The following is a 54,993-nucleotide window of genomic DNA, read 5'->3' on the forward strand; positions in this document are numbered from 1 at the left end:
GCTTATGGATTCAGAAACTTTAATAATTTTAGAGTAAGATGCTTATTAAATTGGCACTTTAATTATTAGTTTAGCATAACAAGTACTGAAGAACCATATTTATTAAACTATCGCTCTGGACACTACAATAGGCGATCGCATGATCTTCTCTTGGTTGAGTGCGATCACTCTTGAGTAGGCTAATCTAAAATTGAACGCTCTACTCTAACCGCCTTTTATCCCATTTTTCTGCAAATAAAACCTGTTAGCGGAAAGTGCAGCAAACTCGATCTTGTAACCATGCATTTTGAGGATTAATTGGACGCAAAAATCCCTATACCTGAGGTAGGGAAAAACAGCAATTCTGCGTCCAGTAATAATTTTTTACAGAGTAAAATGCGCTTTATTTTAGCTCCATCACTAATGTAAGCAACCTAGAATAGGTAGGCAAATTTTGGGTGTAGAATTAGGATTGTTTGATGATGGTTGTATACAATACTGTCCGAGATTTAGTCCAGTGATTTTACAGATATTATTAGAAAGTTTAAATTAAATGTGTAAAATAAAAAGATGCTCCACTTACCTGATAACCACTTCGCTTAACGAGATGCTGTGCGTCAAAATCAAGCTTTTTGGTTAGAATTCCGAGATTAAATAGGCAGCAAACAACCCTCTATTGAGTATATGACCATCTAAACACTTTCCAAAAAAACGCGATCGCACTCAACCACCCTTGACTATAAGGATAGCTGGAAAGAGAAAAAAACTATATAAAAAATCAGTTTTGCAACACATTTACTACAAAATTGTTATCATATACCCACAGTACAAGAGTTACTGGATCACAAAGATGTGAAAATAACCATGATTTATACCTATGTTCTTAATCGTGGTAGTCGAGGTGTTCGCAGTTATTTGGATTTTCGATGCTATTTCGCGTGAAAATTTGCTCAAGCCTAAATCACTCAGCAAGAATTTCTGGTGAAGAAACTGATTTGATTGGGGAAGAAACCAGGATAATGAAGCATAATTAATCTTTATAGTTAAAAGCTGTCAGCGATCAGCCAGAAGCTGAGATGGTAAAGTTTGAAGGATTGTGATTCAACTTAAGTAATTGACTATGAATACAGCAAATATTTCGCCAGCAATACGCATAGGAGTACTAGGTTTCGGCGGACTCGGACAAGCCGCCGCCAAGGTACTTGCTGCTAAACAGGAAATGATTTTAGTCGCTGCAGCAGATCAAAAAGGTTATGCTTACGCTGCTGAAGGTTTAAATACTCAACAATGCATTACAACCTACCAGTCCCAAGGTTCCGTAGGTCATTTAGAGCCAGTTGGTACGTTAACAAATCAAAGTATTCAGGATGTAATTGAAATAGCTCAACCTGTGGATGGGTATTTTCTGGCTTTACCCAACCTACCAAATGATTTTATCCCCTCTGTTGCCAAAGAGTTTATCAAATCTGGTTGGCGTGGGGTGTTAGTGGATGCGATTAAGCGTACCACTGCTGTAGAACAACTGCTGGGGATGAAAGAAGAACTGCAAGCAGCCGGGATTACCTACATGACAGGCTGTGGTGCAACACCCGGATTATTAACTGCCGCAGCAGCTTTAGCCGCCCAAAGCTACGCGGAAATTCATCAAGTCGAAATCACCTTCGGGGTGGGAATTGCCAACTGGGAAGCTTACCGCGCCACCGTTCGGGAAGACATTGGCCACATGCCTGGTTACACAGTGGAAACTGCCAGGGCGATGACTGATGCCGAGGTAGAAGCATTACTAGATAAAACTAATGGTGTGCTTACCTTGACGAATATGGAACACGCTGATGATGTGATGCTAGAGGTAGCGGGAATAGTGGGGCGCGATCGCGTTACTGTTGGTGGTGTAGTCGATACTCGCAATCCTAAAAAGCCTCTCAGCACCAACGTTAAGGTAACAGGGCGCACCTTTGAAGGGAAAATTTCCACCCATACCTTTACTTTGGGAGATGAAACCAGCATGGCAGCCAATGTCTGCGGCCCTGCCTTTGGCTATCTCAAAGCTGGTAGACATTTGCACCAACGCGGTATTTATGGAATATTCACTGCTGCCGAAATTATGCCCCAATTTGTTAGGTAATAGTTAGGAGTTAGGAGTACAGACACGATTAATCGCGTCTGTACAGAAATTAGGAGTTAAAAACATAAAATCGCAAATTTTGAGCATATTTAGAGCCTCCGAACTTGCGATTTTAAACTTAAAACTCCTCACTATTAATTCCTAACTTTTCTAAGCTGGTGGGAGTTCTGGAGAGAAAATACCTGTAGAATTCCCCTCAAGCAGTAAATCTGGTGTTTGTATAATAAATGGAAGTTCCGCCCCTACAAGTCCTCGTTGGATGCGTTCTAAAGTCTCACTAAAAATGACAAATAGAGGATATATAATATTAGCTCCTTCACTCAAAATATGACTGTGACGGAGAGGCATCAACCACTCATAATCATTGTCTAGCCAAACTTGAGTTTGTCGCCAACGTCCTAACAAATCAGAAAAGTCTTCATCAGCACGATGAATAAAGATTAGAATTTCTGCTCCAGTTTTGATTTTCCACTCAGGATCGCACATTAAAATTGCCACATCACAGGGTAACGAAATCGTTTGTGAGGCTGTTGTAGCAGTATTGCGAAGACGGACAATTGGCAAGGGGATAGTGATGACACTTTCATCTGGACGGCGCAGACTGGGAATCATCTCCAAGTATGGCCGATATTGCTTTAGTAAGGCGATCGCAGCTAGATGATTGCTGTACTCTGCCAAACTCGCGTCGTAGTAAGATTTTTGCACAGTCATATTTTATTAATCATATTTTATTAAATAGTGAGGAATAGAGATGTGATTAATCGTATCTATACAGGAGTTAAGAATTAGAAATAAAAAGTTTTAACTCCTAACTTCTAGCTCCTAACTCCTAACTTTTAATCCTTTATCCCATTTTTTCAAATACCTTAAACATGGGTAAATACATTGCTAGCAAAATGGTTCCAACCATCCCCCCTACAAATACAATCATAACTGGCTCCAAAATACTGGTCATACCTTTTACTGCTTGCTCGACTTCATCTTCATAGAAATCGGCAACTTTCATCAACATTCCATCTAATTCTCCAGTTTCTTCTCCGATACTAATCATCTGAATTGCCATAGCTGGAAAAACGCTATCTTTTTGTAAAGCAATGCTAATCATACCTCCTTGTTGAATCTCTATACGGGCTGCGTCTATGGCATTGGCAATAACTACGTTTCCTGATGTATCTCGGACAATTTCCAAGCAAGTTAAAATTGGTACACCTGAACGAGTCAAAGAACCAAAAGTTCGGCTAAAGCGGGCAACCGCAGATTTTTGAATTAAGTCACCAAACAACGGCATTTTCAGTGAAAGACGATCAATTGTTAAGCGACCGACAGGGGTTTTACCATATTGTGTAAAGCCAATTTTCGCTCCTATAAGAGCAGCTATAAGCACAAAAACCTTCGGACTTCTCAAAAATAGACTAGCATCCATCAAAAATTGCGTTAGAGGTGGTAATGTAGTTCCGATTTCTGTAAAAATCTTCGCAAAAACGGGAATTAAAAAAATGGTCATACCAAGAAAGATAACAAGTGCTATAAAACCTACAACACTTGGATAAGACAATGCTGATTTAATTTGGTTTTGTAAGCGGGCAACATCTTCTAACAACTTGGCTAAACGATTCAATACTTCGTCTAGAACACCACCAACTTCGCCAGCTTGAATCATACTTACATATAATCCATCAAAGCAGTCAGGATGCTTCCGCATTGACTCTGAAAGATTCATTCCGCTTTGAACATCGTTGCTAATCTCAATTAAGGCTTGTTTAAGTTTAGTATTACTACACTGCTCAGAAAGTACCCCTAGACTTCTAACGATCGCAACTCCCGCATTCATCAAAACGGCAAATTGACGCGAAAAAACGGCTTTGTCTTTCACAGAAACCTTAACAAAGGAATTCTGGATTTTTTTTAAATCAAAATTTGGTTGAAATCCTTGAAATTGTTTGAGTTCTTGGACTACAAAACCTTGATCTCTGAGATTAGTACGAGCTTGCACCAAGGATTCGGCAGTAATTTTTTCTGTTCGGGATTTTCCTTGAGAATCCCGAACACGGGCAACGTAGGTTGGCATAAATCAATTCAAAATAGTTGTTATTTATTGGGAATTGGGCATGGGGTATAGTGCAATGGGCACAAGGGAAAGACTTACTGCAACTTCCTTATCTCCTCAGTTCCTTTAATGTGCTTTGGCAGCCGCACCAGATTTCGCACCTGCTGCCTGCGGTGGTACGGAAGTACCGATGAGACGTTGGATTTCATCTGGCTTAGAAGTTTTAGACATTGCCGCTTCAAAGGAAATCGTTCCTGCTTTGTAAAAATCGGCTAAAACCTTCTCCAGAGTTTGCATTCCCAATTTGCCGCCAGTTTGAATAGCCGAGTAAATTTGAGATGTTTTGCCTTCTCGAATCAAGTTGGAAATAGCAGGAGTAACAATCAGAATTTCTTGAGCCATCACCCGACCATATTCACCAGGTTTAGGGCTTTTCTTAGATACCAAGGTCTGGCTAAATACCCCCACTAACGAGTTAGACAATTGCACCCGCACTTGGGTTTGTCTTTCATGGGGGAAAACGTCGATGATCCGGTCAACAGTTTGGGCGGCAGAACTGGTGTGTAGCGTACCAAATACCAAGTGTCCTGTTTCTGCTGCGGAAATTGCCAAAGAAATCGTTTCCAAATCCCGCATTTCCCCCACCAGAATAATATCTGGATCTTCTCGCAGGGCTGCTTTCAAAGCATTAGCAAAGCTCTTAGTATCTTCTCCCAGTTGCCGTTGGTGAACCAAGCTTTTAATTGGTTCATAGACAAATTCAATCGGATCTTCCACCGTTAAAATATGCTCTGCCTTAGTGCGGTTGATCAAGTCAATCATTGCCGCTAGGGTAGTTGTCTTGCCGGAACCTGTAGGGCCTGTCACTAGAATAAGTCCTCTGGGCTTATCGCACATTTCCCGTACTATATCTGGCAGACCTAATTTTTCAAAGTTAGGAATTTTAGAACTTAATGCCCGTAAACAAGCGGCATAAGCACCACGTTCTTTATAAACATTCACCCGAAAGCGAGCCAAACCTTTAACACCATAAGAACAATCCAACTCCCAGGTCTGCTCTAAGGTTTTACGCTGAGTGTTGTTGAGCATACTAAAAATCAGCCTTTGACATTGATCGGCTGTTAATACATGCTCACCTATGGGGGTGAGTTTGCCACTAATACGAAAGTAGGGAGGCAAACCTGCGGATAAATGCATATCCGAGCCACCCATTTCAATCAATTGCTCCATTAGGTCTTCAATCATCATTTCCATAGTTTTGCTTCCTTTTAATGTTTATTGTTTGTCCTTTGTCATTTGTCCTTTGATTTGTTTAAAGTTACTAAGCATCAACTAGTGACCAATGACTAATGCCTAGCCTTAAAACCGAGATGTCATACAGTAGGGACAATCGAGCCATTCTGGTTTCAATGTGGCCTCGCAAGTCCGGCAGGTAAGACCAGTTTTGCGTTTGGCCTTTAACTCGGCTTCTAAACCAGTATCAGTAAACGTCACCCGTTCTACTTCTTCTAGGGTGGTAGAACCTTGACGCACTAAGTCCAAACTGTAAGCAAGCAAGGTTTTCATGCCCTCTTCTATTGCCACTTCCTTGATGCGTTCCGTGGGTGCATCTTCGTTGATGAGAGTTTGCAGGTTTTCAGTGACTCGCATGACTTCATAAACACCACAACGCCCTTTGTAGCCAACCCCATTGCATTTTGAGCAAAGCTGATTTTCGCCTTTAGCTTCTGCGATCGCATCTAATGTCAAGGTGTTAGCCTTATAGAAAGTAACTTCAACATCTGAGGAAGCTGATAGACCATAACGACCCAATTCTTCGGTGGTGGGAGTGTAGGCAATCCGACATTCAGAACATACACGCCGCACCAAACGTTGAGCTAAAACGCCAATTAGGGAACTAGAAACCATGAAAGGCTCAATCCCCATTTCTCCCAAACGAGCGATCGCACCTGGGGCATCATTAGTATGTAAGGTAGTTAATACCAAGTGACCGGTTAACGCAGCTTCAATTGCTGTTTTTGCCGTTTCCTTATCCCGCGTTTCACCCACCAGCAGCACATCTGGATCTTGCCGCAAGAAAGCCCGCAGAGCGGTAGCAAAATCCAGCCCTTTTTCCCGAATCACTTGTACTTGAGTAATCCCTGGAAGACTGTACTCAATGGGGTCTTCTACAGTACTAATATTAATTCCGGGATCATTCTTTTCTGATAATGCAGAATACAGCGAGGTTGTTTTCCCGGAACCAGTTGGCCCAGTTACCAAAATTAGACCAAAGGGACGGCTAACCATATCCTTGACAATATTCAAAGTCTCCTCATCGGTAATTAACTTATCTAATCCCAGTTGGGTGGAGGAGTTATCCAAAATCCGCAACACCACCTTTTCCCCATAGCGACTGGGTAAGGTATTCACACGAAAGTCCACCTTACGTCCCTCAAATAGCCGCCGGATGCGTCCATCTTGGGGTAGACGGCGTTCAGCAATGTCTAGATTGGAGATGATTTTAAATCGGGCTGTCACCGCCGGAATGATTTTTTTCGGCATTAGGGGGAAAGCTTCACCCAGTACGCCATCTTTCCGAAAGCGAATGCGTAAGTTTTCTTCTTGCGGTTCGATATGAATGTCAGAAACCCCCTCATGCAAGGCTTTAGCCAGGATTCTGTTGACTAGGTTGATAACTGGGGCATCCTCTGCACCCTTCATCGCTGCTCCTAAATCAGCCTCCATTTCTTCAGGAGCATCCTCAATATCGAGATTTCCGAGATTTTCTAAATCCTGACTAATATCTGTAGAGTTTTCTCGTTCTAGGTGCTTTTGCTTAACAGCCATTTCATCCAAATATTGGTTGATTAACTGTTGATAGTCTTCCTGTGTAATCACCATGCGCTGCAACGCCAAGCCTTGGGGGCGCAAGATGCGATTTAGGTCATCAGAAGCCTCTAGATTATCTGGAGCCACCATCGCCACTAAAACTGAGGGCGGGGTTTGGTCTTCGTGTTTCGATAGTGGTACTAAACGGTGCCGACGGCAAATATCCACTGGGATGAGGGTTTCAATCAGGTTTGCCATCTCCGTGTTGCCAAAGGAATTGACTTCCGGATCGAGGAATTCAACACCGTATAGTATTTTAAGTTCAAATAGCTGCTGTTTTTTATATTGCCTGAGCAACTCAGGTGTTAGTTGTTGCCCAGTGATTGACTCTAGTACTTCCGTTAAGGGTCTGCCAGATTTGCGGCTTTCAATTAGTGCCTGCCTCATCTGTTCGGTATTGACATAGCCAGATTGCACTAGCTTGTTGCCAAAGGGCGAAAACTCTGTTCTGGTAGTTAGAGCGGTACTGCGCCGTTGTGGTGACGAGTTCATAAATGAGCAATTGATTTGGGAAACCTCTGCTTAAAGTATTCCCAGGCTGTGAGACAGAATTCTCATTTCTAAAAAAAGTCCTGATTCACCGAACTTCTGAGCAAGGAAAGCCGCCGCTCTTTCTCTGGCTCATAGAAAATTTGCAGTTTCCAGTTTCATTTGTCCAGTCAGCAAAACTAGTGAAAATACTTAATTATTTAAATAAATTCTAGTGATTATTGACACTAATTTAATTATTTGTTATCACTATTGGATATAAGCAACTATGTGGCTATTACAGCCTTCTTTCTTGATGGTTGCAAATTTTCATTTAAGCATCATCAAAAACCCGCATAACAACCCTGATCTGAGTCTTTTTAATAACAGAAAGTAACACCTCCCGACAATCTCAATGACTCAAATTAAACTCACGATTATTACAGCAAGTCGTAACGTGGTAACTAAAGCCATTAAGAAATTGACGAGAAGCGCGAGACATACAAATTAATTGCTACAACAACCTAATTAAAGCATCTGATCAGTCGCTCAATAAATAACTCGAAACCCTTCCTTAAGAATTATTTAAACCTGAAGAATTTCTTTCTAGCCGGTTAATTTAACCCGAGAAAGTTTCATAAATAAATCAAATTCCTGGGTGTCAAAACTTGCGATGGCGTACCCGTTCGCCGTAAGCGATCGCATTCTCGGAATTTTTTGCGTTCACTCATGGCTTGCTCAATTACAGACTTGCTTAACAAATCTTTAAAACCTAGCCCCAAACTTTGATTCTTAGAGGTACACTATTCGTTCGGGTTCCCGCCTTAGTGGGGTCTGGGCTAAGGTGTTCACCATTTGTCACAATAAGAGGACGGTTACATCATTTTCAGAAACTTGTCGGCAATAAAATCAGCCTCAGTAGCAAGTCGTGGATGACGACAGTTGCAAGCTGTGGAGATACACTGCCATAAACATCTGGAATGAGTAGACAATGATGGATGAAAATAAACAGATAAACAATACAAGCCAGCAATTGGGTGAACCAACAGAGGTAAAGTAAGCAATGAAGAGTGACTCCCCAGCCCAAATTAATTTCAATGAATCTGGTAGCGAGGTGACAGATCAAGTGACAGCCCAAACTAATGTATCGGGGGATACGGCTAATCTCAATCCAGAAAATAGCGTCGCTGCAAGTGAGAAAACTGGAGTGGAAACAGCAGCTTTGGTAGAACTGACTCAACAAATCGACTCTCTCAAAACGCAGCTAGAAGAGCGTAGTACTCAATATATGCGGATTGCCGCCGATTTTGAGAATTACCGGAAACGTACCAGCAAAGAAAAAGAAGAGTTAGAGACACAGATCAAGCGGAACACCATTCTGGAATTGCTGCCAGTGGTCGATAATTTTGAGCGGGCGCGATCGCACCTCAAACCGCAATCTGAAGGCGAAATGACCATGCACAAAAGTTACCAAGGCGTTTACAAACAATTGGTAGATAGCCTGAAGCGCTTGGGTGTATCACCAATGCGTCCTGAAGGTCAAGAATTTGATCCGAACCTACACGAAGCAGTAATGCGCGAACCTACGGATGAACATCCTGAAGGAACAGTGTTAGAAGAGTTAGTGCGCGGATATTACTTGGGCGATCGCGTACTACGCCATGCAATGGTCAAAGTAGCTGCTCCCAAGGAAGATACACCTTCTGCACCAGAAGATCAGTCGAGTTCAGCCAGCAGTTAAGCTGTAGTCGCTCGCCTCGCTGACCAAAGTGCCTAGGTTCTAGTAAGGATGAGCATCGCGTACCTAAAACTTGGACAAGGCTTTGGATAACTCTCTGTGTTTCAATTTCTCTTTTGCTACCAGTAATAGGGATTCCACAGACGTTATCCGCTAGCCTTGATTCGGAGCAAAAAAGTTTAGTCCGCGACAGATTACAGCAGAAAACTCGGTAAAAATACTGATAATTATGGGAAAAGTTATTGGGATCGACTTAGGCACTACTAACAGTTGCGTCGCAGTTTTGGAAGGCGGTCAACCACTGGTGATCTCCAATTCTGAAGGTGGACGAACTACTCCAAGTATTGTGGGATTTGGGAAGAGTGGCGATCGCTTGGTTGGTCAATTGGCAAAGCGCCAAGCCGTAACCAATGCCGAAAACACAATTTACAGTATTAAACGATTTATCGGGCGGCGTTGGGAAGACACTGAAACGGAACGCGATCGCGTTCCCTATAACTGTGTCAAAGGCCGAGACGATACCGTTGATGTCCAAATTCGCTCAAAAAACTACACGCCACAAGAACTATCTGCCATGATCCTGCAAAAGCTTAAGCAGGATGCAGAAAGCTTTTTGGGTGAGGAAGTTACTCAGGCAGTGATTACCGTACCAGCATATTTCACAGATGCCCAAAGACAAGCAACTAAAGATGCTGGCACAATTGCAGGATTAGAAGTCCTGCGAATTATCAATGAACCAACGGCTGCGGCTTTAGCTTTTGGATTGGAGAAGCAAGACCAAGAGCAGCTAATTTTAGTCTTTGACTTAGGAGGCGGAACCTTCGACGTATCGATCCTACAACTTGGGGATGGCGTTTTTGAAGTTAAGGCGACTTGTGGTAACAACCACTTGGGTGGAGACGACTTTGATAATGCGATCGTCCTTTGGATGATGGAACGCTTCCAGCAACAAGAGAAAATCGACCTTTCCCAAGATAAAATGGCACTGCAACGCCTGCGGGAAGCAGCAGAAAAGGCAAAAATTGAACTCTCCAGCATGGTGAATACCTCCATCAACTTGCCATTTATCACGGCTGATGACACCGGGCCAAAGCATCTGGAAATGGAACTGGGCCGCTCTAAATTTGAAGAACTGGCAGGGAAATTAATTGAAGCCACCATCGAACCAATGATCCAAGCGCTCAAAGATGCGGATCTCAAACCACAAAATATAGATCGGATTATTTTGGTAGGTGGTTCTACCCGTATTCCCGCAGTCCAAAACGCGCTAATTAAGTTTTTCAATGGCAAAGCTCCCGATCGCTCCATTAACCCTGATGAAGCCGTAGCATTGGGAGCGGCTATCCAAGCAGGGGTGTTGGGTGGTGAAGTCGATAATCTCTTACTATTGGATGTCACTCCTCTGTCTTTAGGAATTGAAACCTTGGGTGAAGTGTTCACCAAAATTATTGAACGCAACACCACAATTCCCACTAGTAAGTCACAAATTTTTTCCACAGCAGTTGATGGGCAAACCTCGGTAGAAATTCATATTCTCCAAGGTGAACGGGCAATGTCACGAGACAACAAGAGTCTCGGCAAGTTTCTACTAGCAGGAATTCCCCCATCGCCCCGTGGTGTGCCGCAAATTGAAGTATCCTTTGAAATCGATGTCAACGGCATCTTGAAGGTTTCTGCCCAAGACAAAGGTACAGGTAGAGAACAAAGTATCAGGATTACCAATACAGGTGGTTTAAGTACCAACGAAGTCGAACGGATGCGCCAAGAGGCAGAACTGTTTTCCGACGAAGATAGAAGACGTAAAGAACTGGTTGAACTCAAAAACCAAGCAGATAATCTATTGTTCAGTTACGAATCCACCATCAAGGATAACAGCAGCTTTATCGGCGACCAGATGAAAACCTTGGCTAGTGAAAAAGTTTCACAACTCCAAGCTGCAATGATTGACTCTAGTATTTCCACAGTGGAATTTAAGCAGCGCTTAGACGACTTCCAACAAACCCTGTTTGCAATTGGTGCTGATGTCTACAATCGAGCTAACAGCCAAACAGATGAGACTGAAGAGGCTTCAGCTAATCTCTTTACCCCAGAAGTAGACTCACCAATGAATGGCACACTAATACCACAATTCAACTTTGATTTTGACGAAGAAAGTACTACCCAAGTTGATTATGAGGCGATAGATTAGGGGTTGAGCATTGGCAAGAGGCAGAGGGTCAGGGAGTAGGGAGCAGAGGAAAAAGAAAAAGGTAATTTTATTATTCTCCCCCTTGCCTCTTCTCCACTCCCCTAAGTTGCAGATTTTTATTAAGGCACTTTAATATATCTATATATTTAGATTATAAATTTAGCTAAGTTTCACAAGACCCCAGCAGTTTGTTAGATTGTAGAAGCAAATTACTGTGGGCTAGGCAGTGTGCAAGTTCAGATGCACTTCCATTGCATCTGGGTGGTTTTCCACACCTAATGGTGCGGCTAGCCCCTCTGGTTGATGGGCGGGGTTTTCCTCTCCTACATAGCACAATTGTAAAAGAGACAGCCGACTCGGCAGCGAGAAGTCTGAGCATAGGCTTTCCCTGCTGCTAACTTCTATCGCTTTTGTCGTCTCCCACGAGGAAAGCACCTGTTGCTCAAGATTTGTCGGTGATTTTTGTAAAAGGTAAAGGGTAAAATCAGTTATTAACAAAAATTAATTTTATCTTCTGCCTGACCTCCGGCAAGCCGCTCTCTAAAAGATACTGTGTTGCCTCATCTATAGGCAAAACACTTTTTCGTAGGGTAGCAATTGACCGTGACGTTCTACTGCCCTTCGGGTGACGCTCCTAACGTCGCTAACGCTGCGCTAACACCAGTCGCTGATGGGGGAAACCCCCTTGGCACTAGCCTCTCCCTTTGGGAGAAGACCGCGCAGGTTCACCTTCTGCTTTCTTCCTTCTAACTTTTACCTTTGCTATATGGCCCGCGACTATTATGAAATCCTGGGTGTCTCTCGTGACACCGACAAAGAAGAAATTAAACAAGCCTATCGCCGTTTAGCCCGGAAGTATCACCCAGATGTGAACAAAGAACCGGGGGCGGAGGATCGCTTTAAAGAAATTAACCGCGCTTATGAGGTACTCTCAGAGCCAGAAACCCGCGCCCGTTACGATCGCTTTGGCCCAGAGGGTGTGTCAGGTGCCGGCTCAGGTTTCCAAGATGTCGGCGATATGGGTGGTTTTGCCGATATCTTTGAAAGCATTTTTAGTGGCTTTGCTGGCGGTATGGGTAATCCCACGCAACAAAGACGGCGCAGTGGGCCTGCTAGGGGTGATGACCTGCGGCTAGACCTGAAGTTAGACTTTCGGGAAGCAGTATTTGGCGGGGAAAAAGAAATTCGCATTTCCCATTTAGAAAATTGTGAAGTCTGTAGCGGTTCTGGTGCTAAACCTGGAACCCGCCCCCGGACTTGTTCTACTTGTACCGGATCGGGTCAAGTCCGCCGTGTCACCAGAACACCTTTTGGCAGTTTTACCCAAGTCTCAACTTGTCCCACCTGTAATGGGACAGGGATGGTAATTGAAGATAAGTGTGATGCCTGTGATGGTAAAGGCGCAAATCAAGTCACAAAGAAACTCAAAATTACCATTCCGGCTGGTGTGGATAATGGCACACGCTTGCGGATTTCTAGTGAAGGAGATGCTGGCCAACGCAGTGGCCCTCCGGGGGATTTGTACGTTTACTTGTTCGTAAATGAGGACGAGGAATTCCAACGGGATGGCATTAATATTCTCTCGGAAATTAAACTTAGCTACCTGCAAGCAATTTTAGGTTGTCGGTTAGAGGTAGATACGGTAGATGGGCCTGTGGAACTGATCATTCCATCTGGAACCCAGCCGAATACGGTGATGAAGTTGGAAAATCGTGGCGTACCCCGTTTGGGTAATCCCGTTAGTCGAGGGGATCACATGCTGACAGTATTAATTGATATTCCCACCAAGGTCACCCCTGAGGAGAGGGAACTGTTGGAGAAGCTGGCTAAAATTAAGGGAGATCGTACTGGTAAAGGCGGTCTAGAAGGATTCTTGGGAAATTTATTTAAGTAATGAAGCCCTCTTCTCTTTTAACTCCTGATGCTCAACTTGATTTACGCGGCACTCCTTGCCCAATTAATTTTGTGCGGACAAAACTACGTCTGGAGAAAATGCCATTGGGAGGTTTACTAGAAGTCTGGCTAGACCCTGGTGAGCCGATTGAGCAGGTTCCCGATAGTCTGACAATGGCAGGTTATCAAGTGGAACAAATTACAAACTGCACTAGTTATTTTTCTTTGTTAGTACGCCGTCCAGTTGCTAGCCAATGACAGAAGATTTTGCCGCAACTGGGCAGTTATTGGGTACGGTGGTGGCTGTACAGGCTAATTTTTACCGAGTACATCTGGATGAAGAGGATGGGGAGATGAGGGAGATGAGGGAGCAAGATCCTTCTCTTCTTCCCCATCCCCCTCATCCTCCTTTGCTGCTTTGTACCCGGAGAACACGGCTGAAAAAAATCGGTCAACAGGTGATGGTAGGCGATCGCGTTGTGGTAGAAGAGCCAGATTGGGCTGGAGGACGGGGTGCGATCGCTGATGTTTTACCCCGCCAAAGTGAATTAGATCGTCCAGCGATCGCTAATGTCAACCAAATCCTATTGGTATTTGCCGTTGCCGATCCGCCTTTGGAACCTTATCAACTGAGTCGGTTTCTAATCAAGGCTGAATCTACTGGCTTAGATGTACTTTTATGTTTGAATAAAAGTGATTTAATTTCACCGCAGGAACAGCAGCAAGTTAGCGATCGCCTCCTTGGTTGGGGCTATGATCCAATATTTATCAGCGTTAAAGATGGTATAAATACCGACCAAGCAGCCAGATATTTGAGTAATAAAATTACTGTAATTGCTGGGCCTTCTGGCGTTGGCAAATCCAGCCTGATTAATACGCTGATTGAATCTGCCAAACTGCGAGTGGGAGAAGTTTCTGGCAAACTGGCTCGTGGTCGTCATACAACTCGCCATATAGAATTATTTGAGTTGCCTAATGGTGGAATGCTTGCAGATACTCCCGGCTTTAATCAGCCGGACATGGATTGTATCCCAGAAGAATTAATCCATTATTTCCCAGAAGCAAGAAAACGGTTAGCAGTTGCTAGCTGTCGGTTTAGTGATTGTCTGCATCGAGACGAGCCTGAGTGTGCGGTGCGGGGAGACTGGGAACGATATGAACATTATTTAGAATTTTTGGATGATGCGATCGCTCGTCAAACTCAGCTGCACCAACAAGCTGATCCTGAATCTACCATGAAGTTAAAAAGCAAAGGCAAAGGGCAGAGTCAATACGAACCCAAGTTAGAAAGTAAAAAATATCGCCGAATTTCCCGCAAGACTCAGTTACAGGACTTGCAGGAATTATATCGAGATGAGGAATAAGGAGTGCGATGTCTACGACGGGCTATGACGCTCGATAGCGACGCAGGAGCGTCTGATTCGCTATCGGTGTCGCACTTCTATGTAAAGGTTGGTCACGATAGCATGGATACAAATAGAAAAACTATCTTGTATGTCTCAGCCCCTTGCTACCACCACTAGTGTAAAAGATGTCAATGAAAGTATAATTTTCCCACCAGGCGACATCTATAGTGACGAACCCCCATTGGAATCTGATCTGCACCGTGAACAAATCGATTTACTTATCCGCCTCATCAAGTGGTGGTGGCGCGATCGTCAGGATTTTTATGCTATCGGCAACCTGACTATCTATTTTAGTCCTAACCAGAAAAAATCAGAAGAATTTCGAGGCCCTGATTTCTTTGTGGTTTTAGATACAGAAAAAAAAGACCGCAAAAGCTGGGTTGTGTGGCAAGAAGACGGCAAATATCCCAATGTGATTATTGAGCTATTATCTAATTCCACTGCCTCGGTTGATAAAGGTTTGAAAAAACAAATATACCAGAATACATTTCGTACTCCAGATTACTTTTGGAATTTGGGAAATATACTTGTCACGACTTTAAGTCATGTATATCTAGTAAGTACTAGAGATTAGGATTGATAATTTGGTTACAGATGAACGGTTAATATGAAGCAGCAGCCTAAGGGTTCCTTTTATGTGAAAAGTTGACACTCGTATCTTCACTATCCCCATAAAGTCTTAAAATATTGTTAATTTCAGCCAAACCTCTCGACCTTCAACTTACAAGTATCACCCCAAAATCACTATGGCTATCGGCTACGTCGCGCTTGTACTTCACGCACATCTGCCCTTCGTTCGTCACCCGGAAAGTGACTACGTGCTGGAGGAAGAATGGCTCTATGAAGCCATCACAGAAACCTACATTCCATTATTGAAAGTATTTGAAGGCTTAAAGCGAGACGGTATCGACTTTAAAATCACGATGAGTATGACACCACCTCTAGTGTCGATGCTTCGTGACCCTCTGCTGCAAGAACGCTATGACGCACATTTGACCCAACTAGAAGAACTTATAAAACTAGAAGCAGAACATAATGTCAATAATGGACATCTTCGTTATTTAGCCGAACATTACATTACTGAGTTTAAAGAAGCGCGTCAGCTATGGGAACGCAATCAAGGCGACTTGGTGACAGCTTTTAAGCAGTTCCAAGACAGTAACAACCTGGAAATCATCACTTGCGGCGCTACTCACGGCTATTTGCCATTGATGAAAATGTATCCAGAAGCGGTCTGGGCGCAAATTCAGGTAGCCTGCGAACATTACGAGCAAACCTTTGGACAACCGCCCAGAGGCATTTGGTTGCCGGAATGTGCCTACTATGAAGGTTTAGATCGGATGCTAGCCGATGCTGGGTTACGCTACTTCCTCACTGATGGGCATGGCATCCTTTACGCCCGTCCCCGTCCGCGCTTTGGCACTTATGCCCCAATTTATACAGAAACTGGTGTTGCTGTTTTTGGTCGAGATCATGAATCTTCCCAACAGGTATGGTCTTCGGAAGTGGGTTATCCTGGGGCGGCGGAATATCGAGAATTTTACAAAGATTTGGGCTGGGAAGCAGAATATGAGTATATTAAGCCTTACATCATGCCCAATGGTCAGCGAAAAAATACGGGTATTAAATATCATAAAATCACTGGACGTGGTTTAGGACTTTCAGATAAGGCGCTTTATGATCCTTATTGGGCTAGGGAAAAGGCCGCAGAACACGCTGCTAACTTTATGTATAACCGAGAGCAGCAATCTGAGCATCTCTATGGTATAATGCAGCGCCCGCCAATTATCGTTTCGCCTTATGACGCAGAGTTATTTGGACATTGGTGGTATGAAGGCCCCTGGTTCATCGATTACCTATTCCGTAAGTCGTGGTATGACCAAAAAACATATCAAATGACCCATTTAGCAGACTATTTGCGAGATCAGCCGACTCAGCAAGTCTGTCGTCCTTCGCAGTCGAGTTGGGGTTTCAAGGGTTTCCACGAATACTGGTTGAATGAAACGAACGCGTGGGTTTATCCGCATTTGCACAAAGCTGCTGAACGGATGATTGAAATATCGCATTTGGAACCAGAGGATGAATTGCAGTGGAGAGCGCTCAACCAAGCAGCGAGAGAATTGTTATTAGCACAATCTTCCGACTGGGCATTTATTATGCGGACGGGAACAATGGTACCCTATGCAATTAGACGGACGCGATCGCACTTAATGCGGTTCAATAAGCTCTACGAAGATGTTAAAGTCGGCAAAGTTGACAGTGGTTGGCTGGAAAAAGTCGAGTTAATGGATAATATCTTCCCTGAAATCAACTATCGCGTCTATCGTCCGCTATAGTCTCACAAAAAATAAATAGGGTGGGCATTGCCCACCCTATAGAGGCTGGAACAATTGCATTTGCAAGACAGGAATATTTCCAGGGAGACTCTATTACAATCTGGAGTCAGGCACCACAGCTAAAGCTAAAAGTACGACTAACGCAAAGCATAAATGAAGGTGATAGCACTACTGTTACTATAATTTGGCAGACAAAATTGAGATGCGATCGCTGCGCCGTCAAGATAATAATAGCAATGCTGAGGTTGAACTACCCCAACTCACTTCTCTAAAGTTACAAAAGGAAGCACTGATAAAAGACACGCAGACATGGATTATCTTTCGCTGTACTTATTCCAGGCACTAGAATTTTTGGTCAACATTTTGGGTGACCCAGCCAACCTGGAATTGACCAATGCCATCATCAAATTTGGCTGGCAATCACCAGAAACACCCACAGCTTACGATATGGCACTAGTGATTGAGGCTGTCGGTCAGCAACCGAAGATATATCACTGGAACAAAGACGAAGTGCTGGAAGTAGAAATCGAGCATCCCAGAATTTTCGTTTCGGCATAGTTCATCGTTTTCATCCTTACTTCTATCATACGTGATTATGCGAACATAATATAACTCAACTTCTAAGTTGCACCGGCATAGCTAAATACGTCATTTTCAAACCACCCAATGGGGTAAAAATCACTGGAGTTAGGCTTTGATTTAAATGCATTTGAATTTCCGAAGATGGTAACTCTTTCAAGCCTTCCATTAAATATTTAATGTTAAAAGCAATCTCAATATTTTCCCCAGAAATTTGTGCTGGCATTGACTCTCTACCACTGCCCACATCTTGAGCTTCACAAGATAAGGTAATTTCTTGGGCTTCGCTATCAATACTGAGCTTAACAATATTATTTTTTTGATCGGCTAGTACAGCAATTCGCTCTAAAGTGCTGACGAATTGTCGCCGTTCAATTGTTACTTGTCGCTCAAATTGGCGCGGAATTAGTTGTCGATAAGCAGGATATTGCCCTTCTAATGTACGACTAGTCAAACGTTGATTTTGCCATGCAAACACTACTTGACCTTGATCGAAATATAAAGCTACAGGTTCATCTGATGAGGCGCTATGAGCTAGCATTCGTTGTAGTTCGCGTAATGCTCTAGCTGGTACTGTCACTTCTAATTGACTAGTTCCACCTAAAGGACGCTCGTTGCTAGTTTCTACCACTGCTAGGCGATGTCCATCGGTAGCTGCAAATTCTAGAGTATCTTGTTTAACTGTTAAATGCACTCCTGTGAGTACTTGCTTGGTTTCATCACCACTGGTAGCAAATAATGAGCCGCGTAATCCCTCAATTAATGCGGTGGTAGTGAGATGAATTACTTCTGTATTTTCAATTACAGGTAGTTCGGGAAATTCTTCAGGCCCCATTGCTCGGACTTGGTAATGTCCACTCTTGGGTGTGAGTGTGACAATTAACCCTTCTCCACCTGGTGTAACACCTGTGAGGGCTGATTCATCGTCTAGAGTGATTTCGCCTTCTGGAAGACGCGAGGTGATGTCTACAAGTAACTTAGCAGGAAGTGCGATCGCACCACTTTGCCATACCTCTGCATTAAAGCTGGTGCGGATTCCCAAGCTGAGATCAAAGGCTGTTAAGCTTACCTGGTTAGTTTGGGCATCCGCTTGTAACAGCACATTGGCAAGGACTGGATGAGTTGGTCGTGAAGGTACTGCACGACTGACGAGTGAGAGATTTGTACTGAGATCGCTTTGGGAGCAAACTAATTTCATAAGTCAGATTCAGCTGGTGAAAGATATCCTAACACCCTTATTGTTCATGGGCGAGTAACGGAAAGGGAGTAATAATAAAATTGCGTTCAGTCGGTGAATTCGCTAAAAAATTTGGTATGTTACTGATGCTCAGAAGCAAAAGCCGCCGGAAAATTCTCTCGGTAGCTATGCTTGTGCTTGTTATATGCTTTACTCTGTTAAGTGTGCATTCATTTGGGCAAAGAATTATGACATCAGCACCCCAATTGCTCACCGATCCATTTTTACAACTGCCAACTGAAATCTCAGTGCAAGTAGTTTGGTTTACTGAGTTTGCTGGTGTTAATCATACAGTAACCTACGGCGAAAATCTTCAACAAACTGCTAAGGCAAATACTACCAAACTCACTCGCACTCGTGAAGACCAACACTCAAGAGTTGCAAACCAAATCAAAGATGGCCAAGTTTATCAAAAACCCGTCCAACGCGACATTTGGCGGCATGAGGCTGAGGTGATTGGGTTAACTCCTGGTTTGCGGGTAGACTATCACATTACAAGTGTGCGAGAAGACGGCGTAACTGTTAGCAGTGATGTTTTTAGCCTCGCAGCTACTCCAAAACCGGATACACCACTAAAAATTTTACTCACCTCTGACCATCAATTAAAACCGATGACAGCAGCAAATCTGCAAAAGGTGATAGAAACAGTTGGACGGGTTGATGGAGTGTGGTTTGCTGGTGATTTGGTCAATGTCAGCGATCGCGCTTCAGAATGGTTTGATGATAATAGTGGTGGTGCGTTGTTTCCTGGTTTACAAGGCCGTGCTAAATATGAAATGACGCACGACGGTGTTAAAACAACCTACACTGGTGGGCAAATAATTCAACATGCACCCATGTTTACTTGCATTGGCAATCATGAAGTGATGGGACGCTTTGCCAGAACAGGAAGTTTAAATGATGAATTTGATGATACAATTCCCCGTGCAATTGCTCAAAAAAACTACCGATACAAATCTTTAATAGATAATTCTTTTAATACTAATACTTACGAAGAGATTTTCTCTTTACCAAAAAGTAAAGAGGGTGGAAAAAGATATTATGCAGTCAGCTTTGGCAATGTACGTTTGGTAGCACTGTACGCTACAAATATGTGGCGGACTCCTAGCTTAGGTGGAAAGTATAAAGGTAGATATCGAGAAGCCGAAAAGGATTTAAATAATCCTGAAGATTGGGGTTATGGACAGGTAATTTATGAGCCAATTGCTAAAGGCAGCCAGCAGTATAATTGGCTAGAGGCAGAACTCAACAGTCCTGAGTTTCAAAAAGCAAAATACAAAGTTGTGATGTTCCATCATCCACCCCATACTCTGGGCGATAATATAGTTCCTGCTTATACAGAACCAGTTCAAATCATTGAACGGGATGATAATAATATTAAAGCAGTGCGTTATGAGTACCCAAAAGACGCAGATTATATTATCCACGATGTTGTCCCAATACTTGAAACAGCTAATGTGCAATTGGTATTCTATGGGCATTCTCATTTGTGGAACCGCTTTGTTAGTCCCAGTGGAATGCACTTTCTAGAAACATCTAATGTGGGCAATACTTACGGCGCTGCTTGGGGTGATAGAAAGCGAGAAGTTCCAATTGGATATCAAGAAGATTATGTTAAGCTTGGTGATCCGAATGGGTTAGAACCGATAGTGCCAACAATTTCCCCTTTGTTGGGTGAAGATGGAAAGCCGATACCTTATATTTCGAGTAATGATATTACGGTTTTTAGTATCTTTGATACGGAGGCGGGTACGATAAGTAGTTATCGTTTTGATACTCGCAAGCCTGATTCGGAAGTATTGAAGTTTGATGAATTTAAGTTGAAATAGTCTTATAGGAATCGTATTTTATTTTTGAAATTATCTACGTGGGCAAAGAGTAGGGAGTAGAGAATAAGGAATTAGGCTTTTCGATCTGTACCAAGCTTTTTCAGAAATCAATTATTAGTCCTATATAAGAGAAATCTAGGTTACCCATTGAAAACCTGAAACCTGGTTTGCGTAGTGTGCGCGAAGCGCACTCCCCCTTAAAAAGGCTTGTCATTACACATTACTATCATTTGTTAAATCTTGCGCTTGGTTACCATTCCCGCCCTGAACTTTAGTTCAGGGCGGGATATCGGGTGAGCGCGATACTTTGACTGTTACAAAAATATGGATAACGACAAGTAAAAAACGGGGGATCTCTTCTGCGTAAGTCCTAAGATTATAGACTAGCGATCGCATCGGCAACTAGTTTAGAAACAAAGGGCAAAATTGCCTGACTCTTAGCCTGTGCTTTGCCTTCAGTAAATACCACTAAGAGGTAAGGGCGCTGTTCTGGTATTTCAATATACGCGGCATCATGGCGAACTTGACTTGTCCAACCTGCCTTTGACCAAATTTGAGCATTTTCAGTCAGTCCACCACCTAAAAAACCTGTTACCTGATTTTCCTCGGTGTCAGTGGGTAAATCGCTGAGAGTCCGTTTAAGTAAAGCCATCATTGCTTGCGATCGCCCACTTGAAACCGCCACCCCACCTACAATACTATGCAGTAACCGAGCGATCGCGTTTGTTGTTAACATATTGCGATTTTCTAGTAACTCTCCCGCAAATGCCCGTTCCCGTCCATAAGGGCCATCACCCCAAGTTTTTTGACAGACATTAATCGTCTCCATTTCTTCCCAACCCAACGATTGGTAATAGCGATTAACAATATTACGTTGATATTTCCAGGTTTCAAAAGGCCCGGTTGGCAATTCTGGCCCTGATGTGGTACCACTCAAAATATCAACAACCAAGCTAGTAGCATCATTACTAGAATCTACAATCATATCGCGTAAGGCGCGTTCCAACTCTTTGGAAGTGTTAGTCATACCTTTTTCTAGCCATTCGTTTACCGCCACCAAGTAAAATAGCTTGACTATACTGGCGGGATAAATCCGTTCAACACCACGATAAGTAAAACCACGAACTGGATGATCCCAAAAAGCTTTGGGAGTCAGCGCTCCACCAGTATTTACTAGCACTGGTGGATCGTAAACAACCCAAGTCAGGGCAATTTGATTCCGAGCTAAGGTCGGAAATTCTGCCCAAGTTGCATCTAAAATGCCATTACCAAGATTTTCCAGTTGTTCGTCTTTATTAAAAAAAATCATTCTCCAGTAATGTCCTTTAATCTAAAATCCAAAATCCAAAATCCAAAATCAGGGGAGTATCAGTGTATTGCTGACCTTAATTTATATGATTCTCCTGAATGTAGGCGTTTAGCAACTCAAGCTGCATCTGGGAGACATTTATGGGTAACATCAAATCATCAAAATTTAGCGGTTGAGGTGTATTTGTGTGAAGATGACTATCCGGGATGGGTATCTCTTTCAGATTTTGATTCATTACAATCTGCTACTGTACATTATCAAGCTGCAACATTTTCTGAATCTGAAATTAAAAAACTGCTAGCAGAGGTGATCGCCTTTACCCAAAAAGCGATGCAACAATCCAATTATTACCTTTGGGGTGGTACGGTTGGGCCAAATTATGACTGTTCTGGGTTGATGCAGGCGGCGTTTGCTTCGGTGGGTATTTGGCTACCTAGAGATGCCTATCAGCAGGAAGGATTCACTCAACCAATTACTATTGCAGAATTAACAGCCGGGGATTTGGTATTTTTTGGAACTAGCCAAAAAGCAACCCATGTCGGGCTTTATTTGGCAGATGGTTATTACATTCATAGTTCTGGGAAAGATCAGGGCCGGGATGGGATTGGGATTGATATTCTCTCGGAACAGGGAGATGCTGTTAGTCAGTCGTACTATCAGCAGCTGCGAGGTGCTGGTAGAGTTATCAAGAGTTACGAACCACAGAGATGCTGAGGGCGCTGAGGCTTATGAGGAGTGGGTTAGTCGATCAAGGGTTGAGTGAAGAGAATGGGGCAATTTCAGCTATTCTCCCAGATGTTTCGGTGGTGCTGCCGATACATGACGAGGTGGAAAGTTTGCCGCTTTTACTAGAAGCGATCGCATCTACTTTATCTTCTAGTCAGATAAATTATGAAATCATCTGTGTGGATGATGGTTCTACAGATGGTTCCGGGGATTTTCTCAAAGAACAAGCGCAAATCCGTACTGATTTAAAGGCGGTGATTTTGCGTCGCAACTACGGACAAACTGCGGCGATGGCTGCTGGATTTTATTATGCAGTCGGTAAAGCGATCGTTACTTTAGATGCCGATCTCCAGAATGATCCGGCTGATATCCCCATGTTATTAGCAAAGCTGGATGAGGGTTACGATTTGGTGAGTGGTTGGCGGCAAAAACGCCAAGATGGTGCTGTAAATCGGTTACTTCCTTCCAAAATTGCCAATTGGCTAATTCGCTATACTACTAGCGTGAATATTCATGACTATGGCTGTTCGCTGAAAGCATATCGTGCAGAACTGCTAGCAGATATGAACCTCTACGGAGAATTACACCGATTTTTACCCGCTTTGGCGTACATTGAAGGAGCTAGAATTACTGAAGTACCAGTGCGCCATCACGCCCGTCGCTTTGGTCGTAGTAAATATGGGATTTGGCGGACATTCCGCGTGTTGATGGATTTGTTAACCATCCTGTTTATGAAAAAATTCCTCACCCGCCCGATGCACGTTTTTGGGCTGTTGGGCTTAATTTCAATGGTTTCGGGAACTGCGATCGGAATTTACTTGACTTTCGTTAAATTGGCTTTAGGTGAGATGATTGGCAATCGCCCTTTGCTGATTTTGGCAGTTCTCCTCCTAGTAACGGGAGTACAGTTATTTTGCTTCGGACTTTTAGCAGAATTACTCATGCGTACATACCATGAATCCCAAGGACGGCCTATCTATCGTGTGCGAGAAGTAGTAGCAAAAAATGTTAAGTAACGTAACAATAGTAATTATTGGTCAGTCCCTTTGGGGAAGTCAAAAGTCAAAAGTCAAAAATTTGAACCCCATAAATAAATTTACTTGCTCTGTACCTTTTTATTTCTGGTCATTGGTCATTAGTAAATAGTTAAGGGTAAATACTGATTGACTTTAGACAAACCACAAAGGACAAATGACAAAAACCTCGTTAAATAGCATCTACCTTGAAAGCATTTAGTACCTTTGATGCCGAACTGCGGCGCAACCTGCTAATTTTATTTACAGCAGGTTTATTATTCTGGTCAAGCATATCTTCGCTCTTACCAACCCTACCGCTTTACATCGATCATGTCGGCGCAAGCAAGCAAGAAATTGGGATTGTCATGGGTAGTTTTGCCATTGGCTTATTGCTATCTCGCCCAATGCTGGGACGGTTAGCCGATGAACGTGGTCGAAAAATTACCTTATTGATTGGTACGATAGTAGCTGCGATCGCACCCTTTGGTTACTTGGCAACCCAATCTCTTGGGTTATTAATCCTGGTGCGGATTTTTCACGGACTTAGTGTTGCCGCTTTTTCCACTGGTTACAGTGCCTTAGTCGCAGATTTAGCTCCCACTGAAACTCGTGGCGAAATCATTGGTTACATGACCTTAGCAACTCCCCTTGGTTTAGCAATTGGCCCTGCCTTGGGTGGGTATTTGGAAGCTACAAGTAGTTACGGGATATTGTTTCTCTTCTGTGCCGAATTGGGTTTTGTCGCTCTCTTGGAGATTGTACAAGTCACAAATCCACCAGTGCAGACACAACAGCAAACAGAGGAAAACGATGTCTACGAGGGGCTACGCCTACGCAACTTTTGGCAAATTTTGGGCAGTCCCCGGGTAAAAGTTCCAACGATAGTTATGTTGTTGGTTGGTTTGTCCCTTGGTGCTGTACATACTTTTGTGTCGTTATTCCTCAAATCCACTGATGTAGACTTCAATGGCGGACTGTTTTTTACAGCTTCGGCAATTTCTAGTTTTAGTATCAGGGTATTTGCTGGTAAGGCAAGCGATCGCTTTGGTCGTGGTTTGTTTATTAGTTTTGGTATTTTTTGCTACGTTTTAGCGTTAATACTGCTGTGGCAGGCTCACAGCGCGATGTTTTTCTTACTGGCTGCGATCGCTGAAGGTGCTGGTGGTGGTACACTCATCTCGATGATGGTCACGATGATGGCAGACCGCTCACTCCCACAAGAACGGGGTCAAATTTTTGCTATATGTATAGCTGGACTTGATATGGGAATTGCGATCGCTGCTCCTCTTCTAGGTATCATAGCTGAACGGGTAGGCTACCGCGATATGTTTGGCTACGGTGCTGCGATCACTTCTATTGCACTTGTCCTTTTCCTCACCCAGTCGAGCAAAAACCTATCCAACTCCCTGCGCTTTGCACTAGGTCTAGCTCCAGATGCCTACGCCTTGAACAACCTAAAACTTAGGAGTGAGGAACTTTAATTCCTCACTCCTAACTTGCAACTCTTAACTTTTAAAAACGGGCGAGGAGGGATTCGAACCCCCGACACCGTGGTCCGTAGCCACGTGCTCTAGTCCACTGAGCTACACGCCCTCACCGACAATCTATATTAACACGTTCTAACTAAATGGCGCAAGATAATTTTCCATCTAATTTTGCCAACTTAACCCATTTAGATCGCCAAGGACAGGCACAGATGGTAGATGTATCTGATAAAACACCCACCATCCGTCAAGCAGTAGCTGCGGCCAATGTGCGGATGCTACCAGCCACCTTCGCTGCCATTCAAGCCGGAAATGTCCCAAAAGGCGATGTGTTGGCAACTGCAAGATTGGCTGGGATTATGGCAGCCAAGCAAACATCTACTTTAATTCCTCTGTGTCATCCGTTGCCTTTGCAAAAAATCGCAGTCGAAATCATACCCGATCCCCAACTACCTGGTTATCAAATTCAAGCCACAGTCAAAACCAAAGCTGAAACTGGTGTCGAGATGGAAGCTTTAACTGCCGTTTCTGTAGCTGCCCTGACGTTATACGATATGGCAAAAGCCTTAGAAAAGTCGATTCAAATTGAATCAATTCGTTTAATCAGTAAGACTGGCGGTAAATCAGGAGATTATTCACCTTGACTTCGAGTTCAATTATGACTGGTTATAAGGGTCTAATAGCAACCACTGCCACAAAAACCTTAGAATGAATAGGGTGTATTTAAATCTGTAACAAATATTTATGCCTCCTCGTTGGCCTCGCAAACCCAATCGCAAAGACCCTGATTACCGCAAGATCGATGACAGAATGAATTTTGCCGTGCATGTAGCGATCGCTGCTACTATCAATTCTGGCTTGTGGTTTTACCACATTTTGAAAGGCACTACTTGGGAGTGGTTACCTTGGGTGACTTTAAGTTGGACAGGAATAGTGTTGGTGCATCTGATTTATATTAGTGCGATCGCTAACTACACCGAAACTCCGCCAAAATCCACCTGAAGATGGATTACTGATGCTGGGGCGATTGTAACCTCTGGTAGTAGGATTAGGCTGTTAATTGAGCCATAATGTAAAAAAGCCTGAGATTTCGCACTTTTTCTTAATGTAGGGTTCTTTTTATGGCTAAGACTAACACCACAGAACTACTAGAAGCCCTTGCAGCTGAAATTGGCGAAAATGTCTATATAGATGTTGCCAAATGGCATCTTTATTTATCTAATGCCAAACTGCATACAGTTGTTGCCGAGCAACTGTATCCCTTAATTACTTCTAACGCTGTTAATGAAGACCGGGTTTTACAAGTCTTGGGATCGATTCCAGTAAAAATTGGCGGCGGGAAACGTGAGATTCCCTTAATCGATTTACTACCCGTGCAATGCCAAGTGGCTTTAGTAGATATTTTGGAAAAATATCTACGTGATTTATAATCGCTAAAACCAAGATTGTTTTAGTTGGAAAATTTTATTAATTAGCATTCCCTGATTCGATTTTAGCTTTGAGATTAAGTATATTATTGCTGTGTTTATTTTATAAAAATGAACTCTACAGATACACACAGATGAATCTTGTGTAATTTATGTGTGGATATCTGATAAAAATTTCCTTTAACAATTAAGGAATATCCGCGTTCAAAATCGGTTCACATTTGAGCGAGGCGAGTTTATCTTAAAACTCGCTTTGAACATTCATGCAAATTCATTGAGGCAATTTCTATGCTTTTACAAGTCAAAGATAGTGGCGAATTGGTAAAGATTGTTGAGATTCAGGAATTAATTGACCCGAATAATGATGTTGTTCACGCAAAAGACCAAGAAGGTCAAGAAGAACAGCAACCTGAAAGTTTTAAAAAAGAAAATCTCGTTTTTCCTTCAGGTGAAGTTTTACCACGTTGTTGGTTAGATGCCGACTATAAACACAATAACGGTTAATTATTTTCAAGTCACTTGAGTTTGACGGTTCATGTAGTAATTTTCAAGGTGATTTGTTTGTAGCAAGCGGCTCCAGCCTTGCTTTTATGCAACTTAAATGCTGATTAGCTTAAAGGCAAACTGATTTCCTAATTATCAATCTACAGATACCCGGCTTCTTTAAGAAGCCGGGTATCTGGCTTTTCACAAAGAATTTCTGATTATATATAACTTAATACGCTTGGGTTAGCGCCAAAAACCTTGAAATGTGTCGATTGTGGTTGAGGAACGAAACCCAACATTTTCAGGGCTTTGTTGGGTTGCGCTTTGCTTAACCCAACCTACAATTTTCCTTAATCCAAGCGTATTGATATATAACTATGTTCTAGATGATGATGCAGCTTTTTCTCCTACTGTCACCGTTTCATTCTGTTGAAATTTAGGGAAAAATGTCTTAACAATCCAGTCAGTCAATATGTGAGATAGTAATCCCATAGGGCCAGCAAACAAACACAGTGCAAGGGAGTGAATTGTCCAAATACCTGTTTTTTGCCCTTCCCAATAAATCCAGCGACCAACAAATAAATCCATCACTAAAAAATGAATCCAACCCGTTGCAGCAGCCGTTTCATCTGTAAAAAATCGAGCAATATCGGCTAATTGGGGATTCGATAAAGCTTGGGCATTCTCTGGCGTAATACTGTTGATAAACAAATACACATACGCCCCAGCTAACAGCACAAAAGGCAAATATGATGACATAATCTGCCGTGTAACTTTCCAATTTGGCAATAAAATCATCAACGCCCAAAAAGGTAATACGAAAAGATTAGCAACGTTAAATAGTTGGGAAATCGTCATATTTTTGCAAAGTGAAGAGTGAGGATTTAAGTTAGGAGTTAAAAGTGGAAAATTAAGAACTTTAAGTTATTATTGTTTTTTATTTGGAATTAACTAATACATAATAGCGGAATAAATTTACCATTCTAAGTTGCTCCAGCCACGTAATAATCGATAGGCAAAGGGCAAAATTAATTTGTTAAAGGTAGGCAAACTTCCGCCGTGCTGTACTAGTTATTCCTAACTCCTAACTTACAAAGCTACAAGTTGTGATTCGATTTCTGAAGACTTCAAATCACGTCCGATGAAAACTAAACGGGTTTGCCTGGCCTCTTCGGGTTTCCAGGGGCGATCATAAAATTTATCAAATCGGGTTCCCACACCTTGCATCACTAAACGCATGGATTTATTTGGCACTGCCACAAAACCTTTAATCCGGTAAATTTCTTGTTCATGTGCTAATTTTTCCAACTGCTGTTGCAGCTTTTCTGGGTCAAATGTACGATCCAAAATTAAATTAGTTGAGATAATTTCTTCGTCGTGATTGTGGTCTTCTTCGGTATCATGATGGCTGGGGCGAGAATCTAAATTGTCTTCGACTGCGGCTTGGAATCCTAATAATATAGATGCATCTAGTTGCGAACGATCGCTCTCGACTATTTTCACCACTCTGGGCAATTCTTGCTTAATCAATTCCTCAACTCTGGCTTTTGTCTCGGCATCTACTAAGTCAATTTTATTTAACACCACTAAGTCTGCACAAGCAAGTTGGTCTTCAAATAGTTCTTGCAAGGGTGTTTCATGTTCTAGACTATCATCTGCTTGGCGCTGGGCTGCGATCGCCTCTGGATCGCTAGCAAATGTCCCTGCTGCTACCGCTGCACAATCTACCACGGTAATCACCGCATCTACAGTAGCAGCGTTGCGAATTTCTTGCCAGCGAAAAGCCTTTATCAATGGTTTTGGCAAGGCTAAACCAGAGGTTTCAATCAAAATGCAGTCGATGCTATCTCGCCGCTTGATTAATTCTTGCATCATCGGGTAAAACTCTTCCTGTACGGTGCAGCATAAGCAGCCGTTAGTTAATTCAAAGATATTAGTGTCGCTCTCACCATCTTCCGGGCAAACTTGACAGGATTTTAACAATTCGCCATCAATACCGAGTTCGCCAAATTCATTGACTAAAACGGCAATACGCCGTCCTTGATTGTTTTGTAGCAGGTGGCGAATTAGGCTGGTTTTTCCACTACCTAAGAAGCCTGTAATTACTGTGACAGGAATTTTTGTTGCCATTATTTAATTAATTGTGCCTCTTGATATTTTCCCTGATCGCTGCATTTCGTCAAGTAATTGCTCTTGAAGCCAATAAATAGGTGTATTGATGAAGAGATATACAGAATGTTACTACAGCACTCATACAACAGCAGAAACTAGATGAAGCTTTAGCTATTTGCCATCAAGTAATTGAACTTAATTATCACATTACAACCTGTTTAATTACTGGTCAAGCAATATATGACAAGCATGCGTTTTCCTATGTTATAGGATGCTTTTTGGCAATTCGCTGCTAAAGTTCAGCCGAAGCCACTATTTGGTATTTACTACTTACTAGGTAAGTATATATTATTTAACTACAGCGATAAAAAAAGAAGCGATCGCTGCTTTTCAAGAAGCACTTAGACTGAATCCTGGTCATCAAAACGCAGCACAATACCTTCGCTAACAGCAGTAGGAGCAACATCCCCGCGATCGCCTGATTTGATTCAGGTGAACCCAGGAAGCTTGCCCCTAGATTTACAAAATTTTACTTAATAAAGTTTACTCAGCAGTGACAAGTTCAGTACTGCCGCGTGTACGACGCCGTGTGAGGCTATTGTAAAGCATTACTCCAATCGCCTTGACTAAATTGCCTTCCAATTCTTGGAACATCTTCATGTTTACACCAAAGGCGGAGTTAGCTTCATCAACGATGCGCTCAGTTATAGCATCGTCGAGGGGTAATTCATCCAAAACTTGACGATATTTGGCTTTGAATGCCTTCTCGTCAGGAATTTCTGGGAACTCATAAAAGGCTGTTCCTTGTCCATCAGACAAATTCATCGCCGTTACAGCAATATTTTTGAGAATTTGTCCCCCGGATAAGTCACCCAAGTAACGAGTATATGAATGAGCGATTAACAGTTCCGGTTCTGTGGCAGATATTTCTCGGATGCGCTGTACATAAGCTTCACCTGCGGGAGATAGCTTGATTTGCTCCCTCCAGTTAGCACCAAAATAATAACTTAGGTCTTGCTCTAAGGTATATTTGCGGTTTAGCTGGGGAAAATTAATTTTAGAAAGAATTGGGTGCTGGCGATGCTTTTCCATTTCCTCTTCCATCGCTGAGTAGACGAAGTAGAAATTAGCAACAAGTTTCCGGTAAGAGTTTTTCTCGACTACTCCTCTTAAAAAGCACTTGACAAAACCTACATTTTCTGCCATTGTGTGGGCTTTTTTAGTGCCTACACGTAATTTGGTTGCTAAATTGCTGCTCATGCTAAATTCTCAACTTTTAAAAAGTTAACTGCCAAAGTTCTAATTCACTAACGACTAAATAAAGCCATTAAAACGTTACCTTAAAACTATTTGATGAGAATTTATATTAAAATTTTTTAAGTTGTAATTAAAATGTATTATTTTATACATCGCTTGTCTAAGGAAATAATTGCCCTGTATCCATGAAAATTACTTCCCCACCATTGCCCATTCTCTTTTTTCCAGTCATAAAATCAGCTTTTGTATTTCCAAAATTATGAAAGCAATAACACGCAACAGTAATGTAGATTTTTAAATTAAGGGAACTTCATACTCAAACAAAACATCTCTTAATCCTCGTACTAACTCTATCCAGATGAATGCCTAGATAATAAATTAACGAGTTTTTATTATTTCAGTGTTTATCTCAAAAAATCAAAAGTTAATACTAATTTAAGTACAGATACTGAGGAGCATACAATATGCAAGTGATATATTACAAATAGATTAGCTGAGGGAAAAACGTATATTTTCATTATTAATGATGTATTATACAGCAGTTTTTATCTCAGTGATTTACTTACTGTAATTCTCAAATATAGACATAGAAACTGTTTTACCTGTGACTACTGATATATTAATAATTATGCTGTAACTACCCAATAAATTACATTTCAACCTTTGAACCAGTTAATTCCAATAAATATTACATAAACAATATGGGAAACATTTTAAATCGTTTAAATGTTAGTTTGCACAACAAGCTATGGCTGTTTAATTATCGATTGCGAGAACTTCAGATCCGGCTACAGTTCTACTGGCTTTTGTATCAAGGTAGTCAACCACTAAATGTTAGCAATAAATCGCTGATTGTGTTTGCTCCTCATCAAGATGATGAAGCACTGGGCTGTGGTGGAATTATTGCACTCAAGCGAGAACAAGGTGTACCTATTAAGGTTGTTTTTGTCACAGATGGAGGGGGTTCCCATCAAGGTAATCCCAAAATTAGCCGCTCTGAAATTATTCAAATTCGCAAACAAGAAGCACTGACAGCTTTAAACATTCTGGGTGTTGATTCAAAAGATATTCACTTTCTTGATAAATCTGATGGCTCACTACACAAGATGACAGAAGCTGAACAGCAGCAAACCATTGAAGAAATGGCGCAATTGTTGCATACATTTCAGCCTCAAGAAGTTTACGTAACTCACAAAAAAGATCGGAGTCGAGACCATGAGATTACTTATCAACTTGTTAAGACCGCGATTGTTAAAGCTGGAGTGAAGGTTGATTTGTGGGAGTATGCCATTTGGTTGCTTTGGAAATCCTTACTCTTTCGGGATCTGAAGTTTGACGAATTGGCAGGTGCTTATCGATTATCTATTCACACAGTGCAATCCAAAAAAAATGAGGCGATCAAAACCTATCGTTCTCAATATTTACCTATAGATGCTGAATCTAGCGCCGTACTACCTCCTGGTTTTCTCTGGCGCTTCTTCTTACCGCATGAGGTTTTTTTCAAATCAGAATTGCCAAAGCTATAACTTTCTCCTTTGAAACTGGAGAAAACGAAATTTTTTTTAACATTGTTTGAATGAATAAGGCAAAATAAATTAGTGGGAAATTCGGAAGAACCCTTTTTTGTTAATCACTAAATCTTAGATTTAATGTGGTTTTTAGCCAATCATTGATTGCTGCATAGCTAAATTCTTGATGTGTTTTTTACATTAATTAATAGCTTGCGCCAAAAAATACCTAATTTCAAAGTCCCTAATCTCTTTATTTAAAAATAACAGGAAATCAATGATTCAATCAGAAAAAACCTTTTGCTTTTGTACTTTAGCACTAGGCAAAAAATATAGCGCTCTTGCTTCTTTGTTAGCAAAAGATATAGAAATATATTCCCCTAACACTTCTTTTATTATTTTAACCGATCATCCTGAAGAATTTAGTAAACATTCTCATGTTTTAGTCTTTAAGCATGAACAAGAGGGTGTTAAGTGTTACCACGATAAAAGATTTGCAATTGCAAAAGCTCTGTCACTCTTTAATTCATGTATATTCATCGACTCAGATATGCGAATCTTGGCACCAGTGCCAGAAGATATGCAATGGCTGCTAACACCAGGAATTAGCGCTAGAGCTTGTATGGATATGCCAAAAAAATTTACTAAAGTTCTTACAGGAAATGCTAGTAGTAAATTTGTCAGAGAATTTACAGTTGTTAAAAATGCAACAAAAGTTCTTAATTTGGAAACAAGTTGGAAAGATATTAGTTTTGTTCACGAGTACTTATTCTCAGTCACTAAAGATGCAGGTAAAGAAATTGAGTTCTTGCAACAATGGGATATGCTTGCTAATTTCTTTGAGCTAAATGGAATTTATGAAGGTGAAGGGAGTGCAATAGGTTTAGCTGCTTATAAAGCTGGACTGGCAGTTAGATGGAGTGAGATGGAAGGCATTTCATTTTTCAATAATAAAATTGAGTTAGTAAAAATTAGCAAGGGTCAATCAAATAGGGATGAGATTTCTCAGTATTTTGAAGATCACGAAAAGATTTTATACCCTAAACGCTCTTTGATGAGCAAAGCTATAGATAAACTTGGAAAAGCAATTATGCATTTTTACAGAAAAATGCGGTTCAAAATTGTTCGCTCTTCTTTGTTAGACTGATATCTGAACACTGTTATCCAAGTTGAAAAATCAGGTTTTTAGGCAAAAAATCTAGGTTCTTGGCTTCGCAATTGCAAGAAACTCAATTTTCTTTTAAAACTACCTTTGAGAGCATCCCATTAACGCGATCGCTATCATATCGCCTAGCATGAAAAATACGAGTTCCGTTAAATAACAGTTTCTTATAGATTTAGATCAGAACTTCAAAGGGAACTTACCCTACGGAATGCTACGCGAAGGTTTGTTTAGCCACTAATTCCAGTCGTTCGGTTTTGTGGTTCAAGATTTGAGAAAAAGTTTTCTGTCAAAATTGTTAAATCAAGTGTTAAATGCTATTTTCTAGTGTGATTGTGTGGAGTATTGAAACAGATGGTTTCATTTATAACTCGGACACCGGGCATTCCGGGGGATTCTGCTTCTAAAATTGACGGATTAGGGAAAGGGATTGAGAGCAGTTTTGAACTAAATTTAATCCAATTACCAGCAAATCCCTTATTTGGCACAGATGGGATTCGGGGACGAGTGGGAGAATTACTGAGTGCGCCCCTAGCATTGCAAGTTGGTTTTTGGACAGGGATTGTTTTACGTAACCATGCTACTCAAGTAGGGCCAGTCATTCTCGGACAAGATTCTAGAAATTCCAGCGATATGCTGGCAATGGCTTTGAGTGCAGGGTTAACAGCAGCAGGGCTAGAGGTTTGGTATTTGGGATTATGCCCCACTCCTTGCATTGCCTATCTCACCAGTATCAGTGATGCCATTGGTGGGGTGATGATTTCTGCCAGCCATAATCCGCCAGAAGACAATGGGATTAAAATTTTTAGTGCCGATGGTGGGAAGTTACCCCAAATATTGCAGGCGGAAATTGAAGCCGGACTGCGTGGCAAAATATCACCTATTGCTATCAGTAATTGCGGACGGCATTACTCCCGTTTCGAGTTAGTAGAGCATTATAGCGAGGCGTTGAAAAAACCCTTGAACAGTGCCACAAAGCTCCAGGGGATGAAGATTGTTTTAGACTTGGCGTGGGGAGCAGCAGTCGGGTTAGCACCAGCAGTATTTACAGAAATGGGGGCAGACGTAATCTGCTTGCATAACGAAGCAGATGGCGATCGCATTAATGTTAACTGCGGTTCCACGCACCTAGATATTCTTGCAGCCACAGTACAAGAACACAACGCCGACATCGGCTTTGCCTTTGATGGCGATGCCGATCGCGTCTTAGCAGTAGACAATAGTGGCAGGCAAGTTAACGGCGATTACATTCTCTACTTGTGGGGACGCCACTTAAAACAAAACCAACAATTGCCAGATAACCTGATTGTATCTACAGTCATGGCTAACTTAGGCTTTGAGAAAGCTTGGCAAAAAATTGGTGGTAACTTAATTCGTACCGCAGTCGGCGACCAATACGTACAAGCCGAAATGTTGCGGACTGGAGGAATGCTGGGCGGCGAACAATCAGGTCATATTCTTTGCCGTCATTATGCGGTAACTGGAGATGGCTTGTTAACAGCATTACATATAGCAGCTTTGGTGAAAGAGGCGGGTGTTCCCTTTAGCGAATTAGTAGATCAAAGCTTCCAAACCTATCCGCAATTGTTGCGAAACGTGCGAGTTGTCGATCGCGATCGCCGTTTAGGATGGCAAGATTGTCAACCTGTACAAAAAGCAATCGCTCTTGCTGAAGCTGCAATGGGTGATTCCGGCAGAATTCTGGTTCGCGCCTCTGGTACAGAACCAGTAATCAGGGTTATGGTAGAAGCTGCCAATGCTGAACTTACCAACTACTGGACAAATGAATTAGTTTCAAAAGTTCAACAGCATCTGATGGACTAAATTAGCTATTATCTCAGCTTTTAAAAGCGCCAATTTTACGTCACAGCTTCTACGAATGACCAAGCCTGGTTAATTTGTAGAAGCTGTGACATTTGTATCTGCATTGTTAGATCGTGACCGACTTATTAATTGTCAATAAAACTCACCGCGTCAAGATAATCAGTCCTGGCGTTACTCTGAACGTGTTATTATTTATTTCGAGATTCTTAGCTATATGTTCTAAGATAATATTATGCTTATTTTTGTTATCCCACTCAAAAGTGCAAAAGTTTCCAATTCCTGGGAACGTGTTACACAATTATTTGAAAGATGCATTAAATCAGTTTGCAATCAAACCTCACCTAATTTTCACGTTATTGTTGTTTGTCACGAAAAACCAAAAATAGAATTCACTCATTCTCACATCACATATATTACAGTTGATTTTCTCCCTCCAAACGAAACTAACCCTGTAGCTAAAGGAGATACAGATAAAGGACGTAAAATATTAAAAGGGTTAGTTTATGCTCGTCAATTTTCTCCTACTCACACTATGACAGTTGATGCTGATGATTGTGTTAGTAAAAATTTAGCTAAGTTTATTCAACAATATCCAGATTCTAATGGATGGTTTATAAATAAAGGTTATAAATATCAAGAAGGCAGTAATTACATTTATATTAAAAGAAACAATTTTTATAAGATGTGTGGCAGTTGTAATATTATCCGATATGATTTGAATAATTTGCCTGAAGCCGCAGAATATAATCGTGGCTATGGATACTATAGATATTATATAGACCATGCTAAAGTCAGAGATATTTTAAATAATAAAGCAAAACCTATTAAATCATTACCATTCCCAGGTGCAGTTTATATATTGGACACAGGAGAAAATCTTTTTGATAATTCAAAAAGATTAAAATTTAGCATTTTTAATCGCAAATTATTAAATCAATCAGTTATGGATGAATTCGGATTGTATGACTTACAGCAATCTAGAGAAGTTTGTCAACTATAATATATTTCCCTGAGGCTGATAGGCTACAGCACCATTATGCCGAAAAGACAATCAAAATCCCGACCATCTAAAAACTCGAAAAAGCAGGCTAAAAAGGAAACTTCTACCCTTAACCTCAAAGAACAGTTAGCCCAAAAACGCAAAGCAGCCCAAGCACGTAAAGAACTCACTAGCTTACTCACCACCGCCACCTTTGGCGGTGTCTTCGTTGGCATTGTGCTTTTTTTCGTAGGTGGAATTAAGGCAGCAGTCCCTGGTGTCTTAGGGATAATCATCATATCCCTTTCCTACAAATACCCGCGTCAAGCGCTATATGCCTTCATCATTTACGTACCTATTGGGGGTACTATCACCTACTATTTGGGCAATAGTCCCATACTCCAATTAGCTAAAGATGCCTTTTACATTCCAGCCCTAATTGGACTTTGGCAGACTTGCCGTAAACAGGGACTACCCCTAATTATTCCCCAAGGCATTAAAATCCCACTTTATATTGTTTTGGGTTGTAGTCTGCTCACACTATTATTTGTTAATGGGGGGCAGCAGTTTAACCCGCCTAGTGTCGGATTATTGGAAAAAGCACCCCAAGAAATACCATTAGGTATGGGCATTCTGGGACTGAAAGTATTTTTAGGCTATGTCCCCTTGATCGGTTGTGCTTATTATCTAATTCGTGATAAACGGGATTTTCTATTTTTATCGCGCCTCCAAATTACCCTCACACTGATTTGCTGTGTGCTGGGATTTATTCAATACCTTTTATTACTAACTGGTGTATGTCAAGGCACTAGAGGTCTTGAAGGAAATGCCCTATTTGTCACATCACTAGAAGCCCGATGTTACTTTGGTGGAGCGCTCTTATATAGTCCCGAAGAAGGAGTCATTCGTCTACCAGGGACATTTGTAGCTCCTTGGCAGTGGGCATGGTTCTTAATTTCCAGCACCTTTTTTACCTTTGCCACCGGCTTCACCGATCCCTCCCCAATATGGCGGCTAATCGGTTTGGGTTCTTTAGTGACAGTTTTTATCAATGCTGTAATTTCTGGACAGAGAATTGCCTTAGCTTTAGTACCAATCTGCTTCGGAATTTTGCTATTGCTCACTGGTCAAATTGGCAACTTGAAACGATTTATCCCCATAGGGATAGGACTTGCCCTAGTTCTGGGAATAGCAATGGTGACTAACCCTGCTGTCGTCCAAGAGAGAACCGAGAGTTTTACAGGTCGATGGGAGGCTTCACCACCTCAAGATTTTATCGTTCAGCAATTTAAAGAAAATTGGAAAAACGTAGACGGGCCATTAGGAAGTGGCTTAGGTCGAGCAACTAACTCTGCCCGCGTAATGGGTGAAACTAAGCTAGTGGAAACCTACTATCCCAAAGTACTTTTTGAAGTGGGAATTATTGGAGTGTTAGCTTTTCTGGGTTTGGTCACTAGTTTAACAATTATTGGCTTTAAAACCTATCGCTCCATAAAGAACCGTAATTTCCGCAGTTACGGAGCAGCTTTGTGGGTGTTTATATTGTTTATTAGCTACAACACGTATTACTATCCTCTGGATGTTGATCCGGTTGCTGTGTATTATTGGTTTTTTGCGGGAGTTCTTTTTAAATTGCCAGAACTAGAGAAACAAGATATAGAAGATGCGAACCCTCAGCAAAAGAATAAGAAAAAACGTATAAAAACAATTTAACTGAAAAAAATGGCAAAAGTTATCATAGTAGGTCAAAAACACCTCAGCATTCCAAACTCACCTCGAAATTCTCGGCATATACTCATCCGCCCCAAGCCTTTCCCCGCAGGCAGATATCCTATAGAAAAAATTTGGTATCCTTTAAGCAGCTTTTTTCCCTGGCAACCTATATGGGGAAGATACCAAGCTATTCATTCTTTCAACAAAATTTTATATACAAATAAACCTTGGTTTGTTACCTTTGAGGATCATCGTTTTTTATATAGAAATCCTCAAAATCAAGGTGAAGCTGCAATTTATGAATTATTAAATAATCGATTAGCACTAGAAAATTGTCAAAAACTTATAGCTATCTCAGATTATGCCAAATTGAGATTAATTAAACGGATGGAAGGTTGGAAGATAAAAGAAACAATAAGTAAGAAGTTGGATGTAATCCATCCAAGCTTTCCAGTAAGGGTTAACGAATCGAAACTTTATCAACAACAGCAAAACCTCCAGCTTATATTTATAGGAAATCACATTGCCCGCAAAGGTGGGATTGTTGCTTTAAGACTTGCTAAAAAAGCTGAAAAATTAGGTTTACCTATTACTGTGCATATAATTTCCGATCTGGGGCGTGGTTCAGGAGTCCCGACAGATTTTCCCGATGAAACCAAATATGTAGAGGATTTAAAGTTATTGGATTTAAATAACGTTATCTTTCATAAAAATCTTCCTAATGACAAAGTTGTTGAGTTGTTATCGCAAAGTCATTTTCAATTAATGGCGACATTACATGATACTTACGGCTATAGTATCATCGAAGGTTTTTCAGTTGCAACTCCTGCAATTACAACAAATGTATGTGCTTTACCTGAGTTTATTCGTCATGGCGAAAATGGCTATATTTTAAATTTACCAATTAATGAAAATAGGCACTGGAGTAATTGGCTGTATGAAGAAAAGACTAAAACTAATGAATATTGGGAAATTTTAAACAGCACTTATGATTATTTGGCAGAGGAAGCATTGCAACAAATCACCCAATTTCTTGATAGAAGTGATAAGCGAGAACATTACGAATTTTTAAGTGCCGGAGCGTTAGCTCAAGCGCAAATTGTGCATAACTCTGAAAAGCAAAATGAGTTATTTGATGAGCTTTATGCAGCAGCAGCAAGAGGATAAAGAATTAAAGATAACTTTTAAGTAGTACTTCGGCTATTGACTGACTTGAAATTAAGGCAATAATAGCTTAGTGAAGTAAATGAAAACTAAATTTTATAAGGTTATTATCAGAGTAGAAAAATCACTTAATAAAAATCATGGATAATTGGCCATTTATTACTGTGGTTATCCCGACCTATGGTCGAGAGGAAGCCCTACGGGATAGCATTGTAGATGTTTTGAAACAAGACTATCCAAATTTTGAAGTTTTAGTGGTAGACCAAACTGCAAAACACCAGCCAGAAATTCATGCCTATCTAGAAGAGATGGCGGGGGCAGGTAAAATTAAATGGTTGCGCTTAGATTGGGCAAGTTTGCCAGGAGCGCGAAATTATGCTGTGCGGCGGTCATCTGGTGAAATAATATTATTTATTGATGATGATGTTCAGCTAACCCCAGAATTGTTAGCAGCCCATGCGAAAAATTATCTACAAAATCCAGAGGTGGGGGCTGTAGCCGGACGGGTATTTGACAGAATGAAATTGGGTGATTCTGGAGGAGATTTAGAGATTGAATATCTGCCTCCCCAAGCTATGGACCCAGGAATTGCTTGGTATCATATTGATTTAGTACATACCATCAAACCCCAGCAAGTACTGACAGCGAGGGGTTGCAATATGTCATTTCGCCGTGAAATTTTTACTAAGTACGGACTGAGGTTTGATGAGAGGTTTCGCGGTAGTGCTGTGCGCGAAGAGTCAGATTTTTGTTTGCGGGTGCGACAGACGGGGTATAAAATTTGGTACGACCCAGAGGCCCATTTGGTGCATTTAGGCGAAGAAACAGGGGGTTGTCATGATATTAGTATGCGATCGCTAAAATATCAACTCACCTTTTATCACAACCATTTCCTACTAGGGCTGAAAAACCTCACTGTTACTCAAGCTTTACGCTTATACGCCCGTTTATTTGACTGTCACGTTCTCGGACGCCCACCTTGTAACAAAAGCGGTTCGCCCATCAAAATTGCCACTCGCGCTATTTTCTACACTTTGGGTTTTTTCAAAGCCTTGGGTACTGTAATTCAATCACTATGGAACGATGGTCAAATTTACAGCCGTTTGGATGAACAAGTTTAGGCATTAGTCATTTGTCATTGGTCATTAGTGAATAACAAATAATAAATGAAAAATGAAAATTTTAGTTGCTAGTCACACTTACATCGTAGACCTCAACTGTGAAAAACTACGTGCTTTATCTCAACTAGAACCGGGAATTGAAGTAACAGTTGTAGTCCCAAAGCGCTGGAAACCCGGTGGTGTACAAAATAGAATTATTGAAACTGAATACCGTGATGAAGGCACATTTAAAATAGTTCCCGTTTCTAATCTTAGTCAAAATCATCAAGGACTCCTTACCTTTGGTGCTGATTTGATCTCTTTGTTAAAAGAATTTCGTCCCCAAATCATCCAAGTTGAACAAGGGTCTAGGGGGCTAGCTTATACTCAGATGATTGTCTTAAATCAGCTATTAGGACTCAAGGCAAAAAATGTATTTTTTACTTGGTGGAATTTACCATATAATCTGAAATTACCAGTTGCTTTATTAGAAAAATATAACCTAAATCACAGTCACGGCATTATTTCTGGCAATCAAGATGGAGCAGAAGTTTTGCGGCAACGGGGATATCAAGGGGCAATTAAAGTTATGCCACAACTCGGTGTAGATGAAAGTTTATTTACTCCCAAGGCTCAACCAGAGTTAGCAGCTAAGTTGGATATTAAAAAAGAAGATTTTATTGTAGGTTTTGTTGGACGATTTGTGCAAGAGAAGGGTTTGTTAACGCTTTTGCAAGCCTTAGCAACTTTGAAAAGTAAACCTTGGAAATTACTGTTGTTGGGACGCGGAGAGTTGCAAAGCGAATTAATTAAAATTGCGGCAGAAAACAATATTAAAGAACGATTAATTTTGATAGAAAGTGTTCCCCACGACGAGGTTGTAAGCTATATCAATTTAATGAGTACTTTAGTATTACCTTCAGAAACAAGTCACAATTTTAAAACCTTAACTTCTGCTGGCTGGAAAGAGCAATTTGGTCATGTGCTAATTGAAGCGATGGCTTGCCAAGTTCCTGTGATTGGTTCTGATTCTGGTGAAATTCCCTATGTTATTGGTGATGCTGGCTTAGTATTTCCTGAAGGTGATGCTCAAGCCCTTGCTAATTGCTTAGTTCAATTAATGGATAAATCAGATTTTGCTCATACTCTTGGTGAAATGGGTTATCAAAAAGCAATGATTAAATATACAAATAAAGCCTTGGCTAAACAGCAATTGGAGTTTTATCAAAAGTTAGTCATGAGCAAATAAAAAATGAAAATATTACAAATTGTCCCCTCAATTTCTTTAATTTACGGTGGACCGAGTCAAATGGTACTTGGATTAGCTCCAGCGTTAGTCAAAGAGGGAGTAGAAGTTACAATTCTCACAACTGATAGTAATGGTGATAATGGTCAAACACCTCTAGATGTTCCTTTAAATCACCCTATTAAACAAAATGGTTATGAAATAATTTACTTTCGTTGCGCCCCATTTCGTCGCTACAAATTTTCGCTAGATTTATTAAATTGGCTAAAACGTTATGCTCATGAGTTTGATATAGCACATATTCATGCTCTATTCTCTCCCATAAGTAGTGCTGCTGCTATTGTGTGTCGTCAGCAAAAGCTACCTTATATTTTCCGTCCTTTGGGTACTCTCGATCCGGCTGATTTACGGAAGAAAAAACAATTAAAACAGCTTTATATCGCAATTATAGAACGTCAAAATTTAGCTAGTGCCGCAGCAATTCATTTCACTAGTGAGCAAGAAGCTAAAATATCGGAAAGATTTGGAGTATCTACGCCAGATTTGGTGATTCCGTTGGGTGTGATTCCCCCTCAATCGTCCGTTAAAAATGTATATAGTCAGTTAGAAATACCAGAGGATGTGCCTTTAGTATTGTTTATGTCACGAATTGACCCGAAAAAAGGGTTAAATTTGTTGATTCCGGCGCTAGAGAAGCTGTTAGCGGTTGGTTATAAGTTTCATTTTGTCTTAGCTGGGACAAATCCTCAAGATCCAGATTACGAACAAAAGATAATATCCCAAATTGAAAATTCACCACTGCGATCGCACACTACAATTACAGGCTTTGTCACTGGTGAGTTAAAAATTAGTTTACTACAAGCTGCTGATTTATTTGTCTTGCCTTCCTACTATGAAAATTTTGGGATTGCTGTAGCTGAAGCAATGGTAGCAGGTATACCCGTAGTCATTTCTGACCAAGTGCATATTTGTCAACAGATACGTGATAGCGAGTCGGGTTGGGTTGGTGCAACAGATGTGCAAGCACTAGTAGAGTTACTGCAACAAGCTTTGCAAAATCCCGCAGAACGCCAACGACGGGGATTAAACGCCCAAAAATATGCATTGGAAAATTTTAGCTGGGATGCGATCGCAAAGCAAACAATCCAAGCCTACCAAAAAATTCTCACAAACAAATGAATTTAACCCAACGCAGATAAAAGCAGTTTTTGCCAAATAGTTGCTAGAACCGCTTTCGCAACGATATCCGCAATCACAAAACCAATTCCAATCAACATATAAGTTTTCAGTTGTGCTGAAGATAACACCAATAACCAAAAAAATTAATATCATCATAAGTAATTCAAAATCCAAAAATATTTTTAGTATTTATTCTCACTATTTGTGTTGTAAAAATTAAATTTATAACAGGTTATAAACTGCTGATAATATTACATTTATGCGAAGAAAGTTTCTCTTAATGCTGCAATAATGTGGAAATCTTGCAACAAAATGAGTCTAGACATGCAATGGCTTGTAGTCAGCTATCGCCCTGATACTTGCAATTCTTTATATAAAAAAAACCTGTAGGTAAAACATAATAATTTAAATCATATATGTGTACTTTAGTCAATAGCTTTTATCTCTCTCGTCCCTGATCCGAGAGTACTGATAACCTAAAATTTTGTTTCAAACAGCTAAAGTCCGATTGGGAAATAGGGGTTTTATGTCATGATGGCATACTAGAATATATATGCATTTCAACTACAGGGAATCTCTCATGGCTCTCCGTCTAGGTGACACAGTACCCAACTTTACGCAAGCCTCAACACACGGCGACATCGATTTTTACCAATGGGCAGGTGACAGCTGGGTTGTGCTGTTCTCTCACCCTGCTGATTTTACACCTGTTTGTACAACAGAACTCGGCACAGTTGCCAAGCTAAAACCAGAATTTGATCAGCGCAATGTTAAAGCGATCGCACTCAGCGTTGATGATGTAGAATCCCACAAAGGCTGGGTGGGAGACATTGAAGAAACTCAAAGCACCACCCTCAACTACCCAATTTTGGCAGATGCCGATCGCAAAGTTTCTGAGCTTTACGATATGATCCACCCCAATGCTAATGCGACTGTGACAGTACGATCGGTTTTCGTGATTGATCCTAATAAGAAACTCCGCCTAAGTTTCACCTATCCTCCCAGCACCGGACGCAACTTTGATGAAATTTTGCGGGTAATTGATTCTCTACAATTGACTGATAATTACAGCGTGGCGACACCAGCTGACTGGAAAGATGGAGAGGATGTTGTAATTGTCCCCTCATTGAAAGATCCAGAAGTACTTAAAGAGAAATTCCCCAAAGGTTACGAGGAAATCAAACCCTATCTGCGGATGACTCCTCAGCCTAACAAGTAAATCTGAAAATGATTTCGGATAAAAAGCAAGGGCGCAAAGATATAACTTTGCGTCTTTGTTTTTTGGGGTGAGAATATAGTTAGTGGGCTAGGCATCCGAACCTGGAGGAAATCCCGATGTTTTCATCTCCTTTGGTTTTGCAAATTCCGTCATCAATCCAAATGACAGACGAACAATCTACCGTTAGCGGTGAGCCGGTGTTGCCTGGGTTTATTTTGAATACTTTTACTTTTGACCAACAATTTTCAATTGGTGAAAAATCAAGAGAATAAGGAGACAAGTAGACGAGCTTCGCGCCAACAGCTTCAATAGCTTCTCGGATGCCTGCTACTTTATGAGAACTGAAGTTATCCATGACAACAGTTGCGCCAGGCCAAAGATTTGGAACTAAAACTTGAGTAACACCGCAAAAACCATATTACGAATTACTTGTTGTACCAAGCTTTTCGCCACTGTTGCATTTGTTTAATTTCTATATCTTGGGCTTTAACAATTTCTTGGGCTAATTTCTTGATTTCAGGGCGCTTAGACTTACTTAAGGCATCTTGCGCCATTGTTACAGCCCCTTCATGGTGAGGAATCATCGCATTAATAAAGTGCAGATCAAATTCAGCATCAGCTGCACCTAAGTCTTGACTCATCATCATAGTTTTCATTTGATCGGAAGACATTTCCATCATGTGGCCCATTTGACTGTTGTAAGCCATTGGTTTATCTCCCGCCTTAGGATACCAAGCTTGTCGCCACTGCTTCATCTGAGTGATTTCTTGGTTTTGCGATTTGATGATATTGTCTGCTAATTTTTTGATTTCAGGACGTTTTGATTTCTGCTGCGCTTCTTTAGCCATTTCCACAGCCCCTTGATGGTGCGGTGTCATAGCGTCGATAAATCGTAAATCAAAATTAGCATCGGCTGGGCCTAAATTCATTTCCATACTGTGATTCCTGCCACCACCGTGATTCATCATTTGCTTATCATTAGCATTGGTGGTGGTTTCTTTTGGTGCTTGGCTTTGGTTCTGGGAAGCAGTACTAGTACAACCTGTGATTAACCCACCTGCTGAAGCGATCGCACTCAAGGTTAACGCCAAAAACCCATTCCTCAAAGATAGCAGTTGCATAAATCTTACCTAACAGTTCCCTAATTCTATATTTAACGTGAGTTCGACGAACTTTCTTGAACTTTAATTCAAGTCTTTCCCTCTCCGAGTCGGAGAGGGACAGGTTTTGCGTAGTAAAACCAGGGAGAGGTTTTTATTCGACTGATGAAATCTAAATAACCCCGACTTATTTTGATAAATCGGGGTTCTTGTTGTTCATTTATCACTCAAAGTTGTGTAAGCTTCATTTACTAAGTGCATTTTCTCTTGTGCTTGCTTTTGCAGTTGCGGTTGATTAACAAACAAATCTGGATGCCATTTTTTTACTAAAGTTCGATAAGCCTGCTTTACCTCAGCCTGAGAAGTATTTGTTTGCAATCCTAAAATGCTGTAGGCGCGAGTAATCTTATCTTTTTCCGTTTGGGTTTTTGGCTGATTGGGTGCTTTGTTGCTTTGAGTTGTATTTTGCTGTTTGCCAGTTTGCGAACTAGGCGATGTCTGATGATAAGCTTTAGGGCTACGCATCTCTGCTTTCATTCGCGCTATTTCCTCATTGAGTTCCCACTCACGAAATTTTGCCTCTACCTCTTCTGGACGTGGAGAGGGAGAAGCTTTTGGCGGTGGTGGAGAAACAGATTTTACTCTTGTCTGAGTATTCTTAGCGGTATTTTCCTGTTTTTGCTTAACACCAGGATCTTTTTCAGGAGAAATTTTAACTCTCTCTGGCTGTGGCGAATATTTTTTATTAGTATTCGTGTATTTTGGTATTTCTTTATAAGGTTGATGGTTTGAGGATATTTTTACTTTTTCTAACTCTTGTAGCAACTGATTAAAATTGTTTTGCAATTGCTGTAAAGTTTCACGTTTTTTAGTAATCTCTAGCGGCTCTTGACTAATTTCAAAACAAATTACTTTTTCAGCTTTTTGTTCATATTCAGTCAAAATAGATAAGCCTTGACTACTGAAGGCAGATAAATAATCTTCAATTGCAGTTATACAAAGTTTAGCAGCTTCCTGATGATAAGATTCTTTTGCTAGTTGATCGTCTTGTTTTTGGATATTCTTGTTTAGCAAATAAGAAATACTCCCGACGACAGCAGCACCCACTGGGCCACCTAACAACCAACCAATACCGCCACCAACAGCGATAGAGCCAGGTTCACTTAAATCATCGGTATTGCTTGGCTTTGATGGTAATATTACTTGTGGTTCGCTAGGAAAGGAAATTATTAAATCTTGCGGTCGTTCTTCTTGGAAAAATTCGTAAGCTTGATAAAGCCATTTAACCGCAGCAAATTGTAATTGGATCAGGTCTTTTTTAAGAGTATTTGTTTGCCAATATTTAAAGTTATTTTCTGCCAATGCAACTGCCGCATCAGCTTGATATTTTGTGAGTAGCTTGGGTAATGCTAGCCAATCGCGTAACTCTCCTACGCTAGTAGAAAAACCTTTATAAATTAAGTTAGCGGCTTTTCGTTTAATTTCAATTTTAGTATTTGCTTTATCATCAAAAGATTTTATTTCAAGAGCAATCGGGTCAATTTTAGCTTTTAATGAGTATTGGATTTGAGAAGCGATCGCTTGCACTCTTGGCAAACGCACATTACCACGATTTGGTTGCAAAATCCCCACAATATTTTGCAAGGCTGTTTCAAAAGCCGCTAACCCGCTACTATTGGCAGCAGCAACATCACCTTTTAATCTGGCTCTTAAGGCAGGTAAAGCATCAACGCGATATAAATTACTAAAACCTGGAGGTAATTCGGCTCGAAAGCTTTCTGCAACAAACAGCAAGCGATTTTGAACCTGTTTTTGCTCATCAGGTTCGAGTAAGTTAAGAAAATTAGCGACAAAAATAACTGTTTTAATACCGCGATCTAATAGCCAATCTCGTAAGTTTTCCCGCTCGCCTAAAGTCATTAACTTACGTGCATCTAATAATTGTATAACTAAATCTGCACCTAAAAGTTGTTCTCGGACTAAATTATCTTGTTCGTCTCTATCATTGGTTCCCGGTAAATCGAGAAATTCTACACCTGTTTCTAAGAAAGGATGCGGGCAAAAAAGTTCTACAGATGCTACATCTTTTCGCATTTGTCTATTACCATCCAGAATAGCAAATTGCTGTAAAACTTCTGTGCCACTGCGATAGACTTCTGTACCGTCTACCAACATGATGCGAGTCCGCACATCAGAGCCATACTTGACAGTAATTGCTGCGCCTGTAGTGGGAATTAAATCAATTGGTAAGGTACGATTCCCTAGTATGGCATTCAGTAAGGTAGATTTGCCATGATTAAAGGGGCCAAATACCGCAATCCGAAAGCTAGGATTAACGAGATGATTGCAAATGGTAATTATATCTTGATGCAGTTGCGATTTGCGTTCTAAATTCAGTAACGCAGATGCAGATTTGAGAGAATCTGCTAAATTCTTATAACCTTCATATTTTTGTTCCATAGTTCCTCGTTCCCAGTCTCCGTCTGGTAATACAATTACCTCACATTCTTATAGTTATGGGAGGCAGAGCCTCCCAGTAGGTATTCCCAGCTTATAACTGGAAACGAGAGTAATGAGATTTATCAACTATAATAAGCTAATAAATTGCTGTACGCCGCCTCGATTTTTTGCAACTGAGCTATTACATCTTCTTGTAATTTTTTTAACCGATTGAATTCACCCTCACGATTTATTTCACGCGTTTCTTTTTGCTTAACTAGATTATCTAATTCAGATTTACGAGAGAGAATATCATCATTAATCCGCTTATTCACTTCTCTTTCGTAAGAGTCAAAACACTCTTTTACAGCATTGTATACAACCTGAGATTGTTCATGTGCGACTTGGGGAAGATGTTTAACTAACTCTTTCTTCGCTGTTTTAACTAACTCTTTACGCGCTTGATCTGCTTGCAAAAATCCGACTCCTAAACCTAGCAGTGCAAACCCGATAGGGCCAAGAAAAATACCTGTCACTGCTGTAATTATCCCGCCAATACCAATTACAGTAAAGTAGTTTAACAAGATATTTTTCCAATCAAATCCGGCTCCTGCTAATGCGAAACCAGCAAGATTTCCCTTAGACAGTGATAACAATCCCATTGCCCATTTTGCCCAGCCGGGAGAGTTATCTTCTTCAGGTGTAGTAGTAGTATTTATTTTGACGTTTTGTCCAGTGAGCTTTTCTGTGATTTGATCTGTAACTTGACTGTAAGATGCACCATATTCTGAAGCACTGCGAGAAAGTTCTTTAAAAGCTGCATTGATACCTTTTTCAGCAGTTAATGTCCAAGCAGCAGATTTGTCAGTGATATATTGCTCAAAGGCTTTTTGTAGCGCGGTGTTAAATGCTTCTCGTTTACCACTACTGAGAAAATCAAATAAATTCAATTCCGGCTGATAGCGTAAGAAATCAGTTTCAAAAGTATCACCTAAATTTAAAACGTAGCCGCGAAAAGATTCGGAAATCGTTCTTGCTTGAGTGTCTCTGGTATTGATAATTTCTTTTTGAAATTCATCTCGAATACCTGTGAGTTTATTAAACTCTGGTTCTACTGAATCAATACGTTTTTTTAATTCATTTACATCTTGGTCAAGTAATGGTATACGTCTAGCAACTGCTTCGCGGGTATGATTACAGGCAAGTCTTGCCAATGTTCTCACTTGACGGAGTTCTGCGATCGCACGTTCTCTGGTAAGAAAAGTATTAAGCGCTTCCATAAACTTTGGAAAGCCAGTCCCGTCTAAATCAGCCTGGGGATTTTTCAACCGTCGCCTGAGTGCTTGAATTGACGAAAGCTCAAACACTCTTTCGTCATAAATATTCTGACCTTCTACAGTACAATATTCTGCTAAGTTCGCGTTAAATACTTGGCGTAATCTATTCTCAGATGCTTGTAATTCTTCAACATCATCAGGATCAATCAATGATTCTCGCACCTGATCCCAAGCATTAACTAAGAAGAAAACTGTCAATCCTCGACCTTTGATATAATTTTCTAGGTAGCGACGCTCACCTAAAGTACAAGGTTGAGAAGCTCTCATTACAAACAAAATTGCATGGCAGTTATTTACATAACCTAAAGATAATTCGTTTCGGGCTTCTGTATCATTCAATCCTGGACTATCGACAATTTCAATTCCCTTTTCTAGTAACGTTAAGGGATACTCAACTACTGCATAATCAACATCGGGAAATGCTTGTTTTTTCTCCTGCTCTAGTTTTTTAGCTTCAGCCGGATCAATAGTATATTTATATTTAAAGTTCTGAAAATCTAGCTGTTGTGGGCTTTTTCCGTTATTAAAATGAATGGTAACCTTCTTTTCTGGGCCATAGCGTAAAACTGTTAAGACTGCGGTACAGGGGTTAACATCGCTCGGTAATAAGTTTTCTCCAATTAAGGCGTTGAGAAACGTACTTTTTCCGCGTTTCATATCGCCTAACACTAAAAGGCGAAATACACCTTGGCGGAGGTTTTTACTAGCTACTGTAATATCTTCGATATCTCGCTCTAAACTGAGTTTTCCTGATGAAGAGTCTCCAGCCAACTCAGCTTGATTAATTGTTTCGGCTAGTTTAGTTAAACATACAGACATCTGCGATCGCACTTGAGCAACGCGCTCTAAATCTTGGATAAATCTGTCAGTTGCTACCTGATCTATCATAACAGTACACCTTTATTAAACGATTGGTTTTTTTAGATTCCAAAAATAAATGGGCATCATTTATAGTGAATGATGCCTAATTTTTGCCAGTTACGCCGTCTGTTTAGAAGTTGCTTTTAAGTCTGCGGTGGATTTTAACCGGGTGATGGTGGCTTTACGAATCCGATCGCTTTTGCGTACTCCGCCTGTCATCTCGTATTCCCGGCTGTCTTTGCCATACTTCAACACTACACCACTGACTAAGCGTTCTGAAGTTTCGCGGATGGTCTTTTCCAGGGTTTCTATTTCTGCCTTTGCCGAGTCTAGGGCAGTTAGCATCATATTATACTGGTCAATCTGATTGCGGAGTTGCCCGATTAACTGGGTTAAATTTTTTAAACTGATAGAATCACCAAAGTCAAGGCTGGAATCAATCGATTTAAATCCGATTACTCTTTGTTCGGTTTTTTCTAGCACAGGAGAGGTTCTTTTTTGGCGTGGCATCAATGCATACCTTTTACTAAACTTTATCTTTCTAGAGTGGCTCAATGGGACAATGTAGTGGTTCAGTAAAGCTTGCAAAGAAATGTGTTTTTTGTAATAAGATTAGACTATTAGCTCAGTAATTACACGAGAACAGACAATAAATCGTTGAGAAAAGACTTGTGTTCTGCACGAATGGACTTGTGTTCTGAACGAATGGACTTGTGTTCTGAACGAATGGACTTGTGTTCTGGACGAATGGACTTGTGTTCTGAACGAATGGACTTATGTTCTGGACGAACGGACTTGTGTTCTGCACGAACGGACTTGTGTTCTGGACGAACGGACTTATGTTGTGGACGAATATCAAGTCTGGGTAATTAGTTATTATAATTCCCACAGTCATTGCACCCCTCCCCTTAGTAAGGCTACGGTGTATACACAAGTTTTGCCGCAGCCATATCTTTATTGATAAATCTCGCACTGCGTTTCTATCCCGCCGATGAACTTTAGTTCTGGGCGGGATGTCGGTGAGTGGGACATTATATTTGAATTTTGGGCATTGCTGAATTGCGGTATGAATCCAAATGTAGAGACATTGCAATTGCTAGTCTCTACAAGGATTTTGATATCATGCACAATCGTTTTCATACATCAATACGGTTCGGATAAGACTCGATCCCCCCAACCCCCCTTAAAAAGGCTTGCTCAAAATGGCTCTATTTCCCCCTTTTTAAGGGGGACTAAGGGGGATCTTTAAGACCTATGCACCTTAACTGAACCGTATTGTTTCATACATGAAATCAGCAACGCCGAATTTTGAAATATACTTAGCTCACCTCTATTGTTTTTGACGGGTTCCCAGCAGCATAAATCTCCCACATAGCAAAGTAGGCAAGTTCAAGATTACGGGTAAAGCGTGGCGTATCAAACAGAGGATAAGTGGTACGATTTTGTGCTAATCTCTGTTTGAGTTCTTGAAATGCCGCAGGAGAATGGCCTAAATGTATTGCCAATTGCTCATATTGTTCTAAGTTATTAGTAACTAGGTTTGGTAAACCAACTGCTGTCAGTAAACTAGCACTAACACGAGAAGAAAAGGTGTTTCCGATACAGGTGAGAACTGGTAAACCTGCCCATAAAGCATCACTAGCAGTAGTGTGAGCATTATAATATAGAGTATCTAGAAATAAGTCTGCAAATTGATGGCGGGCTAAATGTTCTGCTTTGGGGTAATATTGGGCAAAAATTAAGCGATCGCTATTAATTCCCCTAGCTTGGGCTTCTCTTTTGAGATTATCTTCAGCAGCAGGGAATTTGACAAGTAACCAGAGGACACTTCCGGGAACTGCGGCGAGAATTCTCATCCAAACATCGAAAATCTGCGGTTCAATTTTATAGTTGTTATTAAAGCAGCAAAAGACAAAACCCGATTCTGGTAAACCATACTGAGAACGAGTCACTGGGGTAGAAGCGATCGCTTGTTGATAATCGTTGACTTGATAACTGTGGGGTAAGGTGACTAGTTTTTCGCTAAAACCATCAGCAAATTCTGGCGGTGTGACTATTGGATCGCTAATAATATAATCGATAAAGTCAGCACCCATCGTTCCCGGATAGCCCAAATAGCTAACTTGAATGGGAGCAGGTTGTAAAGCTAAAATCGCACTGCGAGAACCAGCAGTGTAACCCTTGAGATCAATTAATATATGAATGCCATCATTATAAATCTGGCGGGCGCTTTCTTCTATAGATAAAGTAGTAATATCTCGGAAGTGTTCGCTGTTAACAACGATGTGTTGGCGGTATTCGCTATTGTCGTCTGTGCCGAAAGAGTAAGCAAATATCTCAAAATTAGCTTGATCGTGCAGGTTAAATAAGCTTTTCATCAAATGACTAGTAGCATGGTTGCGGAAATCATTGGACAAATAGCCAATGCGTAGCCGCCCATTCAAGGAACGGGAATGAGTAAAATTCAGAGATTGCTTTTCACTTGCCCATTGTGCTTTAATATTTTCTCCATGAGTCCGAGCTATTTTTAGCAAAAAAGTTCTGTCCCAAGGCTTGTATAAGGTATCAAAGGGGCCGATTGTTGTCGGTTTTTCTTTCTCAACCTCAGAGAGAGTTTGTTCCCAGATGCGGGTTAAATCAGACTGACGACTACGCCAATCGCAACTCATTTCTTTGAGGTAAAATAAGTAATTGAATGCTTCAGCCGAGTCGGGTTGCAGTTCTAAAACCTTTTCAAATGCGACTTTGGCTTCATCTACTTGACCATTGCTAGCGATCGCCAAAGATAACAGTGCTGAACCTAAGCGGATATAAGCTTTTATATAGTCTGGCTTGTAGCGAATAGCAGAACGATAACAAGCGATCGCACCTTGTAAATTCTCTTGTGCCTCTAATACAATACCCAAATTCAGATAAGCTTCTGCATACTCAGGATTTTTTTGTAAAGCCTCCTGAAACTTAGCAGCAGCAGTTGATAGCTTACCTTGCATTTGCCAAACTAGACCAAGATTATTGTGAGCAAAAGCATAGTTCGGGTTGCTGAGAATTGCAGACTGAAAATAAGCGAGCGCTTTTTCTAAGTTTTTCTGGGCTACTTCCACAATACCCAAATTATTGTATGCTTCTGTATATTTCGGGTTAATTATCAATGCCTGTTGGTAAGCCAGAACAGCTTGGTTAGTTTGTCCTTGATTGTCCATAATTACCCCCAACTGATACCAAGCGGGAGCATATTGAGGATATTGGCTAATTATTTGTTCGTATAAAGCGATCGCCTTTGTCAATTGTAGTTGTGTTTGTAAAGCTAATGCTTGTTGATAAAGTTGTTCTACGGCTGGGAATTGGTGCTGCGGGGTTGGCCATAACCAATCAGAATTAGGCCAGTCTTGATTCTGAGGCGCGATCGCAGAGATTATGTTGTCTTGATTTGCGTTATCAGTAAATTCTTGTGTAGGCGTTGACTTGTCAGTTCGCGCATTTCCCTCTATCAGAGGAGAACGTGGATCGAGGGTAATCAACTGTTGAATCTCCTCTGTATGGAATCCTAATGCTTGCGGGCGATGGACTCCTGGTAACACCTGCACATCATAAAGTTCCGTCACTTCTCCTTCTAGACGTAGCCAGTGGACAACTTCGCCGGTTTTCAAGTCAATGACCATCAATCCACATCGGGGTTCAGTATTTTTACTGGCTAAATTCTCATCCAGTTTTAAACCAGAAAAAGTTTTGTCGCGCGGCTTAGATAAGCCGACAATGGCATAATCGCCACTAAAAGCCAAACCACGCAGAAAACCGGGACAAAAAGCAACAGGCTGAAATACTCCATCAGAATCGATATAGCCAAATTCCCCCGTGCCAGCATTCAGCAACCACAACTTACCCTGATAAAATCGTGGGGCGTGAGGCATAGATAAACCTCTGGCAATCACCTCATCAGATTGAATATCAATAATACAACCCCCGCCTTGTCGCTGATCCCGCCAACCATCCACCACATCAGATTGACCACATAGGCTAACATAGCGAGGCTTTCCGGCTACCATCGCCAAACCATTGAGGTGACAGCGATCCTCAGAGACCAAACTAGAAATAAAAGATGGTTTCCATAAAGGAATGCAACTATGGCGATCGCTTACCGTTGCCAGACAATTTAATATAGTACTGATAAATACAATGCGTTCGTTATCAGCTTCTACCGCCAAATCATGAATATCTAAATCCCCAGTAGTATAAGCAATGCGGGGAATATACAGTTTGTCATAACCATCATAAAGTTGTCCTGGAGTCAGCACATTGTCTAACTGCCAGAGTTGGGATCTAGAACTGAGATAAATTCGTTCTGACGTAGCATATAACCCCATTGCGCGGTCAAAAACCCGCTCAAATCCCGATAATTGTCCGTGGGCGTTCACCCCTAACAGCATCAGACGCGAACTTTGATAGGTAGAGAAAGCCAGACTAATTTGCTCGGATTGCAGCCAGTCGATGAAATGACGCGAGGCGAGTATTTCTACAGGGAGAGCAGCTTTAGCAGTGGATTGTAGGATCATTGGCAAAAAAATATATAAGTTTTGACACTAGCGATAAACATTGCTAGAGTGTTTGGCGTTTAGTCTCTAACTATACATACATCCAAAATCAAGTCAATAGCTACGTAAAATTTATTAGAACATTTATCGCCCCTGTTCTTCGCCGCCGCAATCCTACTGAGGAGCTGAAAGATCCCCGACTTCTTTAAGAAGTCGGGGATTTGACCAGCAAGTGATTTTACTCAAGGTCAAATTAATACCAAACCAGGGAAATACTTAAACATCATGACCACTGCAAGTACCACAAAGCACACCCTAGTCATCATCGACTCAGCAATAGATGACCATCAAATACTTGCCCAAGGCATTTTACCCACAGCCAAAGTAATTACCCTCAACAAACACCAAGACGGCATCGCCCAAATCAGCAACCTTTGCAAAAACCATCCCGCAGCCAGTATCCAGATAATTGCCCACGGTAGCCCCGGCAACTTGCAACTAGGTAATAACCAACTAAACTTAGCCAACCTCCACACCTATCGCCAGCAACTACAACAATGGCAAGTCAGGGAAATCCTGATTTATGGGTGTGAAGTCGCCGCTGGAGAAACCGGAAAAACCTTCATAGAACAGCTACACCAATTCACTGGGGCAAACATTGCCGCCTCCGCCCAAAAAATCGGCAACACCCAACAAGGGGGAACCTGGGAACTAGAGGTGAACATAGGGCAAATTGCCTCCACCCTGGCTTTGCAACCAGAAATTAGGGAAGCCTACCCTGGAGTATTTGCCACCTTTGCCACTGCCACCAACTTCACCGTCGGGACTAGTCCTTCGTCAGTCACAGTTGGAGACTTCAACAGCGATGGCAAGCTCGACTTGGCTACTGCTAACTACAACAACACCGTCTCAGTGCTACTTGGCAATGGCACAGGGGGCTTTGCCACTGCCACCAACTTCACCGTCGGCATTTATCCCCGATCAGTCACAGTGGGAGACTTCAACGGCGACGGCTTGCTCGACTTGGCTACCGCTAATATCAACAGCAGCAACGTCTCAGTGCTGCTAGGAAACGGCACAGGGGGCTTTGCCACCGCCACCAACTTCACCGTCGGGACTA

44 protein-coding genes, 1 tRNA gene and 4 pseudogenes are annotated in these 54,993 nt (G+C 41.3%); 31 read left to right on the forward strand and 18 right to left on the reverse strand.

Going from position 1 to position 54,993, the window contains the following annotated elements:
* Nucleotides 1-756 precede the first annotated feature (756 nt).
* Together V7K25_RS25995 and bioU are read left to right on the forward strand one after the other, a co-directional pair.
* Nucleotides 757-921: a tyrosine-type recombinase/integrase gene (locus tag V7K25_RS25995; protein ID WP_335162053.1), complete on the forward strand. Its 165-nt coding sequence runs from the start codon at nucleotides 757-759 to the stop codon at nucleotides 919-921.
* 178 nt (nucleotides 922-1,099) lie between these two features.
* Nucleotides 1,100-2,104 carry a (S)-8-amino-7-oxononanoate synthase BioU gene (gene bioU, locus V7K25_RS26000; protein WP_335161967.1) on the forward strand — a complete coding sequence of 335 codons (1,005 nt, stop codon included), beginning with the start codon at nucleotides 1,100-1,102 and terminating at the stop codon, nucleotides 2,102-2,104.
* A gap of 150 nt (nucleotides 2,105-2,254) precedes the next feature.
* Here bioU and V7K25_RS26005 read toward each other — a convergent pair whose 3' ends face one another.
* From V7K25_RS26005 to V7K25_RS26025, 5 genes and pseudogenes are all read right to left on the reverse strand, one after another.
* Nucleotides 2,255-2,815, reverse strand: a complete 561-nt coding sequence (locus tag V7K25_RS26005) for a hypothetical protein (RefSeq protein ID WP_335161969.1) — start codon at nucleotides 2,813-2,815, stop codon at nucleotides 2,255-2,257.
* 133 nt (nucleotides 2,816-2,948) lie between these two features.
* On the reverse strand, nucleotides 2,949-4,172 hold the full coding sequence (locus V7K25_RS26010; protein ID WP_335161971.1) for a type II secretion system F family protein: 1,224 nt from the start codon (nucleotides 4,170-4,172) through the stop codon (nucleotides 2,949-2,951).
* Nucleotides 4,173-4,277: 105 nt separating this feature from the next.
* Nucleotides 4,278-5,408: pseudogene (locus V7K25_RS26015) on the reverse strand (type IV pilus twitching motility protein PilT); the annotation flags it as partial.
* Nucleotides 5,409-5,510: 102 nt separating this feature from the next.
* Nucleotides 5,511-7,514: a GspE/PulE family protein gene (locus V7K25_RS26020; protein WP_335161975.1), complete on the reverse strand. Its 2,004-nt coding sequence runs from the start codon at nucleotides 7,512-7,514 to the stop codon at nucleotides 5,511-5,513.
* A 611-nt stretch (nucleotides 7,515-8,125) separates the two neighbouring features.
* On the reverse strand, nucleotides 8,126-8,272 hold the full coding sequence (locus tag V7K25_RS26025; protein WP_335161977.1) for a hypothetical protein: 147 nt from the start codon (nucleotides 8,270-8,272) through the stop codon (nucleotides 8,126-8,128).
* Nucleotides 8,273-8,481: 209 nt separating this feature from the next.
* On the opposite strand from V7K25_RS26025, the pseudogene grpE reads away from it, so the two are divergent.
* A pseudogene (gene grpE / locus V7K25_RS26030) lies at nucleotides 8,482-9,231 on the forward strand (nucleotide exchange factor GrpE).
* Between the two features lie 226 nt (nucleotides 9,232-9,457).
* Nucleotides 9,458-11,416 (forward strand): molecular chaperone DnaK, encoded by a 1,959-nt coding sequence (gene dnaK, locus V7K25_RS26035; RefSeq protein ID WP_335161979.1) that lies wholly within the window; start codon nucleotides 9,458-9,460, stop codon nucleotides 11,414-11,416.
* 219 nt (nucleotides 11,417-11,635) lie between these two features.
* On the opposite strand, the gene V7K25_RS26040 is transcribed toward dnaK, so the two are convergent.
* On the reverse strand, nucleotides 11,636-11,914 hold the full coding sequence (locus tag V7K25_RS26040; RefSeq protein ID WP_335161981.1) for a hypothetical protein: 279 nt from the start codon (nucleotides 11,912-11,914) through the stop codon (nucleotides 11,636-11,638).
* Nucleotides 11,915-12,182: 268 nt separating this feature from the next.
* Here V7K25_RS26040 and dnaJ point away from each other — a divergent pair, with 268 nt between their 5' ends.
* The 7 genes and pseudogenes from dnaJ (at nucleotide 12,183) to V7K25_RS26075 (ending at nucleotide 17,609) form a co-directional block, all read left to right on the forward strand.
* Nucleotides 12,183-13,310: a molecular chaperone DnaJ gene (dnaJ, locus tag V7K25_RS26045; protein ID WP_335161983.1), complete on the forward strand. Its 1,128-nt coding sequence runs from the start codon at nucleotides 12,183-12,185 to the stop codon at nucleotides 13,308-13,310.
* On the forward strand, nucleotides 13,310-13,567 hold the full coding sequence (locus tag V7K25_RS26050; RefSeq protein WP_100900138.1) for a sulfurtransferase TusA family protein: 258 nt from the start codon (nucleotides 13,310-13,312) through the stop codon (nucleotides 13,565-13,567). The genes dnaJ and V7K25_RS26050 overlap by 1 nt, the downstream gene beginning before the upstream one ends.
* Nucleotides 13,564-14,673, forward strand: coding sequence for a small ribosomal subunit biogenesis GTPase RsgA (gene rsgA / locus V7K25_RS26055; protein ID WP_335161987.1), 1,110 nt, complete (start codon nucleotides 13,564-13,566; stop codon nucleotides 14,671-14,673). Before V7K25_RS26050 ends, rsgA begins: the two co-directional genes overlap by 4 nt.
* A gap of 130 nt (nucleotides 14,674-14,803) precedes the next feature.
* A pseudogene (locus V7K25_RS26060) lies at nucleotides 14,804-15,226 on the forward strand (Uma2 family endonuclease); the annotation flags it as partial.
* Between the two features lie 235 nt (nucleotides 15,227-15,461).
* Nucleotides 15,462-17,051, forward strand: coding sequence for a glycoside hydrolase family 57 protein (locus V7K25_RS26065; RefSeq protein WP_335161989.1), 1,590 nt, complete (start codon nucleotides 15,462-15,464; stop codon nucleotides 17,049-17,051).
* Nucleotides 17,052-17,235: 184 nt separating this feature from the next.
* Entirely contained in the window at nucleotides 17,236-17,397 is a 162-nt protein-coding gene (locus tag V7K25_RS26070) for a hypothetical protein (RefSeq protein WP_335161991.1), read from the forward strand.
* A gap of 5 nt (nucleotides 17,398-17,402) precedes the next feature.
* Nucleotides 17,403-17,609, forward strand: coding sequence for a nitric oxide synthase oxygenase (locus V7K25_RS26075; protein ID WP_335161993.1), 207 nt, complete (start codon nucleotides 17,403-17,405; stop codon nucleotides 17,607-17,609).
* Between the two features lie 55 nt (nucleotides 17,610-17,664).
* Here the strand turns inward: V7K25_RS26075 and dnaN are convergent, their stop codons facing one another.
* Nucleotides 17,665-18,828 (reverse strand): DNA polymerase III subunit beta, encoded by a 1,164-nt coding sequence (dnaN, locus tag V7K25_RS26080; protein ID WP_334993059.1) that lies wholly within the window; start codon nucleotides 18,826-18,828, stop codon nucleotides 17,665-17,667.
* A 227-nt stretch (nucleotides 18,829-19,055) separates the two neighbouring features.
* Between dnaN and V7K25_RS26085 the strand changes: the two genes are divergently transcribed.
* On the forward strand, nucleotides 19,056-20,696 hold the full coding sequence (locus V7K25_RS26085) for a metallophosphoesterase family protein (RefSeq protein ID WP_335161995.1): 1,641 nt from the start codon (nucleotides 19,056-19,058) through the stop codon (nucleotides 20,694-20,696).
* A gap of 376 nt (nucleotides 20,697-21,072) precedes the next feature.
* Here V7K25_RS26085 and V7K25_RS26090 read toward each other — a convergent pair whose 3' ends face one another.
* Nucleotides 21,073-22,005 carry a serine hydrolase gene (locus V7K25_RS26090; protein WP_335161997.1) on the reverse strand — a complete coding sequence of 311 codons (933 nt, stop codon included), beginning with the start codon at nucleotides 22,003-22,005 and terminating at the stop codon, nucleotides 21,073-21,075.
* Nucleotides 22,006-22,014: 9 nt separating this feature from the next.
* On the opposite strand from V7K25_RS26090, the gene V7K25_RS26095 reads away from it, so the two are divergent.
* The 3 genes from V7K25_RS26095 (at nucleotide 22,015) to V7K25_RS26105 (ending at nucleotide 25,228) form a co-directional block, all read left to right on the forward strand.
* Entirely contained in the window at nucleotides 22,015-22,719 is a 705-nt protein-coding gene (locus V7K25_RS26095) for a C40 family peptidase (protein ID WP_335161999.1), read from the forward strand.
* Nucleotides 22,720-22,733: 14 nt separating this feature from the next.
* A complete protein-coding gene (locus V7K25_RS26100) occupies nucleotides 22,734-23,747 on the forward strand; it encodes a glycosyltransferase family 2 protein (RefSeq protein ID WP_335162001.1) in 1,014 nt (337 codons plus the stop codon).
* 206 nt (nucleotides 23,748-23,953) lie between these two features.
* Nucleotides 23,954-25,228 (forward strand): MFS transporter, encoded by a 1,275-nt coding sequence (locus tag V7K25_RS26105; RefSeq protein ID WP_335162003.1) that lies wholly within the window; start codon nucleotides 23,954-23,956, stop codon nucleotides 25,226-25,228.
* A gap of 38 nt (nucleotides 25,229-25,266) precedes the next feature.
* Here V7K25_RS26105 and V7K25_RS26110 read toward each other — a convergent pair.
* Nucleotides 25,267-25,340: transfer RNA gene (locus tag V7K25_RS26110), tRNA-Arg, on the reverse strand.
* 34 nt (nucleotides 25,341-25,374) lie between these two features.
* Here V7K25_RS26110 and moaC point away from each other — a divergent pair.
* The 4 genes from moaC (at nucleotide 25,375) to V7K25_RS26130 (ending at nucleotide 27,162) form a co-directional block, all read left to right on the forward strand.
* Entirely contained in the window at nucleotides 25,375-25,875 is a 501-nt protein-coding gene (gene moaC / locus V7K25_RS26115) for a cyclic pyranopterin monophosphate synthase MoaC (protein ID WP_335162005.1), read from the forward strand.
* A 100-nt stretch (nucleotides 25,876-25,975) separates the two neighbouring features.
* A complete protein-coding gene (locus V7K25_RS26120) occupies nucleotides 25,976-26,233 on the forward strand; it encodes a hypothetical protein (protein WP_335162007.1) in 258 nt (85 codons plus the stop codon).
* Nucleotides 26,234-26,352: 119 nt separating this feature from the next.
* On the forward strand, nucleotides 26,353-26,661 hold the full coding sequence (locus tag V7K25_RS26125; protein WP_335162009.1) for a DUF3181 family protein: 309 nt from the start codon (nucleotides 26,353-26,355) through the stop codon (nucleotides 26,659-26,661).
* A gap of 285 nt (nucleotides 26,662-26,946) precedes the next feature.
* A complete protein-coding gene (locus tag V7K25_RS26130; protein WP_335162011.1) occupies nucleotides 26,947-27,162 on the forward strand; it encodes an acetyltransferase in 216 nt (71 codons plus the stop codon).
* A gap of 357 nt (nucleotides 27,163-27,519) precedes the next feature.
* Here the strand turns inward: V7K25_RS26130 and V7K25_RS26135 are convergent, their stop codons facing one another.
* From V7K25_RS26135 to V7K25_RS26145, 3 genes are all read right to left on the reverse strand, one after another.
* Entirely contained in the window at nucleotides 27,520-28,002 is a 483-nt protein-coding gene (locus V7K25_RS26135; RefSeq protein WP_335162013.1) for an ABA4-like family protein, read from the reverse strand.
* 231 nt (nucleotides 28,003-28,233) lie between these two features.
* Nucleotides 28,234-29,274: a cobalamin biosynthesis protein CobW gene (gene cobW, locus V7K25_RS26140; protein ID WP_335162015.1), complete on the reverse strand. Its 1,041-nt coding sequence runs from the start codon at nucleotides 29,272-29,274 to the stop codon at nucleotides 28,234-28,236.
* 525 nt (nucleotides 29,275-29,799) lie between these two features.
* Nucleotides 29,800-30,516 (reverse strand): biliverdin-producing heme oxygenase, encoded by a 717-nt coding sequence (locus V7K25_RS26145; protein ID WP_335162017.1) that lies wholly within the window; start codon nucleotides 30,514-30,516, stop codon nucleotides 29,800-29,802.
* Nucleotides 30,517-31,214: 698 nt separating this feature from the next.
* On the opposite strand from V7K25_RS26145, the gene V7K25_RS26150 reads away from it, so the two are divergent.
* From V7K25_RS26150 to V7K25_RS26200, 11 genes are all read left to right on the forward strand, one after another.
* A complete protein-coding gene (locus tag V7K25_RS26150; protein ID WP_335162019.1) occupies nucleotides 31,215-32,039 on the forward strand; it encodes a PIG-L deacetylase family protein in 825 nt (274 codons plus the stop codon).
* Nucleotides 32,040-32,298: 259 nt separating this feature from the next.
* On the forward strand, nucleotides 32,299-33,168 hold the full coding sequence (locus tag V7K25_RS26155; protein ID WP_335162021.1) for a hypothetical protein: 870 nt from the start codon (nucleotides 32,299-32,301) through the stop codon (nucleotides 33,166-33,168).
* A gap of 369 nt (nucleotides 33,169-33,537) precedes the next feature.
* Entirely contained in the window at nucleotides 33,538-35,007 is a 1,470-nt protein-coding gene (gene glmM, locus V7K25_RS26160; RefSeq protein ID WP_335162023.1) for a phosphoglucosamine mutase, read from the forward strand.
* 232 nt (nucleotides 35,008-35,239) lie between these two features.
* Entirely contained in the window at nucleotides 35,240-36,007 is a 768-nt protein-coding gene (locus V7K25_RS26165; RefSeq protein WP_335162025.1) for a glycosyltransferase family A protein, read from the forward strand.
* Between the two features lie 36 nt (nucleotides 36,008-36,043).
* Nucleotides 36,044-37,699 carry a hormogonium polysaccharide biosynthesis protein HpsL gene (gene hpsL / locus V7K25_RS26170; RefSeq protein ID WP_335162027.1) on the forward strand — a complete coding sequence of 552 codons (1,656 nt, stop codon included), beginning with the start codon at nucleotides 36,044-36,046 and terminating at the stop codon, nucleotides 37,697-37,699.
* A 9-nt stretch (nucleotides 37,700-37,708) separates the two neighbouring features.
* Entirely contained in the window at nucleotides 37,709-38,866 is a 1,158-nt protein-coding gene (locus V7K25_RS26175) for a glycosyltransferase family 4 protein (protein WP_335162029.1), read from the forward strand.
* A 137-nt stretch (nucleotides 38,867-39,003) separates the two neighbouring features.
* The gene (gene hpsN / locus V7K25_RS26180) at nucleotides 39,004-39,984 is read left to right on the forward strand and encodes a hormogonium polysaccharide biosynthesis glycosyltransferase HpsN (RefSeq protein ID WP_335162031.1); all 981 of its coding nucleotides are present in this window, start codon (nucleotides 39,004-39,006) and stop codon (nucleotides 39,982-39,984) included.
* A 52-nt stretch (nucleotides 39,985-40,036) separates the two neighbouring features.
* Nucleotides 40,037-41,212, forward strand: a complete 1,176-nt coding sequence (hpsO, locus tag V7K25_RS26185) for a hormogonium polysaccharide biosynthesis glycosyltransferase HpsO (protein ID WP_335162033.1) — start codon at nucleotides 40,037-40,039, stop codon at nucleotides 41,210-41,212.
* Between the two features lie 3 nt (nucleotides 41,213-41,215).
* Nucleotides 41,216-42,388: a hormogonium polysaccharide biosynthesis glycosyltransferase HpsP gene (gene hpsP / locus V7K25_RS26190; RefSeq protein WP_335162035.1), complete on the forward strand. Its 1,173-nt coding sequence runs from the start codon at nucleotides 41,216-41,218 to the stop codon at nucleotides 42,386-42,388.
* 580 nt (nucleotides 42,389-42,968) lie between these two features.
* Nucleotides 42,969-43,607 (forward strand): peroxiredoxin, encoded by a 639-nt coding sequence (locus V7K25_RS26195; protein ID WP_335162037.1) that lies wholly within the window; start codon nucleotides 42,969-42,971, stop codon nucleotides 43,605-43,607.
* A gap of 116 nt (nucleotides 43,608-43,723) precedes the next feature.
* Nucleotides 43,724-43,879: a hypothetical protein gene (locus tag V7K25_RS26200; RefSeq protein WP_335162039.1), complete on the forward strand. Its 156-nt coding sequence runs from the start codon at nucleotides 43,724-43,726 to the stop codon at nucleotides 43,877-43,879.
* Here V7K25_RS26200 and V7K25_RS26205 read toward each other — a convergent pair.
* From V7K25_RS26205 to V7K25_RS26230, 6 genes and pseudogenes are all read right to left on the reverse strand, one after another.
* Nucleotides 43,831-44,010: pseudogene (locus V7K25_RS26205) on the reverse strand (transposase); the annotation flags it as partial. The gene V7K25_RS26200 and the pseudogene V7K25_RS26205 sit on opposite strands and share 49 nt — an antisense overlap.
* Nucleotides 44,011-44,032: 22 nt before the next feature.
* On the reverse strand, nucleotides 44,033-44,728 hold the full coding sequence (locus V7K25_RS26210) for a DUF305 domain-containing protein (RefSeq protein WP_335162041.1): 696 nt from the start codon (nucleotides 44,726-44,728) through the stop codon (nucleotides 44,033-44,035).
* Between the two features lie 195 nt (nucleotides 44,729-44,923).
* Complete coding sequence (locus V7K25_RS26215) at nucleotides 44,924-47,167, reverse strand: dynamin family protein (protein ID WP_335162043.1); 2,244 nt, start codon at nucleotides 47,165-47,167, stop codon at nucleotides 44,924-44,926.
* 122 nt (nucleotides 47,168-47,289) lie between these two features.
* Complete coding sequence (locus V7K25_RS26220; protein WP_335162045.1) at nucleotides 47,290-49,371, reverse strand: dynamin family protein; 2,082 nt, start codon at nucleotides 49,369-49,371, stop codon at nucleotides 47,290-47,292.
* Nucleotides 49,372-49,461: 90 nt separating this feature from the next.
* Complete coding sequence (locus tag V7K25_RS26225; protein ID WP_335162047.1) at nucleotides 49,462-49,854, reverse strand: hypothetical protein; 393 nt, start codon at nucleotides 49,852-49,854, stop codon at nucleotides 49,462-49,464.
* 809 nt (nucleotides 49,855-50,663) lie between these two features.
* The gene (locus tag V7K25_RS26230; protein WP_335162049.1) at nucleotides 50,664-53,894 is read right to left on the reverse strand and encodes a TIGR03032 family protein; all 3,231 of its coding nucleotides are present in this window, start codon (nucleotides 53,892-53,894) and stop codon (nucleotides 50,664-50,666) included.
* 264 nt (nucleotides 53,895-54,158) lie between these two features.
* Here V7K25_RS26230 and V7K25_RS26235 point away from each other — a divergent pair.
* The coding region (locus V7K25_RS26235) for a DUF4347 domain-containing protein (protein ID WP_335162051.1) at nucleotides 54,159-54,993 on the forward strand (835 nt) is incomplete at its 3' end.

It is taken from the genome of Nostoc sp., from assembly GCF_036919495.1.
Taxonomy (GTDB): Bacteria; Cyanobacteriota; Cyanobacteriia; order Cyanobacteriales; family Nostocaceae; genus Nostoc.

What these genes read in the sequence shown, in the direction of transcription:
- bioU (WP_335161967.1), top strand. Translation starts at nt 1,100, where the DNA reads ATGAATACAGCAAATATTTCGCCAGCAATACGCATAGGAGTACTAGGT.
- V7K25_RS26005 (WP_335161969.1), bottom strand. Translation starts at nt 2,815, where the DNA reads ATGACTGTGCAAAAATCTTACTACGACGCGAGTTTGGCAGAGTACAGC.
- V7K25_RS26010 (WP_335161971.1), bottom strand. Translation starts at nt 4,172, where the DNA reads ATGCCAACCTACGTTGCCCGTGTTCGGGATTCTCAAGGAAAATCCCGA.
- V7K25_RS26020 (WP_335161975.1), bottom strand. Translation starts at nt 7,514, where the DNA reads ATGAACTCGTCACCACAACGGCGCAGTACCGCTCTAACTACCAGAACA.
- dnaK (WP_335161979.1), top strand. Translation starts at nt 9,458, where the DNA reads ATGGGAAAAGTTATTGGGATCGACTTAGGCACTACTAACAGTTGCGTC.
- dnaJ (WP_335161983.1), top strand. Translation starts at nt 12,183, where the DNA reads ATGGCCCGCGACTATTATGAAATCCTGGGTGTCTCTCGTGACACCGAC.
- V7K25_RS26050 (WP_100900138.1), top strand. Translation starts at nt 13,310, where the DNA reads ATGAAGCCCTCTTCTCTTTTAACTCCTGATGCTCAACTTGATTTACGC.
- rsgA (WP_335161987.1), top strand. Translation starts at nt 13,564, where the DNA reads ATGACAGAAGATTTTGCCGCAACTGGGCAGTTATTGGGTACGGTGGTG.
- V7K25_RS26065 (WP_335161989.1), top strand. Translation starts at nt 15,462, where the DNA reads ATGGCTATCGGCTACGTCGCGCTTGTACTTCACGCACATCTGCCCTTC.
- dnaN (WP_334993059.1), bottom strand. Translation starts at nt 18,828, where the DNA reads ATGAAATTAGTTTGCTCCCAAAGCGATCTCAGTACAAATCTCTCACTC.
- V7K25_RS26085 (WP_335161995.1), top strand. Translation starts at nt 19,056, where the DNA reads ATGACATCAGCACCCCAATTGCTCACCGATCCATTTTTACAACTGCCA.
- V7K25_RS26090 (WP_335161997.1), bottom strand. Translation starts at nt 22,005, where the DNA reads ATGATTTTTTTTAATAAAGACGAACAACTGGAAAATCTTGGTAATGGC.
- V7K25_RS26095 (WP_335161999.1), top strand. Translation starts at nt 22,015, where the DNA reads ATGTCCTTTAATCTAAAATCCAAAATCCAAAATCCAAAATCAGGGGAG.
- V7K25_RS26100 (WP_335162001.1), top strand. Translation starts at nt 22,734, where the DNA reads ATGAGGAGTGGGTTAGTCGATCAAGGGTTGAGTGAAGAGAATGGGGCA.
- moaC (WP_335162005.1), top strand. Translation starts at nt 25,375, where the DNA reads ATGGCGCAAGATAATTTTCCATCTAATTTTGCCAACTTAACCCATTTA.
- V7K25_RS26120 (WP_335162007.1), top strand. Translation starts at nt 25,976, where the DNA reads ATGCCTCCTCGTTGGCCTCGCAAACCCAATCGCAAAGACCCTGATTAC.
- V7K25_RS26125 (WP_335162009.1), top strand. Translation starts at nt 26,353, where the DNA reads ATGGCTAAGACTAACACCACAGAACTACTAGAAGCCCTTGCAGCTGAA.
- V7K25_RS26130 (WP_335162011.1), top strand. Translation starts at nt 26,947, where the DNA reads ATGCTTTTACAAGTCAAAGATAGTGGCGAATTGGTAAAGATTGTTGAG.
- V7K25_RS26135 (WP_335162013.1), bottom strand. Translation starts at nt 28,002, where the DNA reads ATGACGATTTCCCAACTATTTAACGTTGCTAATCTTTTCGTATTACCT.
- cobW (WP_335162015.1), bottom strand. Translation starts at nt 29,274, where the DNA reads ATGGCAACAAAAATTCCTGTCACAGTAATTACAGGCTTCTTAGGTAGT.
- V7K25_RS26145 (WP_335162017.1), bottom strand. Translation starts at nt 30,516, where the DNA reads ATGAGCAGCAATTTAGCAACCAAATTACGTGTAGGCACTAAAAAAGCC.
- V7K25_RS26150 (WP_335162019.1), top strand. Translation starts at nt 31,215, where the DNA reads ATGGGAAACATTTTAAATCGTTTAAATGTTAGTTTGCACAACAAGCTA.
- V7K25_RS26155 (WP_335162021.1), top strand. Translation starts at nt 32,299, where the DNA reads ATGATTCAATCAGAAAAAACCTTTTGCTTTTGTACTTTAGCACTAGGC.
- glmM (WP_335162023.1), top strand. Translation starts at nt 33,538, where the DNA reads ATGGTTTCATTTATAACTCGGACACCGGGCATTCCGGGGGATTCTGCT.
- V7K25_RS26165 (WP_335162025.1), top strand. Translation starts at nt 35,240, where the DNA reads ATGCTTATTTTTGTTATCCCACTCAAAAGTGCAAAAGTTTCCAATTCC.
- hpsL (WP_335162027.1), top strand. Translation starts at nt 36,044, where the DNA reads ATGCCGAAAAGACAATCAAAATCCCGACCATCTAAAAACTCGAAAAAG.
- V7K25_RS26175 (WP_335162029.1), top strand. Translation starts at nt 37,709, where the DNA reads ATGGCAAAAGTTATCATAGTAGGTCAAAAACACCTCAGCATTCCAAAC.
- hpsN (WP_335162031.1), top strand. Translation starts at nt 39,004, where the DNA reads ATGGATAATTGGCCATTTATTACTGTGGTTATCCCGACCTATGGTCGA.
- hpsO (WP_335162033.1), top strand. Translation starts at nt 40,037, where the DNA reads ATGAAAATTTTAGTTGCTAGTCACACTTACATCGTAGACCTCAACTGT.
- hpsP (WP_335162035.1), top strand. Translation starts at nt 41,216, where the DNA reads ATGAAAATATTACAAATTGTCCCCTCAATTTCTTTAATTTACGGTGGA.
- V7K25_RS26195 (WP_335162037.1), top strand. Translation starts at nt 42,969, where the DNA reads ATGGCTCTCCGTCTAGGTGACACAGTACCCAACTTTACGCAAGCCTCA.
- V7K25_RS26200 (WP_335162039.1), top strand. Translation starts at nt 43,724, where the DNA reads ATGTTTTCATCTCCTTTGGTTTTGCAAATTCCGTCATCAATCCAAATG.
- V7K25_RS26210 (WP_335162041.1), bottom strand. Translation starts at nt 44,728, where the DNA reads ATGCAACTGCTATCTTTGAGGAATGGGTTTTTGGCGTTAACCTTGAGT.
- V7K25_RS26215 (WP_335162043.1), bottom strand. Translation starts at nt 47,167, where the DNA reads ATGGAACAAAAATATGAAGGTTATAAGAATTTAGCAGATTCTCTCAAA.
- V7K25_RS26220 (WP_335162045.1), bottom strand. Translation starts at nt 49,371, where the DNA reads ATGATAGATCAGGTAGCAACTGACAGATTTATCCAAGATTTAGAGCGC.
- V7K25_RS26225 (WP_335162047.1), bottom strand. Translation starts at nt 49,854, where the DNA reads ATGCCACGCCAAAAAAGAACCTCTCCTGTGCTAGAAAAAACCGAACAA.
- V7K25_RS26230 (WP_335162049.1), bottom strand. Translation starts at nt 53,894, where the DNA reads ATGATCCTACAATCCACTGCTAAAGCTGCTCTCCCTGTAGAAATACTC.